The organism is Rectinema subterraneum, assembly GCA_009768935.1.
GTDB lineage: Bacteria > Spirochaetota > Spirochaetia > Treponematales > Rectinemataceae > Rectinema > Rectinema subterraneum.
In genome coordinates, this window is sequence record WESA01000020.1 from 1 (window position 1) to 44,606 (window position 44,606).

The 44,606-nt window shown below is 52.0% G+C and carries 44 protein-coding genes and 1 tRNA gene; 26 read left to right on the forward strand and 19 right to left on the reverse strand.

Going from position 1 to position 44,606, the window contains the following annotated elements; all coding sequences use genetic code 11:
- Window positions 1-448: serine hydrolase domain-containing protein (locus GAP13_RS06585; protein WP_158907418.1), on the reverse strand; the 448-nt coding region annotated here is incomplete at its 3' end.
- Between the two features lie 246 nt (window positions 449-694).
- On the opposite strand from GAP13_RS06585, the gene GAP13_RS06590 reads away from it, so the two are divergent.
- Both GAP13_RS06590 and GAP13_RS06595 read left to right on the forward strand, forming a co-directional pair.
- The gene (locus tag GAP13_RS06590; RefSeq protein WP_158907420.1) at window positions 695-2,026 is read left to right on the forward strand and encodes a branched-chain amino acid transport system II carrier protein; all 1,332 of its coding nucleotides are present in this window, start codon (window positions 695-697) and stop codon (window positions 2,024-2,026) included.
- Window positions 2,027-2,042: 16 nt separating this feature from the next.
- Window positions 2,043-2,927, forward strand: coding sequence for an MBL fold metallo-hydrolase (locus GAP13_RS06595; protein ID WP_241864304.1), 885 nt, complete (start codon window positions 2,043-2,045; stop codon window positions 2,925-2,927).
- Between the two features lie 63 nt (window positions 2,928-2,990).
- Here GAP13_RS06595 and GAP13_RS06600 read toward each other — a convergent pair whose 3' ends face one another.
- From GAP13_RS06600 to GAP13_RS13080, 8 genes are all read right to left on the reverse strand, one after another.
- Complete coding sequence (locus GAP13_RS06600; RefSeq protein WP_158907422.1) at window positions 2,991-3,272, reverse strand: YkoF family thiamine/hydroxymethylpyrimidine-binding protein; 282 nt, start codon at window positions 3,270-3,272, stop codon at window positions 2,991-2,993.
- 4 nt (window positions 3,273-3,276) lie between these two features.
- Window positions 3,277-4,275 (reverse strand): class I SAM-dependent methyltransferase, encoded by a 999-nt coding sequence (locus GAP13_RS06605; protein WP_222126168.1) that lies wholly within the window; start codon window positions 4,273-4,275, stop codon window positions 3,277-3,279.
- A 148-nt stretch (window positions 4,276-4,423) separates the two neighbouring features.
- Complete coding sequence (locus tag GAP13_RS06610; RefSeq protein ID WP_158907504.1) at window positions 4,424-5,137, reverse strand: Sir2 family NAD-dependent protein deacetylase; 714 nt, start codon at window positions 5,135-5,137, stop codon at window positions 4,424-4,426.
- 271 nt (window positions 5,138-5,408) lie between these two features.
- Complete coding sequence (locus tag GAP13_RS13260; RefSeq protein WP_306769195.1) at window positions 5,409-5,540, reverse strand: hypothetical protein; 132 nt, start codon at window positions 5,538-5,540, stop codon at window positions 5,409-5,411.
- A gap of 39 nt (window positions 5,541-5,579) precedes the next feature.
- Entirely contained in the window at window positions 5,580-6,122 is a 543-nt protein-coding gene (locus GAP13_RS13070; protein ID WP_222126169.1) for a hypothetical protein, read from the reverse strand.
- A gap of 48 nt (window positions 6,123-6,170) precedes the next feature.
- Window positions 6,171-7,049, reverse strand: a complete 879-nt coding sequence (locus GAP13_RS13075; RefSeq protein ID WP_222126170.1) for a DEAD/DEAH box helicase — start codon at window positions 7,047-7,049, stop codon at window positions 6,171-6,173.
- A 71-nt stretch (window positions 7,050-7,120) separates the two neighbouring features.
- Window positions 7,121-7,462, reverse strand: a complete 342-nt coding sequence (locus GAP13_RS06620) for a DUF1016 N-terminal domain-containing protein (protein ID WP_222126171.1) — start codon at window positions 7,460-7,462, stop codon at window positions 7,121-7,123.
- Complete coding sequence (locus GAP13_RS13080) at window positions 7,387-7,683, reverse strand: DNA methyltransferase family protein (RefSeq protein ID WP_222126172.1); 297 nt, start codon at window positions 7,681-7,683, stop codon at window positions 7,387-7,389. The genes GAP13_RS06620 and GAP13_RS13080 overlap by 76 nt, the downstream gene beginning before the upstream one ends.
- A 265-nt stretch (window positions 7,684-7,948) precedes the next feature.
- Here GAP13_RS13080 and GAP13_RS06630 point away from each other — a divergent pair, with 265 nt between their 5' ends.
- Window positions 7,949-8,497 (forward strand): GNAT family N-acetyltransferase, encoded by a 549-nt coding sequence (locus GAP13_RS06630; protein ID WP_158907424.1) that lies wholly within the window; start codon window positions 7,949-7,951, stop codon window positions 8,495-8,497.
- A gap of 102 nt (window positions 8,498-8,599) precedes the next feature.
- Here GAP13_RS06630 and GAP13_RS06635 read toward each other — a convergent pair whose 3' ends face one another.
- The gene (locus tag GAP13_RS06635) at window positions 8,600-9,706 is read right to left on the reverse strand and encodes a helix-turn-helix domain-containing protein (protein WP_158907439.1); all 1,107 of its coding nucleotides are present in this window, start codon (window positions 9,704-9,706) and stop codon (window positions 8,600-8,602) included.
- A 78-nt stretch (window positions 9,707-9,784) separates the two neighbouring features.
- Between GAP13_RS06635 and GAP13_RS13015 the strand changes: the two genes are divergently transcribed.
- Window positions 9,785-9,958: a hypothetical protein gene (locus GAP13_RS13015; protein WP_186338828.1), complete on the forward strand. Its 174-nt coding sequence runs from the start codon at window positions 9,785-9,787 to the stop codon at window positions 9,956-9,958.
- 319 nt (window positions 9,959-10,277) lie between these two features.
- On the opposite strand, the gene GAP13_RS06640 is transcribed toward GAP13_RS13015, so the two are convergent.
- From GAP13_RS06640 to GAP13_RS06655, 4 genes are all read right to left on the reverse strand, one after another.
- Window positions 10,278-10,348, reverse strand: a tRNA-Gly gene (locus GAP13_RS06640).
- A 695-nt stretch (window positions 10,349-11,043) separates the two neighbouring features.
- Complete coding sequence (locus GAP13_RS06645) at window positions 11,044-12,084, reverse strand: zinc-dependent alcohol dehydrogenase family protein (RefSeq protein WP_158907441.1); 1,041 nt, start codon at window positions 12,082-12,084, stop codon at window positions 11,044-11,046.
- Window positions 12,081-12,656, reverse strand: a complete 576-nt coding sequence (locus GAP13_RS06650) for an O-acetyl-ADP-ribose deacetylase (RefSeq protein WP_158907443.1) — start codon at window positions 12,654-12,656, stop codon at window positions 12,081-12,083. Before GAP13_RS06650 ends, GAP13_RS06645 begins: the two co-directional genes overlap by 4 nt.
- Before the next feature lie 72 nt (window positions 12,657-12,728).
- On the reverse strand, window positions 12,729-13,361 hold the full coding sequence (locus GAP13_RS06655) for a response regulator (protein WP_158907445.1): 633 nt from the start codon (window positions 13,359-13,361) through the stop codon (window positions 12,729-12,731).
- Between the two features lie 156 nt (window positions 13,362-13,517).
- Between GAP13_RS06655 and GAP13_RS06660 the strand changes: the two genes are divergently transcribed.
- The 13 genes from GAP13_RS06660 to GAP13_RS06720 all read left to right on the forward strand — a co-directional run bounded on the left by GAP13_RS06660 (window position 13,518) and on the right by GAP13_RS06720 (window position 28,080).
- On the forward strand, window positions 13,518-15,872 hold the full coding sequence (locus GAP13_RS06660) for a Tex-like N-terminal domain-containing protein (RefSeq protein WP_158907447.1): 2,355 nt from the start codon (window positions 13,518-13,520) through the stop codon (window positions 15,870-15,872).
- A 136-nt stretch (window positions 15,873-16,008) separates the two neighbouring features.
- Window positions 16,009-16,251 (forward strand): type II toxin-antitoxin system Phd/YefM family antitoxin, encoded by a 243-nt coding sequence (locus GAP13_RS06665; protein WP_158907449.1) that lies wholly within the window; start codon window positions 16,009-16,011, stop codon window positions 16,249-16,251.
- Window positions 16,248-16,646 (forward strand): type II toxin-antitoxin system VapC family toxin, encoded by a 399-nt coding sequence (locus GAP13_RS06670; RefSeq protein ID WP_158907452.1) that lies wholly within the window; start codon window positions 16,248-16,250, stop codon window positions 16,644-16,646. The genes GAP13_RS06665 and GAP13_RS06670 overlap by 4 nt, the downstream gene beginning before the upstream one ends.
- Window positions 16,647-16,864: 218 nt before the next feature.
- Window positions 16,865-17,383 carry a GNAT family N-acetyltransferase gene (locus GAP13_RS06675; RefSeq protein WP_158907454.1) on the forward strand — a complete coding sequence of 173 codons (519 nt, stop codon included), beginning with the start codon at window positions 16,865-16,867 and terminating at the stop codon, window positions 17,381-17,383.
- A gap of 9 nt (window positions 17,384-17,392) precedes the next feature.
- A complete protein-coding gene (locus GAP13_RS06680) occupies window positions 17,393-18,526 on the forward strand; it encodes an MBL fold metallo-hydrolase (RefSeq protein WP_158907456.1) in 1,134 nt (377 codons plus the stop codon).
- On the forward strand, window positions 18,523-20,415 hold the full coding sequence (locus GAP13_RS06685) for a hypothetical protein (RefSeq protein WP_158907458.1): 1,893 nt from the start codon (window positions 18,523-18,525) through the stop codon (window positions 20,413-20,415). The genes GAP13_RS06680 and GAP13_RS06685 overlap by 4 nt, the downstream gene beginning before the upstream one ends.
- A gap of 160 nt (window positions 20,416-20,575) precedes the next feature.
- Complete coding sequence (locus tag GAP13_RS06690; protein ID WP_158907460.1) at window positions 20,576-21,613, forward strand: BMP family lipoprotein; 1,038 nt, start codon at window positions 20,576-20,578, stop codon at window positions 21,611-21,613.
- A 137-nt stretch (window positions 21,614-21,750) separates the two neighbouring features.
- Window positions 21,751-23,181, forward strand: coding sequence for an ABC transporter ATP-binding protein (locus GAP13_RS06695; RefSeq protein WP_222126173.1), 1,431 nt, complete (start codon window positions 21,751-21,753; stop codon window positions 23,179-23,181).
- On the forward strand, window positions 23,178-24,218 hold the full coding sequence (locus GAP13_RS06700) for an ABC transporter permease (RefSeq protein ID WP_158907464.1): 1,041 nt from the start codon (window positions 23,178-23,180) through the stop codon (window positions 24,216-24,218). The genes GAP13_RS06695 and GAP13_RS06700 overlap by 4 nt, the downstream gene beginning before the upstream one ends.
- Window positions 24,219-24,223: 5 nt before the next feature.
- Window positions 24,224-25,135, forward strand: a complete 912-nt coding sequence (locus tag GAP13_RS06705) for an ABC transporter permease (protein ID WP_222126174.1) — start codon at window positions 24,224-24,226, stop codon at window positions 25,133-25,135.
- Entirely contained in the window at window positions 25,132-26,466 is a 1,335-nt protein-coding gene (locus GAP13_RS06710; protein WP_158907466.1) for an amidohydrolase family protein, read from the forward strand. Before GAP13_RS06705 ends, GAP13_RS06710 begins: the two co-directional genes overlap by 4 nt.
- Window positions 26,467-26,527: 61 nt before the next feature.
- Window positions 26,528-27,313 carry a nucleoside phosphorylase gene (locus tag GAP13_RS06715; protein WP_158907468.1) on the forward strand — a complete coding sequence of 262 codons (786 nt, stop codon included), beginning with the start codon at window positions 26,528-26,530 and terminating at the stop codon, window positions 27,311-27,313.
- A 14-nt stretch (window positions 27,314-27,327) separates the two neighbouring features.
- Window positions 27,328-28,080: a GntR family transcriptional regulator gene (locus tag GAP13_RS06720; RefSeq protein WP_158907470.1), complete on the forward strand. Its 753-nt coding sequence runs from the start codon at window positions 27,328-27,330 to the stop codon at window positions 28,078-28,080.
- A 4-nt stretch (window positions 28,081-28,084) separates the two neighbouring features.
- Here GAP13_RS06720 and GAP13_RS06725 read toward each other — a convergent pair whose 3' ends face one another.
- Genes GAP13_RS06725 through GAP13_RS06735 form a run of 3 tightly spaced genes read right to left on the reverse strand, consistent with a single transcriptional unit; the run spans window position 28,085 to window position 30,968 of the window.
- Window positions 28,085-28,924, reverse strand: coding sequence for a lysophospholipid acyltransferase family protein (locus GAP13_RS06725; RefSeq protein WP_158907472.1), 840 nt, complete (start codon window positions 28,922-28,924; stop codon window positions 28,085-28,087).
- Window positions 28,921-30,060, reverse strand: coding sequence for a glycosyltransferase family 2 protein (locus tag GAP13_RS06730; RefSeq protein ID WP_158907475.1), 1,140 nt, complete (start codon window positions 30,058-30,060; stop codon window positions 28,921-28,923). Before GAP13_RS06730 ends, GAP13_RS06725 begins: the two co-directional genes overlap by 4 nt.
- A complete protein-coding gene (locus tag GAP13_RS06735) occupies window positions 30,057-30,968 on the reverse strand; it encodes a hypothetical protein (protein ID WP_158907477.1) in 912 nt (303 codons plus the stop codon). The genes GAP13_RS06730 and GAP13_RS06735 overlap by 4 nt, the downstream gene beginning before the upstream one ends.
- 105 nt (window positions 30,969-31,073) lie before the next feature.
- On the opposite strand from GAP13_RS06735, the gene GAP13_RS06740 reads away from it, so the two are divergent.
- The 7 genes from GAP13_RS06740 (at window position 31,074) to GAP13_RS06765 (ending at window position 38,051) form a co-directional block, all read left to right on the forward strand.
- Window positions 31,074-32,396, forward strand: coding sequence for a carcinine hydrolase/isopenicillin-N N-acyltransferase family protein (locus GAP13_RS06740; protein ID WP_158907479.1), 1,323 nt, complete (start codon window positions 31,074-31,076; stop codon window positions 32,394-32,396).
- A gap of 2 nt (window positions 32,397-32,398) precedes the next feature.
- Window positions 32,399-33,052 (forward strand): hypothetical protein, encoded by a 654-nt coding sequence (locus GAP13_RS06745; protein WP_158907481.1) that lies wholly within the window; start codon window positions 32,399-32,401, stop codon window positions 33,050-33,052.
- A gap of 59 nt (window positions 33,053-33,111) precedes the next feature.
- Window positions 33,112-34,797, forward strand: coding sequence for a gamma-glutamyltransferase (ggt, locus tag GAP13_RS06750; protein WP_158907483.1), 1,686 nt, complete (start codon window positions 33,112-33,114; stop codon window positions 34,795-34,797).
- 99 nt (window positions 34,798-34,896) lie between these two features.
- Entirely contained in the window at window positions 34,897-35,469 is a 573-nt protein-coding gene (locus GAP13_RS06755; RefSeq protein WP_158907486.1) for a DUF6305 family protein, read from the forward strand.
- An 11-nt stretch (window positions 35,470-35,480) separates the two neighbouring features.
- Complete coding sequence (locus GAP13_RS06760) at window positions 35,481-36,752, forward strand: TRAP transporter large permease subunit (RefSeq protein WP_158907488.1); 1,272 nt, start codon at window positions 35,481-35,483, stop codon at window positions 36,750-36,752.
- 10 nt (window positions 36,753-36,762) lie between these two features.
- Window positions 36,763-36,906: a hypothetical protein gene (locus tag GAP13_RS13020; RefSeq protein ID WP_186338829.1), complete on the forward strand. Its 144-nt coding sequence runs from the start codon at window positions 36,763-36,765 to the stop codon at window positions 36,904-36,906.
- A gap of 8 nt (window positions 36,907-36,914) precedes the next feature.
- Window positions 36,915-38,051: a M14 family metallopeptidase gene (locus tag GAP13_RS06765; protein ID WP_158907490.1), complete on the forward strand. Its 1,137-nt coding sequence runs from the start codon at window positions 36,915-36,917 to the stop codon at window positions 38,049-38,051.
- A 142-nt stretch (window positions 38,052-38,193) separates the two neighbouring features.
- Here GAP13_RS06765 and GAP13_RS06770 read toward each other — a convergent pair whose 3' ends face one another.
- Entirely contained in the window at window positions 38,194-40,647 is a 2,454-nt protein-coding gene (locus tag GAP13_RS06770) for a plasma-membrane proton-efflux P-type ATPase (protein ID WP_158907492.1), read from the reverse strand.
- Window positions 40,648-40,649: 2 nt separating this feature from the next.
- The gene (locus GAP13_RS06775) at window positions 40,650-41,633 is read right to left on the reverse strand and encodes a potassium channel beta subunit family protein (RefSeq protein WP_241864305.1); all 984 of its coding nucleotides are present in this window, start codon (window positions 41,631-41,633) and stop codon (window positions 40,650-40,652) included.
- A gap of 115 nt (window positions 41,634-41,748) precedes the next feature.
- Here GAP13_RS06775 and GAP13_RS06780 point away from each other — a divergent pair, with 115 nt between their 5' ends.
- Entirely contained in the window at window positions 41,749-42,993 is a 1,245-nt protein-coding gene (locus tag GAP13_RS06780) for an exonuclease SbcCD subunit D (RefSeq protein ID WP_158907496.1), read from the forward strand.
- A partial coding sequence (locus GAP13_RS06785; protein ID WP_158907498.1) for an AAA family ATPase occupies window positions 42,990-44,606 on the forward strand: 1,617 nt, incomplete at its 3' end. The genes GAP13_RS06780 and GAP13_RS06785, both read left to right, overlap by 4 nt.

Here is a 44,606-nt window from a genome sequence, read left to right on the forward strand (position 1 = left end):
GCCCAAGCCCCTGCTGCAAAAGAATTTCAGATGTCGAAAGAGACGGAAGGCCCGAAGAATGCGTCAGAAGGTGGTGAATCGTGATGGGGCCACTTTCGGCGCTACCATCGAAGGCGCCGATGTTGGGGGCGCCATCGGGAGTGCCTCCGGTTGCGCGAAGTTTCAAAGGGATATAGCGCCCGGCAGGGTCTTCCAGCGTCAGCGCGCCCCGTTCAGCAAGCAATAGAACGGCAGTAGCCACAAAAGCCTTGGTGCATGAACCAATTCCATACAAAGTGTCAGCAGTTGCGGGCAAAAATCGCTCGCGATCCCGCCAGCCAAAACCGCCTCCATACACGAGCTCATCATCTTTCATGACCGCGACACTGTAGCCAGGCGTTTTAGTTTCGTGCATGGCTTCGGGGATATACTGTTCTATAAATTGCGCAGCTCTTTGTGTTTCTGTCATCTGCATTTGCTTCTAGTCCTTCAATTGCCGAGTGTTTTTGTATTTTAGTATATGCACCGGGCGAACGCTATGTCGGGCGCGAGTAGAGAACTGATTTAAAGAATCTGCTTTCAAGGCCAGCAAAATAGGGCTTAATCAGGATATAGAGACGATATTCAATATTTATGCTTGGTTTCTTTTTATTTATACCAAAAACAGTTGACATTGGCATATGCCAATTATACAATTCTTTTCAGGAGGCAATATATGGCTGATACAAAGAAACAAGCTCTTTCCTTTGGAGCTGTTCTCGTCGTTTCTGCGGCTGTTTTCTCCGGACATTTTGGAGTGGGTGACACCATTTTCCCTGCAATGCTGGGAAGAACTACCGGAGCTTCGTGGTTTATAGCGGCGCTCGGCTATGGTGTCGTGAACAGCTTCATGGTGTTTTTGGCCTACCTTGCTATATCAAGGCAGAATTATTCTCTTGTTGGCTTGACAGCAATGGTTCTGGGCAAAGGCTTTGCGATTGCGTATACCACGATCGCCGTCCTCATCATGGGACCAGTCTTCATACTGCCGCGTGTCAGTTCTGCGACGCATGAGATGGCTGTTGCGCAATTTTTCCCGTCGATTCCCATTTGGGTAACCCTTCTTGTCTATTTTGCTCTCAATTATTATTTTGCCTATAACCGCTCCAAAGTCATAGACAGAATAGGCAAATATCTGGCCCCTGCACTTATTGTTTTCATGATTATCCTGGTTATCAAAGGAATCTTTGCTCCTCTGTCAGCGGTTGCCTCAACAGGATCGTCTACCGCCTTCAGCGACGGCATCATTAACGGTTACAATACAATGAACGCCCTGGGAGCATCGATTTTCGGAATCTGGATTATCAACGAACTCAAGCGACGGGGTATCGAAGATGCGAAATCCCGAAGTTCCACCATCATTACGATAGGTATTTTTGCTGCCCTTGCTCTTCTTCTTACTTCAACTGGTCTTACCTATCTGGGTGCATCTTCAGGCGGGCTCTTTCCGGATGCGGCAATCGGAGTTCTCTCTGTTAAAATAGCGGAAGGTCTCTTGGGATACTTTGGCAAAATAGTATTTGCTGTCATTATCGCGCTGGCCTGCATTACAACCTCCGTAGGCCTTACCTCGGCAGCAGGTGATACCTTCGAGCAGATGAGCGGAGGCAAAATCAAGTACAAATTTACTGTAGCAGCCAGCAGTATCATTGGTTTTTTGCTGGGTCTCATAGGTCTTTCCAAAATTGTGGGCTATACGGTTCCATGGCTGATGCTCATTTATCCTGCCCTTGTCATTATTATCATCATGTCACTCTTTACTGACTTTCTCAAAGTCAAGCTTGCTACCCAGGCAGGCGTTCTCGTAGCGATACTTTTCAGTATAGGCGATTTTCTGGCGGGTCTTGGCATCGCAAATACGCCTTTCTCGATGCTGAATACAGCAATGCCTCTACGGAATCAAGCGCTCACTTGGCTCTTCCCGTCTATTGCTGCCATTGTGGTATTCCAGATTATCGCTGTCATAGGCAGAGGGAAAGAAGCGCAAGATGAAGCGGTCAAACCGTAGGGGAGAGGGAGGCTCTATGAATACAATGGACATGCTGGACAACTTGTCGGTCAGGGTAGTGGCTGAAGATTCAGTGATGTATGAGAGCCCCTTTTGGGGTCAACATGGAATTTCGCTTTATGTGACCGCGAGTAAAGATGGTTTTGTAAGGCATATTCTGATAGATGTAGGCCAGAGTCACGAAGCACTTCTCCACAACATGAGACTTATGGGGATCGATCCAGCCAGTATCGATGCTATTGTGCTCACTCATTGCCACTATGATCATACTCAGGGTCTGGCGGAAGTGCTGAGGGCAATTGGAAAAACCGATATACCCGTTATTGCCCATCCGGATCTCTTCAGGCTCAATTTCATCGACAAGCCTTATTTACGGCATGTAGGGATAACGTCAGATGATGCAAAATCAAACCTGGAGAAAATTGGTGCAGCCTTTTTCCTCACGGCGGATCCTCTCCAGCTTATGCCCGGGCTTGCAACGACCGGATATATACAGCGCCAGACCGATTTCGAGGAAGTGGGCATACCGCTCAAGACAATCGATACGCAGAATCACCTTGTCCAGGATCCCATGAATGACGATATATCGGTCATCGGGGCCGTAAAAGGGAAAGGGATCGTCATACTTTCCGGATGCAGCCACGCCGGGATTGTCAACATAACAAAACATGCCATAGCCATGAGCGGTATTTCAGAAGTTACCTCGATTATTGGTGGATTGCACCTTGTTGAAGCGCCTATGGAGAGGATTGCAAAAACGGTGGATGCTCTCGATTCGCTCGTCGTTGGCTCGATCTACGCAGGGCACTGCACCGGGTTCAATGCCCAAGTCGAACTCAGAAAGAAATTCGGAACGCGATTCATGCCTCTGCAGACAGGGAATTATTTCGAATACCCATGAGTTTCGGAGAGGGAGGGGGGCTTTGCGTGCCGCGAAGTCTTCTGGCTATGCCTCTAAAGGCCTCTAAAGGGAGCTTTTTGAAGAAGATTTATTTTGACTGAAATCAACTGGGCAGGCATTTGAAATGGTGGTGATGAGCACAAACTGGGTGGATCCGGCGAATTCCTCGATAATCCTGTCGAAAGCTTTGAAGATCGTTGCACTCTCGCCATAGGTGATGCTGCTCATGGGGCCAACCTGCACAGGAAGCCCGAAGCTTTCGATAATGTTGACTGCTTTTTGTATGAAGGGTGAAATATGCGCTTCTCTTATTGGATACATGGAAAATTGTACTTCAATAAGCATTTTGTCACTTCCTTTGTTCAGCTTTTTTGCCTGTGCCGACAAGGAGAGCACCAAATGGCACAAGGTGGTGTCTCCCAAAATGTTCAATAGCATCTGCTCTCTCTAGAATGAAATTTGGAGGCGAAGGGCTTAAGAAAACCGTCGATTTTACCTCAACGTTATTCACATATGTTGAAAGAAACTTTTTCAGCTCTCTATACGAATAAAAATGTGCCTCATCATAAAGGCTTTTTTTGAATAGCCCTTTTACTCTGCGTGATATGCCATACAGGGACCAGAGGTTGAGCACTCCAACGGCAACGATGCCCGAGGGTTTGGTGACACGAACCATTTCCTGCAAAAAGCGCTCAGGCATTTTTGAAAATTCAATGGAGGTCATTGCAAGCACTACATCAAAAGAATTATCCGGATAGGGGATTGCTTCGCCTAAACCGTACTTTACTTCAAGACCACGCTTTTCGGCTATTGCACGCATTTTTGGGGAAGGTTCGATGCCCTCGACGTTTGCACCTCGCTTCTGGAACTCTATTGCAAAGAGCCCTGTGCCTATACCAATTTCAAGCAGATGGATGCCACTCAATGCAGGCAGCGAATTCAACAACAGATCCAGCTCGAATGCAAACACTTTCCTGCCGGCAGGCGTCAAAAACCAGCTATCGTATTCGTTGGCAAAATCATCAAACAGCACTTTTGGGTCTGTGACCGGAGATGATGATCCGGCTTCCATGTCCAGATTATGATTATTTGCATGATAACAGACAAGAGCTTGCGTTTTATATAGATGAGCGCGCAATCTTCCAGCAACGAACCCGAATACCGATCCATGCTTCGAGATTCGAGGTGAATTCGGCGAAAAGGTCTTGCCTGATTGAATTTCGAGCGCCCTCAACTTCAGGCTCTCTTCGAAAACCACATCGATTTCCGTTCCGATATTGTCGCGCCAGAAATAGATGTATGCTTGAATCGACTCTTTGGCAGAAACGATAGAGCGTGTTTTGTGCAAGTCGCTGAAATATAATGCATTATTACTTGATTTTACAATTTGTCAGTTGAAGTTACAAAACGTAATGAATACAAGGAAGGGAAAATTTCAATGGCGGTGCGGCTGGGATAAAAAAATTGAAATACCGGCCCTGCCTGCTGCCCAGCTTTCAGCATTTCAGTTTCTTTTCAAGAAAATCGAAAACCGAGCCGAGATCGGAAAACCTGAGGCTGGCGGCGGCATCGAGATGGGTCGCCATATCATTGACGATCACGAGCCTGCCGCCATGTTCGAGGGTATATTCCGGAAGGGTCGCGGCAGGGTAGACGAGCAGGGTCGAGCCGAGGACGAGGAGCAGATCGGCTGAGCGAGCTTCTTCTATTGCTTCGGCGAGCGCTTCTGCGGGCAGGCTTTCGCCGAAAAACGTGATATCCGGCTTGAGCACGGCGTCACATTTTTTGCACCGGGGAATATCTCCTGCGCGGACAATTGCGGCCACTTCGCTGAAGGTCATGGACCAGGCGCACCTCGGGCAATGATGCAAGGACGGAGAGCCATGGATTTCGATGACGCGACGGCTTCCTGCTTTCTGATGCAGTAGGTCAATATTCTGCGTGATAATGGCTTTCAAAATGCCCCGCTTTTCCAACTCCGCGAGGACCTTGTGAACGACCGAAGGCTTCTTGTCGCCCAGCCCGTAGATGAAGTCCTTGGTCATCTTGTAATAGAAGGAGGGGTCCTGCCTGAAAATGTCGATATCGAAGATCTTGTCAGCATCGGGGGTCTTGTAGAGGCCGTTCTTGCCGCGAAAATCGCGTATGCCGGAGAGGGTGCTCACCCCTGCGCCGGTGAACGCGACGCAATGGCGGGACGCGAGTAGCATGTCGTAGAGGGCCTGGAGGTTTTCGGGGCTGGCGCTGTCACAGTCGCGAGATATTTGTGATTGTGATGTCATATTGTCAGTATAACAAAAAGGCCCGCTGTTTGCAGGCCATTCATCGAGAGCGACCGACGGGAGTCGAACCCGCTTCACGAGCTTGGGAGGCTCGCCGGCGACCGTATCATCCAAAATCAGCACGAATCATTTCGTGCGTCAAGGATCATCTCCTTTCCCCAGCAGGGTCATGGTAATTCCCCCAGGGGTACTTGCCTTGTTACAATACGCTCAAAAGCAGCTGCCAAGCAAAATATTGCGAATACCCTGTGCTCTCCATTGCCAACGCCATGGCTTTAAATTCGCGAGCTTTATCTTTTAAAAGCAAAATAGACTTTTTATCTTTGTCCACGATCGCTGATGAAAAATGCTTATATCGCTTCTAGCTCCATCAACGCTCCGCTGCGATATTCATGAATGTCTGATCATACTCTTCTTTGCGCAAGATGGTGTCATAGAGCCCGATGTCCTCGCCTTCGTGCCTGTCGATGCCGACGTATCGCAGGCTGGCATCCTCATAGCGCTTGAACTTGTAGACCGCGTCGTTCATGAGGGCACTGTTGAAGACGCCGAGGCTTATCAGAAGCTCAAAATCCTTCACGGTGAGTCCGGTCACCTTTTTGAAGAGGCCTGGCTCCAGCTGGGTGATGACATCCTTGAGGGTGCGCTCGCGGTAATCGGTCAGGTACATGAAGGCGGGAATCCGCGTCGCAAATTTGATGAGCTTTTCCTGAATTTGCCTGCGCTTGCTCTTGTATTCTTTTTCTTCTTCGCTGAGCTTGAGTTTTTCTTCCTTGGCGAGCTGGCGATCGTTGGCCTCGCGCTTGAGTTTTTTGACTGCCTCGGATTTGTTGATGATGGTCTCGATGTCCTGGTTCAGACTGCGGAAGCCTTCGATGCTCATAAGTGCCCGCATGGCTTCTTCATTGCTCATGAGCCGGCGCAGGGTATCGTTGTCTACATTTACCAGGAGGGCGCTTTCCTAGCGGCGGGCGAGCAGGGTGGCGGTGGTACCACTCATCGACATGTCGAGAATGCCTGCGGCATCGATGCGTTTCATGGAGCTGCCGTCATAGGCCAGCACCGGCAGGAAGCTGATGAATTCCTCGACCTTCTTCTCAGGGTTGGCTTCGTTGACATCCAGACGGCAGGCATAGTCGGCAATCTGCCTCAGGGCACGGTCAGGCGCAAAATCGAAGACGTAGCATTCCTCCTTGAGAATCAGCTCCTCGTTCGGCGATTGCCCGTCCGGATTCTTGAGCGTCCAAGGCGATTGCACCCGGAATGCAGCCTGGAAATAGGTTTCCGGGCTTGAGGAGTTGCGCAGCATGAAAATGCCGGTCCAGGGTCGAACCGTCACGCCGGTAGTCAGTTTTCCGCAGGAGAGCGTAATGGTCTTCGTCTTGAGGGGATCATCCATCGCCTTCAGTACCGGTTCCAGTGCCGCGACTCCGATTCCGGCAGCATTACCTGCGGCCACAACGACGGTGTAATCGTGATAGAACTTGTTCTGCCGTTGCGCCATAAGGTTGCGCATGGCATAACAGGACGCCACGCTTGGAAGGAACCATAGGGTATGGGTTAGCACATTAAGCAGCCGCGCATCGGAATATGGAAACGGCGGCTTTCTGGCCCCCATTTTCAGATTGTCCACCGTAGTTTCCAGAAATGATCCACGAATAAGGTCGAGCCACTTTTGAACTTCGTTTTCGTACTTAAATCGCGCGTCCTTTCCGATCCCCTCGGCGCGGAAAAACTCGTTCAGGTCAAACTCGTTGAACTCGCCAGAAGCGATGGCGCGGAATGGCGTGCCGGAAAGATAGAGGTTAGAGTGATCAGTGAAAACCGTGCCGCGGCTCATAGGCATAGATGGAGGGGATGTACGTCGAGGCGCGGAGGAAAGAATTCCTTACTCATCGATCAATACTCTTTTCAGCACACCAGATTTGTCTTTACCGAGTGCAAGCGATGCAACAGCATGCTTTTCATCTGACGCTTAAGCTCGCGCACGCTCCAGTGTTCCTTTTCGCATTGTCTGGTATAAAAACTGATTTCCAGGTCGTTGTCGGCTTTCAGGATTTCGGCATAATGGCTCCAGCTCAATTGTCCAGACAGCGTCTGGATATTTTGAACCTTGAGGTAGAATTGCTGAATCTGGAAAAGATTGGAGTTGCTGAATCCCTTGCCGAACTCCGCCGTCAGGTCCTGGGAAAGCCGATCCAGCAGGTCAGTCCCCTGCTCGGTTTTGGCACTGCCTTTCTGCTCGAATTCCACAATTTATCAATCATTTCTGTTCCTACAGTTATCTCTTTTCGTTCGTACTCGATCTGACTCTTTGCATAGCGGTCTTCTACGACGCGGAGCTTTCGTTTGAGGATTTCGGCAAGAAAATTGCCTGTCCCGCAGGCGGGTTCAAGAAAGCGCGAATCGATTTGTTCGGTCTCCGGCTTTACGAGGTCAAGCATGGCGTTGACTTCGCGCTCGCCGGTCAGCACCTCGCCATGGTTGGCAACCCTCTGTTTTGATTTTGCCTGCTTTTGCATAGCTTTAAATCCATCTTTCTATGGGAATATTATCATACACTTCAGCCTGGTGGGAGATGCCGCATTGTCTTCACAGAACGTTAGATTGTCGTTGGACCAATTTGCAATTTTCCATGGTTGCTGGGTGCTGCAATGAATAATAGTGCTTACGCAAATTCGTTATAGATTCTTATAATAGAATCTGGCGACAAGCCAAGAACAGCTCTTGGAGAATGAAATGAAGATCAAGATCGCTAACCTTACTGAAGAAAGCCTGCAAGATGCTCCTGAATGGGATGGCTATCCTTTTAGCTGCAAGTACTGCCTGTATTGGGAGTTCCCTGGAGAGTCCACAGGACCAATCGAACAATCGAAAGACAAAGCGATCCGCATGAAGACCGCTTGGTTGCAGAGAACGAATGAACATTTTGGCAATTGCGGCAAGATTGCGTACGTTGATGGAGTGGCAGAAGGGTACGCCCACTATGCACCGCCGGGATTTTTCCCTCGTGTTGCAGAATACCAAGCCGGGCCGCCAAGCCAGGAGGCAGTTCTAATCTCATGCCTTTTCATTCCTCGGCATCGATTCAGAAAATTGGGTCTGGGCTCGCAACTTCTTGACAATGTCCTTGCTGAGTTGAAACAAAGAGGGATCGGCGCAGTTGAAACTTTCGCCAGAAAGGGCAAGGCAGATAATCCATCTGGGCCTGCAGAGTTCTACTTCCGCAATGGGTTCAGGATATATCGAGATGACGCGGAGTATCCGCTGTTGCGTTTGGTTCTGTGATGAGCATGGATTATCTAGATGGCTTTTCTTGCACAATGCTTTTTCAGAATCCACTATTAATCAAGAAGGTCGATGCTGATTAAGTCGATGAGGACATTCGCGTCATGGATGAGCAGTGTCATTTTTCAGGAGCTCCTGACAACGAATATCTTCTATCGACGTGTTGGCAAGGTATGCTGCTTTTGATATCGATATCATCTCTTCGGAAATTGCCCTGTGAAGAAGTTGCTCGAAGCGCAGTGGATGCTCGTCGATTGGATAGCGGTTTGGCTCCTGTTTTCGCCAGTTTCTGGCACTTATTTCGCGGCTGAAAGATTCATAGACATACTCGGAGATAATTTCTTCCTGCTTCGCCCGGTACATGATGGCCTGCATTGAAATACCATATTGTTTCTTGAGTCTGTCAAGTTCAAAGAATGAAATCTCCGTGCGCTTTAAGCCCAATTCTTTTACAAGAACACCCCGGGGTAATAGGAATGCGCCTCCAAAAGAATGGCAAAGCTTCTCCCTCTCAGAATTGGATAGGGAATCGGAAAACTTCAGGGAGAGATGAGCAAACTCATGCAATGCAGTAAGACGTTTACGGTCGGATGGTGCATTTGAATTCAGAATTATGAATGGCGATTGCTTTACCCATCCAGAGAGCCCATCGAAGCTATCACTCCCGTTGATCTCGAGTACTCGTATGGAATGCTCTTCGAGGCAGTTGATTATGTAGCTAATCGGCTCTTCCAATCCGAAGCCCCAAGCCTTCCGAAGCTCCATGGCGGCTTTCCGAATATCATCAAGACTGGAGATTACATAGTCTGAAAGAGGGTTTGTGAAGGGGAGAGAAGCCGGGAAGAACGATTCAAGTTCGGCATATCGCTCGATAGTGTCTTTGATCCGGGCCTTTAGGGTTTCCATGGCTTTTTTACCCAAGGCAGCCTTTTTCCGGAAATTTATGGAGTCCACAGCTATTTCATATTTAGAAAAGAAATAATCAGGCTTTACTTCAAGAGCCTCACTCAAGGCGATGAGGGTTTCGCTGTCAGGAGACATGAGATTATTTTCGTATTTGCTGATGGCTTGCTTGGATACTCTATGTCCCATCTTGGCAACAAGAGCATCCATGGAAAGGCCAGCCATTATTCGGGCAGCCTTGAGCCTCTGGCCAAAAGATGACGGCATTGGAAAGTCCTCCTTTTGTTTACAAATATAATATATCAACCTTGACTTGTCTACTCAAAATATTTATTATTTACACAGACTCATATGAGTCATTTAAAACATAAAATGAGGTATCTTATGGCAACGAACCCTCCTTCTCACGATGGTCATCGAAATGGTGCTGTTCGCAAGCGTTCACAAGTTCATAACCCGAAAAATGACAACTGGACGAAAAGGGATAAAGAAACCGGCAGGTTCATTGATCAAAAACAGGATGGGAAACCGTTCAAAGGCGTGCGGAAAGAGAAGTAATTTACCACCCGGAAACAGTAACAATTATAATGTTTAACTATCAAGCTATGCTAAGCTTATTCCCATTTGACGAGCGCGATCGTGTAGTGCTCCCCGCTTTTCGGACCACTTGGGTAACAAATTTCTGTCGATGATGCGTAATTCAAGGCCATGTGCAGCTGTATTTCATTATAATACAATACACATGGTCTGAATTAAGAGAGGGGCAGAAAAACGCACAGGTACGAAAAAATCTTTGTGCAGTTCTGGATAAACAAGCAGCTTCGGCGTTCTTACAGTTGAAACATAATATTTGTGCGCAACCAATTTTTAAATCTAGAGCGACCGACGGGAGTCGAACCCGCTTCACGAGCTTGGGAAGCTCGGGTAATACCGGTATACGACGGTCGCGTTTTTCAATGTGCCGCTTTTCGCGGCAGGAATCAGAGGTAACCGTCGTGCTGCTCCGGCTATTGCCGGTTTGCCAGGCGCTGCGGTTCTCTGCATGCGCGCCGTCGCGGTACGACGGTCGCGTTTTTCAATGTGCCGCTTTTCGCGGCAGGAATCAGAGGTAACCGTCGTGCTGCTCCGGCTATTGCCGGTTTGCCAGCACTGGGGCCTCTGCATGCGCGCCGTCGCGGTACGACGGTCGCGTTTTTAAATTTGCCGCTTTTCGCGGCAGGAATCAGAGGAAACCGTCGTGCTGCTCCGGCTATTGCCGGTGTGCGAGCACTGGGGCCTCTGGGGGTGCGCCGTCGCGGTACGACGGTCGCGTTTTTAAATTTGCCGCTTTTCGCGGCAGGAATCAGAGGAAACCGTCGTGCTGCTCCGGCTTTTGCCGGTTTGCCAGGCGCTGCGGTTCTCTGCATGCGCGCCGTCGCGGTACGACGGTCGCGTTTTTAAATTCGTCGCTTCTCGCGACGGTATTAAGAGGTAACCGTCGTGCTGCTCCGGCAATTGCCGGTGTGCGAGCACTGGGGCCTCTGGGGGTGCGCCGTCGCGGTACGACGCGTACATTGCGCGTCGCTAATCGCGGCGCGCTGCGATTTGAAAATATAGCCGGCAGGCTGGGGCTTGGTCAAGGGCGCAGCGGCAACCTGCAGGGTTCAGAACGAGGTAATGACGTTGATCCCGGTACCGGGGAATTGGTCCATCTTATGCAGGAATTCGACACCCTGCGCGAGGGACAGGCGCGCGGTGATGAGCCGTTCAGGGTGGAGTTTGCCCGCAGCGATCATGCCAAGGAGTACACTATAGCGATGCGCTTGAATGCCGTGGCTTCCGTAGATTTCCAGTTCGCGGGCTACCACGAGGTCCATGGGAATTTCCGGATGGCTCTGGTCAGCGAGCATGAGGCCCACCTGCACGTGATGCCCGCGCTTGGCTAAGCAAGCAATAGAATTGAAGCAGGTCTGTCGGCTTCCCAGAGCATCCATGGAAACGTGCGCTCCTCCTCCAGTGACGTCGCGGATTGCGGATAGGACATCGGGGACTTCTCGCGAATTGATCACGACTTCCGCACCGAGTTCCCGCGCCATGGCAAGCTTGTCGCTCTGGATATCAATCGCGATGATTCTGGCACCCATCGCTGCAGCAATCATGATGGCGGACAGGCCGACTCCTCCGCAACCATGAATGGCTACCCATTCGCCCGCGCGAACTTTTGCCTGGGCTTCCAGGGCACGAAAGGCTGTCGCAAAGCGGCATCCGAGGCTCGCGGCTGTGGCTGAATCTATCGCGTCGGGAAGCCGCACGAGGTTCATGTCGGCATAGCGGATAGCGACGAATTCAGCAAACGAGCCCCAATGGGTGAATCCGGGCTGAAACTGGTTGTCGCAAACCTGCTGATTGCCGGTGAGGCAGGGCGTACAGTGCCCGCAGCCGGCTACAAATGGCATGGTCACCCGGTCGCCTATTTTCCAGTTCTGCACGCTTTTTCCTACCTCGACGATGGTTCCTGCCAGTTCGTGTCCTGGCACGTGGGGAAGCTTGATATCAGGATCGTGTCCTTGCCATCCATGCCAGTCGCTTCGGCATATGCCTGTGGCATCAACAGCAAGGACAACGCCTCCGTCAGGGGCTTTTGGGTCAGGGACTTCCGAGATGGTGAGCGGCGCTCCAAATTCGGCGAATACTGCTGCTTTCATACGATACTCTTATTTTCTGTGAGTTTGTTTTCATTCATGAATAGCGCCGCGTCCGCCTCCGAAAAAAATACGAACCAGATAACGCGCGGCATAGACGCAGGGGAGCCCGCTAGAAACTCCTGCACGGTTTTCCATGCGATGCGCGCCGCGCGGACTTTTGGAAAGCCATAGATGCCTGTCGAAATTGCCGGGAAGGCGACGCAGGCAAGGCCTTCGCGCGCGGCTACCGCCAGGGATTCGCGATAGCATGATTCAAGGGTCTCGTCTTCGTGATGCTCCCCGCCGCGCCATATGGGGCCGACGGTATGGATGACTCGCTTAGCGGGGAGGCGGCCTGCGGTTGTGGCGACGGCGCGGCCGGGAGGAAGGCCTTCTTTGAGGGGGCCAGCACGGAGCGTGCGGCATTCTTCGAGAATTTGGGGTCCTCCAGCGCTATGAATGGCTCCATCGACACCGCCTCCGCCAAGAAGGCTCGAATTCGCCGCATTGACGATGGCGTCACATTCAAGCGTGGTGATATCGCCAACCGCTACAATGCAGCGACCATCGGGAGAACGATACAATGTTTTCATAGTGGCGCCCTCCTTCTTTTATCCATTCAGCACCTTGAGAACGTGCCGCAGCCAAGGCTGCGGGTTGCAACCTTATTCTTCGATCTTTCCCTGCTGGTTTTTGCGGGCTTCGAGCAATTCTCTTATTTTTGCGATGAGCGCGTCGAAGTTGAGGGGCTTGGCAAAGAAGGCATCGGCGCCGGCTTCCATCATTTTGGGCTGTGCTTCTTCCTGAGCGATACCGGTCATGGCGATAACAGCTGGCTGCCCAAACGATTCGTCCGACCTAATTTTCTTGCAGAGAGAAAAGCCATCGACGCCGGGAAGGTTCAAGTCCAAAAGCACGATTGCCGGATGCCGCTCGGCAATGATTCGCCCCGCCTCAAAGCCGTCGAATGCCTGCGCGACGCGCAATTCTTCGATTTTTCGCTCGAGGAGCCGCTTAAGGATAGTATTGAGGTCTTTGTCGTCGTCGACGATAAGGGCAAGGCCCAGGTCAACCGGCATGGTGAGATCTTCATGCAGTTCTTCAGGGATGCGCATGTCACGCTCTTTGAGGAATGTAACGAGGTCTTCTGCATAGACGCGGTATTGCCCGCCGGGGGTGGTGAATGCTTTGAGATGACCTGCTCGTATCCAATTTATTGCTGTTTGATTGACTACTCCACACAGTTTGGCGATTTCGAGTGCGGAGAACGTGCGCACTTTCTTGTCAAGTTTGCCCATTTGCTGCCTCTGTCTTCAATAGTATACAGAAAGAGTCTTTTGGAATCTATAAAAAGCATATTCTATTCATGCAAGAAAATCCATAGAATAAATGCACAAACATAGCAGGCTAAAGTCCTTGCAATTTTCCCTTTTTTCCCGTACCGTACGGTCACTATGGAAGCAACGACAGTTTTGGATTCGAGCAGCATTGAGGCGCTCACTATCGATGAATCCGGAATCGCGCAACGCATTGCTCAGGAGTTGGCAATTCGTCTTTCGCAGGTTATGGCGGTCTTGAGCCTTTCGGCAGAGGGCTGCACGATTCCCTTTATAAGCCGCTATCGCAAGGAGCGAACGGGTAACCTCGACGAGGTGCAGGTTCGCGATTGTATCCAAAAGTTCCAAAGTTACAAAAATCTCGAAGAGCGAAGGCTCGAGGTGCTGAAAGGCATCAATGCGCTCGGCAAGCTCGATGCGTTTCTCTACGAGAATATTCAGAAAGCAAAGACCCTCGCGGAGCTCGAGGACCTCTGGGCTCCGTTCAAGAAAAAGAAAAAGACGCGGGGCATGCTCGCGCAGGAAAAGGGCCTGGGGCCGCTTGCTGAGCTCATGGCAAAGGCACCGCTGGAAGAGGTACTGGCCGCGGCGCCTTCTTTTGTGCGCTTGGATGATGAGCATCCCGAGCTATCGGTACCGAGCGCTGAGGAAGCGCGGGCCGGAGCTCGCGATATTCTTGCGGAGAGGCTTTCGCAGGATGCAGAGATTCGCGCGTACGTCAAGCATGTGGTCATGCAGAATGGTGTGCTTTCGGTGAAAGGCATCGGCGAGGAGGAAAAGCGCGAGCAGTCCACCTACCAGATGTACTGGGATTACAAGGAGCCGCTCTCGACACTCAAGCATCATCGGGTGCTGGCTGTGAATCGCGGAGAGCGCGAGGGCGAGCTCGATGTGTCGATCGAAATCGATGATGTGCTCGTGGAGGAGCTCGTGCTGGAGCGGGTTCGACCTGCGAATGCCCAGCACAAGGAAGCCTTGGCCGATGGGCTTGCGCGGCTTCTTTTGCCGGCTGTGCGGCGGGAAATCCGCTCGGACCTCACAGAGAGCGCAGAGATGCACGCCATCGATGTGTTCAGCACGAATCTGCGCAATCTTCTCATGCAGCCCCCCTTGCGGGGCACGCGCGTGCTCGGTATCGATCCGGGCATCCGGACGGGAACCAAGTGCGCGGCGCTCGACGAGACCGGCAAGTTCCTCGACTATTTCGTGATCAACCAGGAGACGAAGCCCGATCAAGGCAAGAAGGATGTGGCCGCTGCAGTGACCAAGCACAAGCTTTCGGTCATTGCGGTCGGCAATGGTACGGGGAGCCACGAGGTCCAAAAGCTAGTGGCCGAAGCAATTGCGGAGAACCATCTCGACTGCCGATTTGCGGTTGTGGATGAGGATGGCGCTTCGGTGTACTCGGCGAGCGACCTGGCGCGCGAGGAATTTCCTGAGCTCGATCTGACGATTCGAGGGGCTATTTCCATTGGGCGGCGCCTGCAAGACCCGCTTGCGGAGCTCGTCAAGATCGATCCAAAGAGTATCGGCGTGGGGCTCTACCAGCACGATGTGAACCAGAAACAGCTTGCGGATCGCCTGGATGAAGTCGTGAGCTCGGTGGTGAACCAGGTGGGCGTGAATCTGAATACGGCGAGTTATTCGCTCTTGAAGTATGTGTCGGGTATCAACGGGAGCTTGGCCAAAAAAATCGTCAAGTTCCGCGATGCGAGCGGCGTGATTCGTAATCGCTCACTGCTCAAGGAAATACCGGGGCTTGGGGAGAAGACATTCGAGCAGTGCGCGGGCTTCCTCAAGATTCCGGAGGGCGACAATCCGCTCGACAATACCTGGGTGCACCCCGAGAATTACGCGCTCGCGGCGGAAATCCTGCCCATCGTAAAGTCTGGCCGCGATCCTTCCCGCGAGGAACGGGCGGCGCTCAAAGAAAAATACGGCGTCGGCGATATCACGCTCGACGATATCATCACCGAGCTCAAAAAACCGAACCGCGACCCGCGCGAGGATCTGCCGCCGCCGCTTCTGCAGCAGGGAGTGCTCTCGTTTGAATATTTGCAGCCAGGCATGAAGGTGAAGGGCAAGGTCAAGAACGTGGTCGATTTCGGCGCCTTTGTCGACATCGGGATCAAGGAGAGCGCGCTCATCCATGTGTCGGAAATGGGTGACCGCTTTGTGAAAAACCCGATGGAAGTGCTGCGCGTGGGCGACCTCAAGGAATTCACGATTATAAGCATCGATCCGGTGCGGCGGCGCATCGGGCTTTCGCTGCGGAGTGATGCGAAGGTGCAGGCAGGAGGGGTTCAGGCGAATGCTGAAAAGCCAAAGGTGGTCACTGACTCGAGGACGAATCTTGCTGGCAGCGCGACAACAAGCGAAGGAAGACGGGCAGACAAACGGCACGCGCCACGGGAACCCGAAGGCGACGGCATGACCTACAATCCGTTCGCAGACCTGCTGAAAAAGAGATAGCAAAGAGAGCGGTGTTGGCGCTGGGCAGGCTGCTAAAATGACCGAGCAGGGGCCTGTGCTTGGGCTGTGCGCTGCTGCCGTCAGGTTTTTAACTTGATAACTTGACAAGTTGAAATATTCTCAATATTTTGATGCTATGAAGAACTTGTCCGTCGGCGAACTCAAAAATCAATTCTCCGAAGTGCTGGAAAAGATACAAAAAGGAGAATCGTTTGGTATTCTATACGGCAGAAAGAAAAAGCCCATTGCTATGATTGTTCCCTATGCTGAAAAAACCAAGAAAAGCAAACGGCAGATCGGCCTGCTCGAAGGCAAAGTGGATATCCGCTTTGCTGACGATTTCAAGATGACCGAAGAGGAATTGTTAGGGCAGCAATGAACTATCTTCTTGATACACATGTATTTTTATGGGCGCTTACAAAAACGGAAGAACTTTCGAGAAAAGCAAAGGAAGCCATCGAAAATCCCGGCAATGAAATTTATATCAGCGCAATTTCATTTTGGGAAATCTCAATAAAGACCCGACTGAAGAAACTGGATTTGGGCCCGCTGCGTCCAGATGATCTGCTTCAGTATGCAGAAAAAATGGAATTTCAAGCTATAAGCCTCACACCAGAAGAAGCAATGACCTATTATAAACTCAATGAAAATTCGCATAGCGACCCATTTGATCGAATGCTTGTCTGGCAAGCAATTTCCAGAAATATGGCGTTGATAAGCAAGGACAACGAATTCGCAAAATTCATTCCGTATGGCCTTACGCTTGTTTGGTGAAGGCAGTTGATAAAGGTACGCCGCGCAAGGCTTGGACATACTGCATGATTTCCAGCTTTGCGCCTTGCATCCTCTGTTCCCCTTCAGTATAATCATGATTGCCCTCGTGCGAATGCTCGGTGTCGGTTTTTGTGCCGCCTTTTCCCCCAACCCCAGCGGCCAACCCTACCCCCCGATGCCGACGTTGCACGAGGGTTTTGTGTAGTTTGGAGGCCGCAATGGAAACGCATCACGTGCCCGGTGCGCGGCAGGAAAATCGCGCTGGGTCTCCATCCTTGAGCGGACGCGCCCTTATGATCCGCAGCGCAACACTCGAGGACAGCCCCGCGCTCGCGTCCTTGGCTGGCCAGCTCGGCTATCCCGCGAGCCCGGAAAAGGTTCGCGAGCGCCTTCCGCGGTATATTGGCGCACCCGAGGCTCGCGTCATCGTCGCGGAGCATGAGGGGCAGGTTATCGGCTGGACAAGTATCGAGGTTGTCGACCATTTCTATCTCGACAAGTTTGCGGAGATTTCGGGCTTTGTCGTCGATGAGCGGTTTCGCGGGCAAGGGGTAGGGCATGCGCTCATGCAGGAGGCAGAGCGCTGGACCGCCGCGCATGGGCTCAGCACTTTGCGGCTCAAAACCAATGTCGTGCGCGAAGATGCGCACCGATTCTACGAAAATCTCGGCTTCGAGCGGACGAAAACGCAGTATACCTATGTGAAGAAGCTTGCGCGGCTTGCGGCTGACCTGTAACAATACAATATGGCTATCAATTTTGAGCGCCTTGCGGGGAATACGTTCGTCGCGCGAGGCCCGACCAATATTGGGCTCTATATTTGCAGGCGTGAGGGTGTGCCGGGTGAAAGTGTGCTGGCAGAAGGCGTGCCGATCGAAGCCCAGTCGGGAAAAGCTGCGTCGCAGGCCCACGGCGGATCGCGTGCCTTCCTCATAGATTCCGGCGGCGATGCGGATGCGGGTAGGCGGATTCTGCGCGAGTGTGAGCGGCTTGGCGTGCATTTGGCTGGAATCATCAACACGCATTCGAACGCGGACCACTGCGGAGGGAATGCGTTTTTGCAGGCTCGAATTGGCTGCGCGGTCTGCGCGACCGAGGCCGAGGCAGCATTTCTCGGCTATCCTCTGCTCGAGACTTCGTTCCTGGCCGGCGGCTACCCTCAAAAAGCATTGAAAAACAAGTTTCTTATGGCGCCTGTTTCGCGGGCGACGCATATTCTGAATCCGCCCTGTGCGCTCTCTCTTGATGCCGAGGGGCAGATTCAAATGCGCACGCTTTTTAAGGGCCAAGTTCAGGTGCGGGCGCTTCCTGAGGGAGTTGTCAGCGGGGAGCCAGCCCCTCGCGCAGAACCAGAGTCCCAAAGCGATCCGCAGTCAGAATGCCGTATCGTTTCCTTGCCAGGCCACTATTTTGGCATGGTCGGGGTGATGACGCCCGACAGGGTATTTTTCGCTGCAGATGCGCTCGCAGGCAAGCCGATTCTCGAGAAGTACCACATTTTCTTTTTCTATGATCTCGCTGCTGAGCTCGAGACGCTCGCGATGCTTGAAACAATCGAGGCGGACTGGTTTGTGCCCTCGCACGCCGAGCCAACGCAGGACATACGACCGCTTGTGGAGCTCAACCGGCGCAAAATTAACGAGATAGCTGATGTAATTGTGGGGTTGTGCGCAGGCGGCCAAGATGTACGGGAATCTGGCGGTCACTCTCTGGAAGATATCTTCGCCGGGGTATGCGCGCACTATGGCATCTCGCTCGACGATAATCAGCATGTGCTGGTTGGATCGACGATTCGTTCGTATTTGTCCTGGCTTTCCAATCAGGGACGGCTGGAATATTCGTTTATCAATGGTAGAATGATCTTCAAGGTGAAACAATGAGCAAAAAGAAAGCAAATCAGGCGCGAGGCTGCACAAGAAATTTCAATAAGCGCGTTGCAGCAGGCTTTGGACGCACAGCTATGCTTGTTGCGCTTCTCTTTTTGATTGCAGGCGGGTCAGGAACTGCATTTGCCCAAGGGCACCTGGCGGTGGATCTGGGGCACCCGGTGTATTCAGTCATTGAAACCGCAGAGCTGCGCGGGGTGGTCACGAGGCTCTCTTCGGTGAAACCCTACACAAGCCAGCAGGTGGCCGAGCTCCTGGCTCAGATGCTGGGGCACATGGAGGCATTTTCACCATCTGAACAGGCACTGATCCAGCACTATGCCAAAGAATTCAAGGCCGGCAAAGGCGTTGAGCAGGCGCTCTGGCAGGATGCCGCTGGTACAGCGCGGGCTGGAATCCGTGTCGAGGCAACAACTCGCTTCGGTGTTGGCGAGCTTGTCGATTTGATGGATGGTTCGGGTGCGACGGCGCTCAAGGACCTGTGGCATATCAATTCGCGATGGGTGCCGTATTTGGCGGGCGAGCCGCTGCCATGGCTCTCGATGAAGGGCGAGGCGGGCTTCACCTTCGACAAAATCGAGAAAAATTTATATTTGCCATACGAATTTACGAAAGAGTGGGATGCGGGCCATATCTGGCTTGGGACGCCTCGCTATTCAGATGGCACGCTCGACTATCCCACGGCGAGCTACGATATCCGCGAAGATATCGCTGCGGAGACCGATTCGGGCTCGCTGATGGTGCGGCTTTCGCGCTTCAGGCGGGATTGGGGCATCGGCTCGGGTTCGTTCTCGCTCTCGGGGACGGCGCGGCCCTTCGTGGGCTTCGAGACGGTGTTTCGCCCCTCGAAGTTCTTTGCAATTTCGGGGCTCGTGGGCTCGCTCACGAATTGGGAGAAGGGAGAGAATGAGAAGAGCACAATAACATCATTAATTGCTGATACCAATGGTGATGGCTTAATAAACAATCTTGATACGCCCGTATTCTCAGCCCTTTCCTACCAAAAGATGCTCGGCCTCCAGCGCATGGAGCTCTTCCCATTCGACTGGCTGACGATTTCTGCGACGAGCACGCTGGTGGGCGCAAAGCGCTTCGAACTCGGGTATTTCTCGCCGCTTTTGTTCTCGGTGATGTACCAGAACCAGCTCGCCGATGTCGACAATCTCGGTGTGCAGGTGGACGGGCAGATTCTCGTGCCGCGGATCGGCAAGTTCTATGCGTCGTTCTATGCGGATGAGATGGAAATCACGAACCTTTCGGAGCTCTTCACCAAAGTGCGCAACATGTTCGCCCTGCAGGGCGGCGTGAAGGTGCCGATTCCCGGGCTGTCCTTCGCGACCGTCACGGCACAGTACACCAAGATCGAGCCTTTCGTGTACTCGCACTATGCGACCTGGTACCCGGATTACAGGCTGCGCGTGGATACTTCGTATACGCAGGATGGGGAGAACCTCGGCTATTACCTTCCGCCAAACTCAGACGAATTTTTGGTCAATCTTGAAGCGATGCCCGCGCCAGGCTGGCGTGTGGGGCTCAAATACCGCTTTGTGCGGCATGGGGACAATCCGCAGGCGGACTGGGATAACCACTTGCCGGAAATTTTTGGCGATGTCAACAAATACATGGATTATAATCAATTATATTCCTACAATAAGAATTTCCTCCACGATGGCATCTACGACTACAACCATATCGGCACAATCAATGTAAGCTGGAAGCCGACCCAGCCGCCAAAGCTTCTTGGCGCTTCGATCCCCTTCGAGCTCAGCGCGGGTTATGGGCTATCCTACACCTGGTGGGAGGATGGGACAGGCGCAGGCAGGCCAGTTTCCGCCCCGCAGTGGAAGAATGTGCTCACAATGTCGGTGAAATTGTTTTTGTAGAGCGGGAGCTGTGCTGCTCTTGAGCCTAAGGTTGATACATAGCATTTCAAGTTTTCAGTAAATTTTGATTGACAATTCCGAAGGAGCAGTCGTATAATTCTTGCTAAGCTTGTATAACAAGTTCGATAGAACGTCTAACAAGCCAAAGGAGCACGATGGTATGAGAAGAATAGGCATATTCGCGGTTGTGTTGCTGGTCGCTGCGAGTGGTTTTACATTTGCGCAATCTTCTTCGCCGACTCGGGTTGGATGCATTCTTGGTGTCGGTGGTCTGGGGGATCTCTCTTTCAATGATCTCGTCTATGCGGGTCTTCAGAAAGCGCAAAAAGAGCTTGGTATTCAGTTCGATTATGTTGAGCCACAATCGATTTCAGATTTCGAAACCTATCTGCGGAAAATGGCTTCAATGAAGACCTACAGCGTCATCATTTCGGTCGGGTACGACCAGGTCGACCCGCTTACCAAGGTTGCGCCTCAATTTCCCGGCCAGAAATTCGCCATTATTGATGAAAGTCTGAATTTGCCGAATGTGGTCAGTTATGTTTCCAAGGAAGAAGAAGGCTCCTTCCTGGTTGGTGCACTTGCCGGCTTTCTCAAAAAAGCAAACACAGCGAAGAATCCAACCATCGGCTTCATCGCCGCGCTTGATATTCCCTTGCTCGATAAATTCTATGCAGGGTATGAGGCGGGCGCCCGCTATGTGAATTCTTCGGTCAAAGTGATTGCGAACTATATTGGTGGCAATGCTCCGTTCAGCGATATTACTACGGCAAAGGAAATCGCTCTGAAACAGTTCAACCAGGGAGCGGATATCATTTATCACGCCGCAGGCGGTTCGGGTCTTGGTGTTTTCCAGGCTGCCAAGGAAAAGAATTTCTATGCTATCGGCGTGAATTCGAATCAGAATCCCATAGACCCCAATCATATCATTGCAAGCATGCTCAAAAGAGTCGATACCGCAGCATACAAAATTGCAGTAGCGGCTAAGCAGGGCAATCTGAAGACAGGCAAGACGGTCATACTAGGCCTGGCTGATGGTGGCATCGATTACACCGTCGAAGGAAGCAAGGTTACTATTGATCCAAAAATTCTCAAGGCTGTCAATGATATAAAGCAGTCAATTATTGATGGGAAATTGACTGCTCCTGACACACATGCCAAAGTGGAAGCGTTTTTGAAAGCGAATACATATAAATAAGGCCTGCAGCTTGTAGCGAGAAAATACTGCGGGATTCTCCCCTTCCCGCAGTTTTTTTATAAATGAGGTAACAAATGCCGGCGATACTGATGAAGCAGATAAGCAAAGCCTTCGACAGGCTCAAAGCGCTTGATCATGTGGATTTTGAGGTTGACGCGGGGGAAGTACATTGTCTTCTCGGTGAAAATGGTGCGGGCAAATCTACTCTCATGAATATTCTGTATGGGCTATATCACGCTGATGCGGGAGAAATATATATCCACGGGAAAGCGGTTCACATTGCGAATCCCAAAATTGCGCAGCAATACCATATCGGTATGGTACATCAGCATTTCATGCTTATTGAGTCGATGACTGTCTTGCAGAATATCATCCTCGGGAATGAAGCCGGCAGATTTGCAATCGATTATGCTGAAAATAGATCACGAATCGATGAGCTGGAAAGATTGTATCATTTTGATTTTGATCTGGATAAACCGATTTCGGTCCTCAGCGTTGGAGAAAAGCAAAGAGTAGAAATTTTCAAAGCACTCTATCGTGGGGCAGATATTGTTATTCTAGATGAACCGACTGCGGTTCTAACCCCTCAGGAAGTAGATGTACTGTTCCGTATTCTCGATGACATGCGAAAACAGGGTAAAACAATTATTTTCATTACCCATAAATTGCATGAAACCATGGTGCTTTCTGATCGAGTCACTGTACTACGTAATGGCAAGATAATCGGTTCACTTCGTACTGAAGAGGTTACACCGAAAATTCTCGCAACAATGATGGTTGGGTATGCAATAGATTTCGACATTGTTAAAAGTACCTTCAAGCCGGGTAAGCCTGTGCTGGAACTTCGGCAATTGAAGGTGCTGGCAGCATCGCATGCGACCATTTCTCTGCAAGTCCGGCAAGGGGAGATATACGGCATTGCGGGCGTTGACGGAAACGGCCAGCAGGAGCTTGAAGGCATTTTGGCAGGGACAGCGAAGCCCTTGTCTGGTCGGATAATTTTTAATGGAGAAGATATTACCGCTATGCCAGCAGCGAAACGAAAAGCAAAAGGGATAGCTCTCATACCTTCTGACAGACTTCAGAATGCAATTTTGCCGGGTATGCCGATCATTGACAACTATCTTCTTGGATTCCAGCACAACAGCATGTTTTCTCATTTTGGCATATTGCGATTCAATGTTCTGAAAAAGCATGCCGACAACATGGTCAACCAATATTCCATTAAAATTTCCGCTCTGGAGCAGCCCATTTCACAGCTTTCGGGGGGCAATCAGCAGAAAATCGTCTTCAGCCGAGAAGCTGGCCTTAATCCTTTGCTGCTGGTTGCAGTGCAGCCCGTTCGAGGCCTGGATATTGGCGCAATCGATGCAATTCATCGTCAATTGCTGCAATTGCGCGACAGAGGGAAGGCAATTTTACTCATTTCTACGGAACTTTCTGAAATCATGGAAATGAGCGACACCATTGGGGTGCTGTATAAAGGCGAACTTATCGCTCAACGCAAAGCGGGAGAAGTTACCATAGAGCAATTAGGGCTTTTCATGGCAGGGGAGAGACCCGAATGACAAGAAATCGGAAGTATCTGGAAGATGTGGGGTTTTCTCTTGTTGCAATCTTGCTATCCTTCCTGCTTGTTGCGGTCATCATGCTCATCCTCGGCTATAATCCGATCGAAGCGTATAAAGCACTATTTGAAGGAGCTTTTGGTTCTTCGTATTCGCTTTCTTTGACCTTGAGCAAAAGCGTGCCGCTTATATTTGTGGGGCTTGCGGTGGGATTTGCTCTTCAGGGTGGCTTATTCAATATCGGCGGTGAAGGACAGATTTATATCGGAGGATTTGTAGCTGCAATAACCGGCTTGCTGCTGTCGCACACAATTCCGGCTTTCATTACATTGCCTGTCGCCGTATTGAGTGGAATGGCAGGCGGTTTTTTATGGGGCGGCACAATCGGACTTATAAAAGCCAAACTGAACATCAATGAAGTCATTGTAGCCATAATGATGAATTACATAGCCCAGCTCATGACTTCCTATTTTGTAAACGGCCCGTTCATTGCTGCCAAAAGCATGACTCCGCAGACTGAAATCTTGCCTTTGAATCTTCAACTACCCAAAATCATACCGAATACGCAATTGACCACAAGCCTGTATATTGCCTTGATCATGTGCGTCCTATATGGCTTTGTCATGAAAAGGACTGTATTTGGCTTTGAAGTGAAGGCCATGGGCAATAATTTGCACTCGGCTGCGACAGGCGGCATCTATGTAGCAAGAAACACTGTTCTCATTATGGCACTTTCAGGTGCCTTGGCGGCGATGGCTGGCATTTTTGAAGTATTTGGCACATATGGAAGATTCATTGACGGTTTTTCTTCTGGTATCGGATTTACCGGCATTGCAATCGCGTTTATCGGGCAGAGCACTCCCATCGGAATTATTCTCGCGTCGCTATTGTTCGGTAGCCTGCAAGCCGGCGCTATGCAGATGAGCATGATGGCAGGCATATCCGCGAACATAAATAATGTAATCCAGGGTCTGGTGATTGTATTTATCGCAACTCCGAACATTATCAGATTTGCATTCGGCAAACGGAGGTCATAAAGAATATGGCAACAATGATGTTTGTTGTGAATATGTTAACGATGACGTTCAGGTTAGCGGTACCGATTGCGCTTGCTTCGATTGGGGTTTCCATATCTGAAAGAGCCGGGATAATCAATCTCGGTATTGAGGGAATAATGCTTTTGGGGGCACTTGGCGGCGCGGTAGGGTCATATGTATTCAGCAATGCATGGATGGGCATATTGCTGGCGCTAATCACGGGCATCGCGATTGGTGTTCTGTATGCGTTTTTTGTCCTGAAATTCGAAGCAAACCAATCAGTGATCGGCATTGGTTTGAATATAATCGCAAGCGGTCTGACTGTCGTCATAGTAAAGTTCATATGGAAAAAAGAGGGAATTTCAGGAATCGTCACTCAAATGTCCACATATTCCGTTCCATTTTTACGCAATATTCCCGTGATAGGAGCTTTTTTCACTGATCAGTCACCTTTCATTCTGCTTACCCTCTTAATAGCGCTTGCGTGCTCGTATGGAATGTGGAGAACGAAAATCGGCCTTCGGCTGCAGGCCATTGGAGAAAATCCGCTTGCTGCAGCAACTGCTGGCATACCTGTAGCCAGGTATCGTACAGGGGCAATTGTCGTCGGCAGCTCTCTGGCGGCACTTGGCGGAGCCTATCTTTCCATTGTGCACAGCAATCTGTTTGTGAGCAATATGGTGGCCGGAAGGGGATTCATCGCAATAGCCGCCAATATTCTTGGTGGATGGAATCCTATGGGCTCATTGCTGGCGAGTTTGCTGTTTGCGTTTGCCCAGGCATTGCGTTTCCAGTTCTCTGCAGTACATTTCCCGGACCAGATCAGCCAGATTATTCCCTATGTCATCACTTTGCTTGTGCTTGTCGGCGTGGGAAGAAAGACGAGAGCGCCGGCAAAGCTGGGAGTTCTCGAATGAGCCGCATATTTCTGCGCCATGGCATTGTACTCACCATTGATGACTGCGATGCCTATTACCCTGATGGATGTATTGTCATCGAACATGAAAAATTGATCTTTGTCGGCGAAGATGCGCAGCATCCTGGGATACATCCTGAAGATTCAGTACTCGATATGCGTGGAAAGCTCATAATGCCCGGTTTGATCAACACGCATGTGCATTCTCATTCCCCCTTATTCCGCAATTTCGGAGAAGATGTACCGCTACAGGTTTGGCTCAATGACATTATGTGGCCAGCTGAATCACACATGACGGAAGAGCACGCATACTATGCCGCGCTGCATACGTGCCTGGAATTCATTTCGAGCGGCGTCACAACGTTTGCCGATCAGTTCTATTTTGCCGATGCGGTAGCAAGGGCTGTCGAAAAAAGTGGATTGAGGGCTTTTCTCTGTTCAAGCATATTTGAAAACGGAAAAAGCGAACGTGGGCAGACAGTGCAGACTGCGGCAGATTTTATTGCGGCATGGAAAGGCAGAAATCCGCTGATTACTCCAGGATTGGGTCCCCATGCCCCTTACAGTGTCTCGGCTGAACAGTGGCGAAGCATTGTTGCATTGTCGCAGGCAACGCATACGCTGATTCACACACATATCTCGGAAACAAAAACAGAAAATCGGAAAAGTTTTGCAGAAAAAGGGGAAAGCCCCACGAAATGGCTCGAGAGTCTCGGAGTTTTCAGCTGCCCGACTCTGGCAGCGCATTGCATTTATTTGTCAGATGAAGATATTGCAGTTTTTAGGAACCATAATGTGCATGTAAGCTACAATCCCGTAAGCAATCTGAAGCTGGTTTCGGGGATTATGCCATATTTGAAACTGAAAACTGCAGGTGTACAGATATCGCTGGGGACAGATGGCGCCCAGAGCAACAACACCCTGGATTTGCTGCAGGACCTGAAATTGGCCGTGCTGATTCAAAAACAGAAGGAAAATGATCCTGCTTTCTTTTCGGTATTTGACGCTGTCCGGCTTGTGACTATTGAAGGAGCAAAAGCATTGGGTCTGGATTCTGTTATCGGTACGCTTGAAGCCGGAAAACAGGCCGACCTTATCGCGCTCGATATACAGCAGCCTCATCTGCAGCCGCTCCATACCGATTCGATACAGATGCTCTATACGATGCTTGTATATTGTGCCTCGGGAAAGGACGTAACCGATGCGATGGTGCAGGGGACATGGCTCATGAAGGACAGAGAAATCCTGACACTCGATGTTCATTCTGTTTTGCACAATACGGCTGATATCTCGGAGCAGCTTCGCAAAAAAGCGGGACTGACCGGGGACTGATGCAGATATGTATTTTCGTCATTGTATAATGACGAACAGAATATGAGAGAGGAGATGCCAAATGGCTCTGGATAAGAATGCGATTACAAAAAACACAAAGCAATACCACATTGAGCTGAATGTAGGAGATATCGGGGAATATGTGCTTTTGCCGGGCGATCCTGCGCGAAGTGACAGAGTAGCCAAATACCTCGATGATGCGAAACTGATGGCAAACCACAGGGAACATCGAACTTTCACCGGCTATTACAAAGGCATAAAAGTCAGCGTTACTTCCACAGGAATGGGCTGCCCTTCTACCGCAATAGCAGCAGAAGAGCTCATTCATATAGGCGCCAGACATCTGATCCGTATCGGGAGTTCAGCCGCATTGAGGCCGGATATCAAAATCGGAGATCTTCTCATTACCACTGCCGCGATGAAAAACGAAGGCACTTCGAAATTCTATGTTCCGGAGAATTTCCCTGCTGTCCCCGATTTTGAATTCACTCATTTGCTGATTGATGTAGCAAAGGAAATGACATCCGGCAGCGATAAAAGAGTATTTGCTGGTATAAGCAGTACCGATGACGCTTTTTATGGAGAGACGCCGGAGTTCATCAAGAAGCTTCAGGATCTTAAGATTCAGAATATCGAAATGGAAGCATCGGCCCTTTTTACAATCGGCCACTTGCGTGATGTCGTGACTGCGTGCATATGCGGCGCTTCGGGCAATCTGACAACAGGCGAAGTCATTTATACCACGGAAAATTACAAGCTCGCGGAAGCATGGGATCTTGAAATCAGGGTTGTGCTGGAGGCAATTTACAGAAATGAGCAGAGAAAAAAATCTGATGTTCGTATGTAAGGACTGGCTGCGTCATGAACAATGAAGAATCCCTCAAGTTCAGGGAAACAAAAAAACCGCTGTATGTCGAAATCTATGAAAAGCTTTTTCAATTCATTGAGGAGAGGAATTTTCATGAAGGAGACAGGCTGCCTGGTGAAAACAGCCTCGCATCGGAATTGGGGGTAAGCCGGACTACACTAAGACAGGCGCTTGTCCTAATGACGGAAGACGGGGTGATTCACAGGATTCATGGCAAAGGGAATTTTATTGCAAATCTTGCGCCAAGAAATCTGGCAGGACTGGAAAATATCGCGAATCCCGTCAAAGCCTTCACGACAGTTCCTGTTGATGAAATCAATATTGATATGCGATTTGAAGCAGCCAGTGAATATGTCATGAAGCTTTTTGGATACGAGAAAAGCAAAGTGGTTATGGCTTCAGATCGCTGGTACAGGTCTGGCCCCCGCCTGATCGCATGCTGTTTCGCCTTTTCGGACCTTGATGTAATTTCGAGCCACAATATAGATATTCAGGATGCTGAAATAGTCAAAGCATTTCTGGAGAAGCAGGTTTACGAATTGTCTTCTGTTTCTCTGAATCACATCAATATTACTAATCGGAAGGAGTTCTCCAACATAAACATAAAAATGGATTCCAATACGCTCATATTGCTGAGCGAGACACTGTATTCTTCAGAAAATAAAATACTGACGCATAACAAATATTATCTGGATCCGTTGTATTTCGATATAGTTGCCAATGGTCGTCATATAAATCGAATCTAGAATTCTAGTCATTCACCCCCTTGATCCGCGGCATAGGCCCGCGGTAGAGCGACTTGTCGCCGCTGCAGCGTTCGATTTCCGCCTGCATGAGGTCTTGGACCTGATTCGAGAATCTGATGGCCCTGGCAAGGGTTTCATGAGCGGTGGCTCCGCAAGCAGGCGGCTGGATGGGGTTCAAAACATGCACCGTCACCTGAATGCGGCTCGACTTCTGTCCCCTGAACGTTGAGTGTCCTGCGCGCTTTTTGAGCACGGTGACGATGGGCACGACCGGCGCGCCAAATTTTATTGCGAAGTAGAACGCCCCGCCTTTGAAGGGATAGATGTTTTGATTACCGAGGAAGCACTCGCCCTCAGGATAGAAGTGAATGAGACCGCGTGTAGAAAGCGCATGTGCGACAGCTTGTTCAATATCATTCAATCGAGCTCTGTTCCTGGGAAGGGGAATGCCGCCGAGCAAGCGTACAAAGGACCCCAGTACCGGCGCCTCGCATGTCTCTTCGAGGAGGGTGAAAAAAGTGCGCCGCGGGAAAATTGCAAGCCCATGGAAGAGGGGGTCGAGCGGCATGCAGTGGTTGCTGACAAGGATTGCAGGGGAGGGAAGCTTGGGCGGCACGCTCGCTGTGGGCGATGTGCGCGTGGCGTTGGGCGTATTCAAGCGGCTGGGCGAGCCTTCATCCATGCCTGCGCTTGATGTGGCGTCGCAGCCCCGCCCTATTTTGATGCGATAGAAAGCTTTGCTGATCGGCCAGCCCACCAGAGCGATAAGCGCAATGAGAATATCCCAGATGAGACGCGAAAAAGGAGTATCGTTTGTGAGCGGCGCGCCTTTTCGGTATCTCATATGACCTTTCTGCCTTTCCACTCGACACCGCCTTCTTTGCGAACCTGCCTGTAGCCACTCCAGAGTGCCGAGAGGGCGTTTACAAAAATGAGTGGATAGATAAACGGCACATATGCCGGCAGTCTTCGGTCGATTGCCTCAAGAATCCATGTGTACAAGGTCAGAATTGCCGAAGCCTTGAGGAAGGGAACAGCCGGCCCGAGCCATGGGATGTTTATAAACCAGACGATAATCGGCACAAAAAAGACAAGCGGCACCGCAACCGTGCCCAGAAAGAGGAACAGGGTATTTTTGCCGAGATAATCATAGGCATTTTTTGCGATTCCCTGTATTGCTCCTCTGTAATCGTTATACATGCGGCATTCTACCGACATCCTCAAATCAACGAATGCGATTCTGCCCCCTTGCTGCTTGACAATGTTTGCCATTTTGACATCTTCGGTCGCCTGTTTTCGAACAGGCTCATAGCCGCCAATCTTCTCGAAAAATGCCCGTCTGAACAGCATGAATTGGCCGATGGCATGGCTGATTTTGGATGATTTAACAAGGGGAATGAGGTAAAGCGGCATAGCGAGCATAGTCAAAATATAAATCGATGGTTCAACCGAGGCTTCGGCAAAAGTAGGCATGACATGGTGTACATACCCCGTGACGAGATCAGCCTTATATCGCTCTGCAACGGCTATCGCTCTGCCGATGGAATCCGGCTTGTGCACCGTATCTGCATCGGTGCAGAGCATATATTCCTCTTCGACATGACCAGAAAGCTCCTGCAATGCATGCGGCTTGCCGTACCAGCCTTCCGGCAGGGGCTCAGCTCGGAATGCCTTGAATTTCCGCGGATAGCGCTGCATGTAGCTTTTGAGGATTTCCCATGTTTCGTCGGTGGAATTGTCGTCGATGACATAGATTTGGTACGAACGGTAGTTCTGCTTGAGGAGCGAGTCGAGGCAGGGGCGTATCCGCAAGGCTTCGTTGCGCGCAGGTACAAGTACTGCGACTGAGGGGCCTGATTCTTTTGGCTCGATGGATTGGGTATGCACCAGCCAGAAAATATTTGACACTGTCACAAAAAAGAAGAAAATGCATGCGGCAAAAATGATAATACCATATGCGGTCAATAGTGCGATGCTCATTGTGATAGTTTCTCCAATTCGCTTTTTGCGTAATTATTTTCAGGATATAGCTCGAGCGCAGCTCTGAACCACCAGGCCGCATGTTCGGACAGTTTGAGGTTTGCATACGCGGTTGCAATGCCTACACGCAGATCGAAGAGCACATCGCGCTGAACTCCCCCTTCACACAGCAGCACAATACCTGCGTACATCTCGAGGGCTTTTTTGTAATTTCCGCCCCAAATGGGCGGCGGGTAGGCAAGCGCGCTCGCTTTGAGCAATAGGGCTTTGATGTTGTGCGGGTCCGATTCGAGCGCTTTGCTGGCATACTGGCCGATTTTGGGGCCGTTGGCGAGGAGAAACCCCAGGTCTTTGAGAATACTGAGCTCGCCTAGCGGCTCAGCCAGTACTATCAGCGAAGTCGGTGTTTCGCCAGAAATATCGATGACTGAGCGCGCAGCCGAAACCGCCTGCTCGAACCAGGGAACAGCTTGTTTCTTATTCTTGTGGTCATTCCAGGAACGCCCAGCAAGGTACGCGATGCGTGCATTCATGAGAGAGCGATCCGTATGGGAGAACGGTGCTCCAGCGACAATTTTAAGGAGGCTGGCTGCCCTGGCATCGATCGTTTCGGGCGGAACATTGTTGTAGACATCATCCCGCAGACCCAGGAATGCTTTGATCGCGTCAGCGCTCAATTCCTGCGGAAAAGCAACGCCAGGCAAAAGCTCCTGCTTAGGGGACAGAGCTCCGGCGGAAGGAAACTGAAAATTGCCCACTGAGGAGGGATTCTGGGGAGGGGCCAGAAACGCGCTCTGTGCAGGGGCTTGCTGTGCCCCTGTATAATATCCATTCAGCAACAACAAAACAAAGGCCATTGCAGATGCTAACTGGCCCACTTTCTGGCGGCGGCTGTGTAGAACGCGCATTGGCTTTAAGAATATCAGACTTTATCGCTTGCGTGAATATTTAATGTTGATATACCATTCATTTGTTGGTCTGCGCCATTTGCAGACCAAGGAGGAGCCCGCCTCATGTGCGATACTGTCATTCTCATGGACAACTCTGGCAAGCCAGCCTTTTTTGGAAAGAATAGCGACAGGCATCCAGAAGAGCCGCAAGCGCTTTTGTACATTTCAGAGCGCGCACCCTCGACCGTCATGTTGAGAGAGGGGGTCGAGTACCAAGATAAAGGATTTGCGTTGCTTCTTTCGAAGCCCTCATGGATGGCAGGCGGCGAAATGGGCGTGAACAGCCAGGGGCTCTCCATCGGGAACGAAGCGGTTTTTTCGCGCTTCAAGCCCGATGAGCATGGCATTTTGGGTATGGATATCCTCAGAGCCGCGCTATCGGCATGTGCAAGCGCCAAAGAAGCACTAGATTTTATTACTTCTTTTATAGAGAAATATGGGCAGGGCGGGAATGGCGCGTATAAAGGCAAGCTTATCTACAACAACAGTTTCCTTGCTGCCGATCCCCAGGAAGCTTACATTATCGAAACCGCCGGCAAGCGCTGGGCATGGCGAAGCGCAATGGTCGCCGATGCGATTTCGAATGCATACTGCATCGAAGACGACTACAAGCGCCTCGATATGCAGACTCGCAAGGAAATCGCTCCTGTCAATGAGCGCGCAGCGTGTTCGGACGAATCAGACCCCGGCCGCAAGGGCAAGCGCAATTCCTGGAAAGCGCACGTTGAGGACCGCAAGTATCTCTTTTTTACCAAAGGTGAACAGCGACGCTCAAGCTCGCTTGGTGGGCTCATGCGCATCGCTGCGGAAAGAGCGAGCAGCGCGCAGACCGAAGCGCAGAACGAGGCGCAGTCCGAGCCGAAGGCGCAACTTGAAAAAATATTTTCTCTCCTGCGATCCCACGAAGGAGCGACAAAACCCGGGCCATTTCTTAGTCGAATGAAAAATCTCTGCGTCCATCCGGGCCTTTTCCCGCAGAGTGCGACGACCGCCTCGATGGTTGTGGAGTACCTGCCCGGAGGAGCACTCGTATGGCATACCGACAGCTCGTACCCCTGCATTTCGCTCTATAAGCCAGTGCTCCTGAAAGATGGGCGCTTTTATTCGCTCTGGAAGCCTTTCTGCGCTGAAAACAAAGCCGAAGAACGGTATGCTTCATGGAATTCGCACAGACAATGGGCTGTCAAATCAGGCCATCTGCAGCTTTCTGCAAAGGAAGATTTTGCCCTATCGCGGGATGCGGCGCAAGCGTCTATTATTCGCATCGCCCAGCAGGCTTTCGATTCGGTTTCCAGAGAAAAAGGCTCGCCTGAGCGCATAAGCTCAGTCTATGCGAATGAAGTTGCTGCGATTGTGGGCGAGTGGGAGAAACGCTGGGGAAATTGACCATGGATCGCACGCGCCCTTCTTCTCTTGTCATTCTGCTTTTTATTTTGAGCATTATTCTGGCGGTGGCCACAGTGGCGGTTACGCGCATTATCGAACATTCGCGGCCTGATGTCCGTGCGCAATTCACCATTTATCTTGAAAAACTCCAGCCGCAGTCGATGCTGGTAGCCGCGACAACACAAGAGCGCTACAGCGCCTCGAAGGAATTCACGGCAAAACTGCTCGCCATTTTCAAGATCAAGGCCAAAATTCGCCTGAGCGCGCTTGCGGATGTAACGTACGTGATTTCGGCCGCGGATCCTTCTGCATGGTCAGCTCGATGGGATCCGAAAAAGCGGATACTGTCGATTTCGACACCGCCACCCGATTGCCTTTTGCCTGCTGTGCATACAGATACAATCGAAATTGTGTCCGAAAACGCAAATCTGCTCACCAACACCATATTCCGCCTCAAGGAAGAAGCAGCGCGCATGCAGAGCGAGCTTTCGAATGACCTCATGGTTCATGCAAAAGCGAGCCTGGATGAGCCACAAGTCCTTCAATCGATCGAAGATGGTGTGCGCCGGTTTGCGCTTGTCTTTTGCGAAAGCGCACACATTGGAAAGCCTGTTGCAATTGACATACAATTAGCGCCAAGATTGACAGAACGATAAAACTGTAAGAAAATACATAAATCATATATTTTTCTGAAGGAAAATAAATGGAGGCGCACATGAAAAAACTTGCGTTTGTGTTTGTGTTGTTCGTGGCAGCGCTGAGCGCGCTGTCTGCGCAGCTGCCGGTCAATCTCTATGGCCGCGCGGCCTCGGGACCGAATGGAGTGGTCGCTGCAGCAAAGCCTGAAGCATCCCAGGTTGGCATTGATATCCTGAAAAAAGGCGGCAATGCGGTTGATGCAGCGGTTGCTACCGGGTTTGCTCTCGGCGTACTCGAGCCGAATGCATCCGGCGTTGGCGGCGGCGGATTCATGATTATCAAAATGAAAGACATGACTGAGCCGGTCGTCATCGATTTCCGCGAAATGGCACCGTCAAAATCGACTCCGACCATGTATCTCGGTGCTGATGGCAAAGTTGTTCCGAACTCGACCATCGAGGGCGGACTTGCTGTCGGAGTTCCCGGCGAGGTTAAGGGCCTTCTGTATGCGCTCGAGCACTACGGTTCGGGTAAATTGAGCCGCGCGGATATCATCCAGCCCGCCATTCAGTGGGCGCTTACAGGCGTTCCGGTTACGGTCAACCTTGCTTCGATTATCAAGGACAACTATGGCAAACTGGTCAAGTACGAAAACGGTGCGCAGATTTACCTGAAAGACGGGCTTCCTTATGAAGTAGGCGATGTCATCTACAATCCCGATCTCGCAAAGACGCTCGCGAAGATCGTAAAGGAAGGAGCTGACGCCGTATACAAAGGCGAAATTGCCGAAGCCATCGTCAAGGAAATCCAGAAACGCGGCGGGATCCTCACGCTCGAAGATCTTGCGAACTATGAAGTAAAGATCCGCAAGCCAGTTGAAGGAAGCTATCGTGGCTACAAAGTATATTCGGTACCGCCTGCTTCCTCTGGCGGCACGCACCTCATCGAGATTCTCAACATTCTCGAAAACTTCGATGTGAAAAAACTGGGATTCCAGACTGCACAGTCTGCACACCTGTGGTCCGAAATTCTCAAGCTGACCTTTGCGGATCGCTCCAAGTACATGGCTGACACCGAGTTTGTCAAAGTACCGCTCGCAGGGCTCACCAGCAAGGAATACGCAAAGGAGCAGGCAGCCAGAATCGATCTGAACAAGCCCCTCGCTCCAGTCACAGCAGGCGACCCATGGAAGTATGAATCAGGCTCGACCACCCACTTCTCCGTGATGGACAAAGAAGGGAATATGGTCGCAGTGACCAAGACTATCAATTACTTCTTCGGCTCTGGCGTTACGATCCCCGGCTGGGGCTTTATCATGAACGACGAGATGGATGACTTTGTGGCCACTCCTGGCTCGGTCAATTCTGTCGAACCCGGAAAGCGCCCACTCTCCAGCATGAGCCCGACGCTCGTGCTCGATCCGCAAGGACGTTCGTTCATGACGATCGGCTCGCCCGGCGCGACCCGCATTTTCCCGACGGTAGCCCAGGTCATCTCGAATGTCATCGATTTTGGATTCCCGATTCAGGAAGCTATTTTGGCTCCTCGCGTGTGGCAGGGAGCCTCGGGCGCCCTCAACATCGAAGGGCGCTACCCGGCCAGCGCACTGGATGGGATCAAGAAGCTGGGTCATGATGTCACTATCCGTGGCGATTGGGATGCCTATTTCGGCGGCGTACACGCGGTCGTGTACGACTACGACAAGGGCGTGCTCTATGGCGGAGCGGACCCAAGGCGTGATGGGCAGGCCGCGGCGTTCTAATGTATAATTGGCAGACAGCGCAAACTGCCTGCTTCGCTTCAGCGAGCATTCAGCCGGCTGCCTCATGGGGCCGGCTGTTTTTCAAGAAAGGGGTTTTCTATGAAACGTTCTCGTTCTGTATTGCTTCTGGTGGCAGCCGTTATTGCGGTCCTTGCGCCGCTTTCGCTTGCTGCGTACAACTTGAAAGCGCCGTTCGCCTCGCAACCTGCTTTGCTCACTTCAATTGGGCAGAGCGCAGATGTCGAGATGGCAAAAGCAATTATCAACAGACTGAAAATCAGCTTTACCATGGATTCGCTGGTTAAGGCACAGGGGCTCGCGAGTTCGAATGCCAAAACACTCATTATTGTCATTGGCGGTTCCTCGAAAGGCCTGGGAGCTGCAGGTATCTCTGCAGATGCCGAGCTCGAACGCACCAAAGCGCTGCTTGCCGAAGCGAAAAAGCGCGGAATGAAGATAATTGGCCTGCACATCGGCGGCGAAGCGCGGCGCGGCGAACTCTCCGACCGCTTTATCAATGCGGCAGTGCCGTCATGCGATTATTTCATTGTAGTTGAAGACGGAAACAACGACGGTCTGTTCACGAAGCTCTGCGGGACGAAGATTCCCCTTGATGTCGTGCAGAAGATTTCCCAGGTCGGTGAGCCGCTTGCGGCCGCATTTCTGAAATAGCGAGGCAGATTGTGTCGCAGGAATTTCTGTTGTTTATCCTGATGGTAGGCGTGTTTGCAGCAGGCTGTTTCGCGCTCAAGTGGCCGGTTTCCGTGTCGATGCTGCTGGCTGCAGTGGCCGGCGCGCTCGCTGGTGGCGTGCAGAATCCGATTCGGCATCTTGTTGAAGGCACATTCGGATATGTCGATACGATACTGACGATTGCGACTGCGATGATGTTCATGACGGGGTTTCGGGATTCAGGGGCACTTGAGGCGCTGACCGCGGCGGTGATCCGGAAATTCAATAAACTGCCGGGTCTCCTCATGATCCTGCTCACCTTTGTCATTATGGTGCCGGGGATGATCACGGGCAGTTCGACCGCGTCGGTGTTGACGGCGGGAGCGGTGGTAGCGCCGATGTTCGCTTCGATGGGTATGTCCGCCCTCGATTCGGGAGCGCTTATTTCGATTGCGGCGATTTTGGGCATGATTGCGCCGCCTGTGAATATCCCCGCAATGATTATCGGCGGCGGCATCGACATGCCCTATGTCGGTTTTGAAATACCGCTCATTTTGCTTACATTTCCGCTGGCGATCGCGTTCGCGTTCTGGTTTGGCTGGAGGAATGTACGCAAAGTCGACCGCTCGAAAGTTGTGGAATCGCTCGATTTTTCGGCTTTGAACCAGTATGGCGCATGGCGGCTTTTCTCTCCGCTCATCCTCATTTTTGTGCTGATGATTCTCGACAAAACGGTGCCGCGCGTGTTCGGCCTCGGGATGCCCCTCATTTTTCTTTTGGGGACAGCGCTGACCTGGGTGACAGGGAAGCGTTTTGAGATTCTGAAATCGGCAAAAAAGGCGATTGAGGATGTACTGCCGGTGCTGGGGATTCTGGTTGGTGTCGGGATGTTCATTCAGATTATGACTGCAACCGGCGTGCGAGGGTTTATCGTTGTAAATGCGCTCTCGGTGCCGCCTGCGCTCCTGTATGTGATGATCGCCGTTTCGATTCCGCTGTTTGGAGCGATTTCGGCATTCGGGTCTTCAAGCGTGCTTGGTGTGCCGTTCATGCTCGCGCTGCTTGGCAAGGATCAGATTATCGCGGCGGCATCCCTTTCGCTCATTGCAGCACTTGGCGATTTTATGCCGCCTACCGCGCTCGCAGCAATTTTTGCGGCAAGAGTTGTCGGGCTGGAAAAATATGGCGGAGTACTCAAAAAGCTTGTTGTGCCCGGCCTGATTATCGCGGTGTACGGTATCCTGTTCATTCTGTTCTCGAAACAGATCAGAGCTTTGTACTAGGAGGGCGGTCATGTTCTATATCTATTTGGCTATATTGGCGATTGTGCTCGCCCTGACGGTCTGGGTGCTCTTCGATACGAAGAAGCTTTCTCTGCAGGTGACGGCGGCGATGGTGATCGTGCCGCTTTTGCTCAGACTTTTAATGATTAAATGAGGGCGGCCATGCAGAAACATACAATTAGCGCGATTATCTGCCTTGCGGGAGCGCTGGTGGCGGCCGCGATTGCCGGAGCGTCGTTCCTTGCCATGCGAAAACCGGATTTGATTGTGCGCGGGCCTGGCGTTACCGATGTAAAGATGCTCTCGGACTGGTTCCCTGGTCTGAAAGGAACGCCCGGCGATACCGAAGTGTATATATTGAAAGGCGCTGATGATGGCGCATCGATGCTCGTGCTGGGAGGTACCCACCCGAATGAGCCCGCAGGCCACATAGCTGCAATCATGCTCATCGAAAATGCTCAGCCGAAATCTGGGACGCTGTATGTGATACCGAGAGCAAACGCTTCAGGTTTTACAGCGAATGACCCGCAGGAGGGCGCGCCCCAGAGTTTTACTATTCAAACACCGAACGGTCCGCGCGTATTCCGCTATGGATCCCGGGCAACCAACCCCATTCACCAATGGCCTGACCCGAACGTCTACATTCATGCATCGTCCGGGCAAACCCTCTCCGGCAGCGAAACGCGCAACCTGAACCGCGGATACCCCGGTCGTCCCGACGGCACACTCACCGAACGTGTGTGCTACGGCATTGTCCAGCTCATCAAAAAAGAAAATGTGACAATTACGGTCGATCTGCACGAGGCTTCGCCTGAGTATCCGGTTATCAACGCGATCGTTGCGCACCCGAAAGCCATGCAGCTTGCTTCCGATATGGTGCTCGGCCTTGAAATGCAGGACATCAAGATCAGCTTGGAGCCATCGCCGGTCAATTTGCGCGGGCTGACGCACCGCGAACTCGGGGACTTCACAGACACGCTCCCGGTGCTCATGGAGACCGCGAATGCCTCCCAAGGACGGCTCAGGGGGCGGACTGACGAAGCCCTCGTCCTGACAGGGAAGGACAAGTGGTATGTGCGCGCCGAAAAACTCGGGCGCCTCTATGTTCCATACGACGAAAAGGGGCATCCGCTCGAGGAGCGCGTGGGGCGGCATGTAACTGCCATATCGGAGCTTATGAATTCATGGAATCTGGAGCATCCGGAAAAGCCGCTCGAATTTGAGGGACTTCCAGGATATGAGGATTTTCTGACAAAGGGCATCGGGGTGTTCCTGCTGCCGCTGCCTGCGAAAAATTAGCATTTGAGCGCGAGCAGCTTGATAAGAAAGCCGTCCGGACAGTCATATGACATTCATATGCATCCGGGCGGCTTTTTATTTCAAAGCAGGGCGGCCAGCAGTTCATTCAGCAGTTCTATCGAGCTTCGCGCGCGCCTCTGCTTCAATCCACATGGAAAAGCCTGAAAAATAGCCGCTTCGGGCAGTCAAGCATCGCCGTGAACACGAGTGAATAGGCGAGCGCAAGCGCTGTCTCTCTGGCTCCCAGCGCAGGGATGATAAAACCAAAAGCTCCCATGAGGAAAAAAATCGCCATCGTACTGCCCGTGCTCACCAAAAGAAGCGTGCCCGGCATCGAATCCCAGAAGCATCGCCGCTCGCGCACAATGAGTACGCGGAACTGGCTTGTAAAAATCAACGTGAGCAGAACAAAGGTCTGCATATGCCCGAAATCGAGCCGAAGCAGGTCCTGGCCAATAAAAATGCCGCCAATTCCTTGCGCAGCAAGCAAAAGTCCGATTGCGAGCGAGGCAAGCGTGATATTCTTCACTTTCCACTGGTTTGGCGCCTGGGCATCCTTCGCGTTGTCCGTTGCAAGGGACATCGTCACAAAATCATTCGCGAACACGAGAAGGCTCATGTCCAGCATCGAAAGGATCATGTTCCTGAACAGGAAAAAGCCGGCGACAAGCAGGCCCAGCACCTGCACGACCTTGGTGACCTTGTTGATGACCCAGGTGAGCATGCGCTGATACGTTCTTCTGCTGAGCCGGATCGCCTGGACAATGACACCCACGCCTTCCTGCGTGAGCACGACACTCGCGGAGGCTTTGGCGACATCTGCGGCATTGCTCACTGCAATCCCCATTTCGGCTTGTTTGAGCGCAGGGGCATCGTTGACGCCGTCGCCTGTCATGCCCACTATATAGCCGCTCTTTTGCAAAAGTTTGACAATGCGGTATTTGTCCTCGGGGAAAATCTCGGCAAAACCATCGATTTGCGCGACTTTGCGGGCCTGCGCGCCTTCATCCATGCCATCGAGTTCCTTGATGCTGATGATATTGGGGCCGATGCCTGCCTGAACCGAAATTTCCCTGGCGATGGCGAGGCTGTCGCCCGTCAGCATGATCGGTTTGACATTGAGTGCACGCAGGTCGGCGATCATCGCACGAGAATCGGAGCGGATGGGGTCGGCGAGCGCGAGGATGCCGATGAGTTCGGGCGGGCTCTCGGGTGCGGCGCCCTCACACGCGCGGGCTACCGCGATTGTCCGATACCCTTTTTGGGCAAAGAGCGCGACTTGTGCGTTGATGTCGCTCCTGGCGGATTCGCTGGTGGCCGAGCAGAGTTCGAGGATAATTGGTACGGCGCCTTTCAGCACATGGTAGCGAGAACCGGCGCATTCTATGACAGCCTCGGTGCGCCGCGTCGCCGGGCTGAACGGTGTAAAAGAAAGCTGAGCGCAGCCTTTTGTGGCAAGGCCGCGGGCGGCCGCCGCGTTCAGGATGGCGCTGTCGATCAGGTCCATGTTGTCCGCGCTCGAAGCAAGGGCGGCGATGCGCAATATGTCGTCCTCGCTGAAACCCGGCGACGCGGCGCTGCTGACGACACTCAACTTATTCTGCGTGATGGTTCCCGTCTTGTCGAAGCACACCACCGAAATCGAAGCCGCATCTTCGATCGCATCGAGGCGGGTGACGAGCGCTCCCTTTTCCGCCATCTGCGAGCCCGCGGCAGCCTGCACAATGGTGAGGACCGCTGGCAGCGCGACAGGGACCGCACCGATCAGGAACGTCACGATGAAGGAAAGAATCATCAAGAATGGAATATGCAAGACCAGCGCATAAATTCCTACAGCAAAAGAAGATACGATGCCGAGATACATCATGTATCTGACAATCGTGAGCATCACCTCTTCCTGGTGCGAAACCGGCTTGGCAATTTTGACGAGGCTGGCGGTCTTGCCGAAAAAAGTGTTGCCTCCGGTGTTCAGCACAAGGCAGGTGGCTTCACCCTGGCGCGCGATAGAGCTCGAGTACACGATGCTGTTTTCGCTCCGTTCCGCGGGCAGCGATTCTCCGGTCAGGGAGGATTCGTCCACCGAGAGATTGCCTCGCACGATTTTTACATCGGCCGGGACAATGTCGCCGAGCTTGACGAGGATAATGTCGCCGGGCACGAGCTCTATAGCATCGATAGTCTGCCAGTTCCTGTCGCGGAGCACGCGGGCGTTCACGGCAAGGCGCTTTTTCAGAAGCTCGAGCGCCTTTGAGGCATTTCGCTGGTGCATGAATCCAATCACGGCGTTGATCGAAAGAAGAAGAAAAATTATGACCGATTCGGTGACATGGCCCAGAAAAGCGGCGAGTACAATGGCAATTTCCAGAAGCCAGGGCATTGGTCCCCAGTAGCGCGACAGATACTGCGCAAGTGGATGCGTTTTCTTTTCTTCGATGGCGTTGAGGCCGAGCCGGGCGAGGCGGGCTGAGGCTTCGGAGCTGGCAAGGCCGTCCACTGAAGCGTTCAGTTTTGCGAGGGTCTCTTCAAGCGAAAGGGTTTTGAACGCCTCGGTAGAGTCACTGAAGGCCCCGGTGGACGGTTGCACGGCCTGTGCCATGGTCAGCTGCTCTTCTGTAGTATGGGCTCGAGCGCTTTGTCGATTTTTTGAAGGACATCCGGCGTGAGCTTGGGCAGGACATCGAGTGCGCCGAGGTTTTCCTCGAGCTGGGAGAGGCGGCTTGCGCCGGTGATGACGGTGCTCACGTTCGGGTTACGCGCAACCCAGGCGAGGGCGAGTTGGCTCATCGTGCAGCCAAGGGATTCGGCAATTGGGCGCAAATTCTCGATCGTCGCGATGACTTCATCGTGGTACCAGCGCTCCTGCAGCCATTCATAGCCTGGCAAGGCAAAGCGGGAATCTTTGGGTATGCCGTTTTTGTATTTGCCCGACAGGAGGCCCGAGGCGAGCGGGCTGAATGTGGTCAGGCCGAGGCCGATGCCTTCGTAGAGGCGGGCGAATTCCTTTTCGACTTTGGTGCGGACAAGGAGGCTGTATTGAGGCTGTTCCATCTGTGGTTTGCGCAGGTTGCGCTTGTCGGCGATTTCCCATGCTTCGCGAATCTGTTCTGCTGACCATTCGCTTGTGCCCCAATAGAGCGCTTTGCCGGAGGAAACAATATCGTGCATCGCCCAGACTGTCTCTTCGATGGGCGTTTCGGGGTCAGGTCGATGGCAGAAAAGAAGATCGACGTACTTCATGTCGAGTCGCTCGAGGCTCCCCTCAATGCCTTCAAGAAGGTATTTGCGGTTGAGCGTGTTCTTTTCATTTGGGCCTTCGTTGATGCCCCAGAAGAGCTTGGTCGACACGAGGTACGAGCCACGCCTAAGCCCGAGTTTGCGGAAGGCCTGGCCCATGATGGTTTCCGATTTGCCGGCTGAATAGACTTCGGCGTTATCGAAAAAGTTGATGCCATGGTCGTAGGCGAACTTGATCATCTGCGTGGCGGCTTCGGTGTCTACCTGTGAGCCATAGGTGACCCACGATCCGAGCGATAATACTGAAACTTTGATTCCTGCTGAACCCAATCGACGATAGAGCATCATGCGACTCCTTTTTTACAGTATTTCCGGGGGCGATTCTGCAAGATCCAAGCAGTCAAGCAGAATTGAGCCCTTTATGAAAACATACTACACTGACGTGCGAAAGGGAAGGTTTGCAATGGATGAACGTGCAGGAATATTCAAGATTCTCCATATATCGGACTTGCATCTCGGCAAGGGTCTGCGATCGCGCGATCTTGCTGAGGATCAGGCACATATTCTGAGCTCGATTGTCCGGGAGACAGCGAGACTGGCGCCTGACCTCGTGCTCATTGCGGGAGACATCTTCGACCGCAGCATTCCTTCGGAGAGCGCGCAGACCATGTTTGGGCGCTTTATGGCGGATTTGCGGCGGGCTCTGCCGTTTGACGGGCGAATTCTTGTGATTCCGGGGAACCATGACTCGGCGCGGCGTGTCGCGTTTGCCGCGGAACTGTTCGAAGCGGTCGGCATTCATCTTGTGAGTAATGTGCGGCCGGCACCGGCGCTGGTTCTGGAAAAAGGGGGGAAGCGGGCGGCGGTGTGGGCGCTGCCATTTGTGACGCATGGAGCATTCCATGAATTCAGGCGCACCTGGCTCGATGCCGCTGATGAATTTCCAGAAACCGGGGCCGGGAGGATGGCGGATCACATGGCGAGCATCATTGCAAACCTCCGTCCCCATTTTGCCGAGTATGACGTGAATGTGCTCGCGGCCCATTGCTATGTCTGCGGAGCTGAACTGTCCGAATCGGACAGCGCATTCATCGGGGGGACAGAGGCGGTGCCCGCTTCTTTGTTCGAGCCTTTCGACTATGTGGCGCTTGGACACCTGCACCGCATGCAAGCTCTGTTCCCGCATATGTGGTACTCGGGCGCGCCTATGGCGATGTCCTTCGGGGACGGAGGTTCGGACAAGAATTCAGATAAGGGCTTTTTGTGTGTCGAGATCGATGCAGCGAACGGACGTCTCACTGTTTCCCCTATCGCGCTCGAGCCCCTTCGCAAAATGAAGCGCGTGCGCGGCAGTTTTTCGGAATTGACAAAGGAGACGCCAGAGCCAGCCGATCAGGATTATATCGAAGTGGTTTTGACCGATACCGACCCTGTTTACAATGCCTTCAGCGAACTTGCCAAACGTTTTCCCAATCTTGCCGGCGTGCAGCAGGAAGCATTCCAGAAAATTGCTCTGGGAGGCGCCGGCGACAATTTGGGCCCGAGCGCACAATCTTGGCTCAGCCTCTCCCGGGAGCGCAATGTGCACGCAGCTGTGCTCGAAGATTTCCGGTCATTTGCAAAATACATTCTCGATGAAGAACCCGCTGAGGAATTGGTTGCAGCATTCGAAGCATTGATCGCAGAGATGGCGGAGGAACGCGAATGAGACCAATTCGACTGGCTTTTGAGCATTTCGGCCCATATGCCGAACGCCAGGATATCGATTTCAGCGCGCTTGAGGACTTCTTTCTCATCTACGGGAAAACGGGCTCTGGCAAGACTACTATTTTCGACGCCATAGCATACGCGCTCTACGGCGAAGCAATCGGGGGACGGAGCAATTTGGAGAGGGAATTCGCCTCCCGCTTTTCCTCTCAGGGCAGCAAGCCCTGGGTCGAGTTCGAGTTTTCTGCCTCATCAGCCCAATGGAAAGTGTACAGAAGCGTTCCTTATAAAAAGCAGAACCGCAAAGGGAAGGAAAGCGAAGCAGCAGCCGAGGCGGCGCTGTATCGAATGAATGAAGCCAGTAAAAGTTATGAGCTCGTTGCGGATCGCATCACTCCAGTAAATGAAGCGTTGCTTGACCTTTTGCGTCTGCGTGCGGATGAATTTTCGAAGATTGTGCTGCTGCCGCAAGGCGAATTCCAGGAATTTCTGGAGATGAAGACAAGCGACCGGGCGGCTATTCTCGAAAAGCTGTTCGATGTAAGCATGTATGAAAAGGCTACGGAAATGGCGCGCAGGAAGGTTGACCTGCTCTCTTCTTCATTGAGCGCAAAAAACGACGAGCTCGAGCGGCTTGCATCTGAGTTGGGGTCAGACCCCTTGGCGCGAATTGCCGCAATGCGCAAAGCCTTCGAAGGTTTCATAGCACAGATCGAAGAAACCAAGGAGAATGCCTCTCATCTTGATACCGAAATAGCTCAGATAAACGAGCGTATAGAGTTGTGGCAGGCTTTTATGTCTGCGCGGGCTGCCTTTATCGAGCTGGAGCATTCGAAACCCTCATTCAAAGCCAGAGCGGCATCGCTCGATGCGGCAAAAAATCTCGCAACTCTTGCAGGGCTCGCGCAAACCCTTCGCAGCCAGCATGAAGATTTTCTTGCAGTCCTGAAAGAAGCGCAGCGGGCAGGGACAGGGCTTGCAAAGTTGGAGAAAGCAAGGCTCGAGGTCGAGAGGGACAAGGAACGCTTGCCGGGGCTGAAAAACCGGCAGAACGAACTTCAGCGGACAGCGGCGTTGTATCAGCGCGCGCTCGACGCATGGCGTAGAAAAGAGGAAACAGCCCACAATCTCGACGAACTACAAAAAAGAATTAGCATTGCGCTTGATTCCTGCGTTGCTCGCGAACAAGAATTGGCTTTGACAAGAAAGCGCATATCGGAGTTTGAAGCGCTGCTCGCGAAGGAACCCGAAGCGCAAGCTCTCGCGCAGAACAATGCGGTAGCCATCGAGGCGCTCAAAAGGGCAGAGGGGCTGGCGAAGCAGTTGGAACATCTGAATTCGCAGCGCGCGCAAATCTTACGTGAAATTCAAACCACGGAAGATTTGCTCCTCACCGCCTCCCGAGACCTTGCATCCGCTGAGGAAGCCCGCTCTCGTCTGGAAGATGCATTTCGCCTCGCGCAGGCTGGAATACTCGCCGCAGCGCTCGAAGAAGGCGAACCCTGCCCCGTGTGTGGTTCACCTCATCATCCGCACCCGGCAAGCCTGCCTAACCACGCCCCCGATGAACAGACTGTTCGCCAAGCGCAGGATGCGGTCGAAACTCAAAAAGCC

What these genes read in the sequence shown, in the direction of transcription:
- GAP13_RS06780 (WP_158907496.1), top strand. Translation starts at nt 41,749, where the DNA reads ATGGATGAACGTGCAGGAATATTCAAGATTCTCCATATATCGGACTTG.
- GAP13_RS06645 (WP_158907441.1), bottom strand. Translation starts at nt 12,084, where the DNA reads ATGAAAGCAGCAGTATTCGCCGAATTTGGAGCGCCGCTCACCATCTCG.
- GAP13_RS06735 (WP_158907477.1), bottom strand. Translation starts at nt 30,968, where the DNA reads ATGCGCGTTCTACACAGCCGCCGCCAGAAAGTGGGCCAGTTAGCATCT.
- GAP13_RS06765 (WP_158907490.1), top strand. Translation starts at nt 36,915, where the DNA reads ATGCAGAAACATACAATTAGCGCGATTATCTGCCTTGCGGGAGCGCTG.
- GAP13_RS06630 (WP_158907424.1), top strand. Translation starts at nt 7,949, where the DNA reads ATGAAGATCAAGATCGCTAACCTTACTGAAGAAAGCCTGCAAGATGCT.
- GAP13_RS06715 (WP_158907468.1), top strand. Translation starts at nt 26,528, where the DNA reads ATGGCTCTGGATAAGAATGCGATTACAAAAAACACAAAGCAATACCAC.
- GAP13_RS13070 (WP_222126169.1), bottom strand. Translation starts at nt 6,122, where the DNA reads ATGAGCAATGAAGAAGCCATGCGGGCACTTATGAGCATCGAAGGCTTC.
- GAP13_RS06700 (WP_158907464.1), top strand. Translation starts at nt 23,178, where the DNA reads ATGACAAGAAATCGGAAGTATCTGGAAGATGTGGGGTTTTCTCTTGTT.
- GAP13_RS06590 (WP_158907420.1), top strand. Translation starts at nt 695, where the DNA reads ATGGCTGATACAAAGAAACAAGCTCTTTCCTTTGGAGCTGTTCTCGTC.
- GAP13_RS06710 (WP_158907466.1), top strand. Translation starts at nt 25,132, where the DNA reads ATGAGCCGCATATTTCTGCGCCATGGCATTGTACTCACCATTGATGAC.
- GAP13_RS06600 (WP_158907422.1), bottom strand. Translation starts at nt 3,272, where the DNA reads ATGCTTATTGAAGTACAATTTTCCATGTATCCAATAAGAGAAGCGCAT.
- GAP13_RS06690 (WP_158907460.1), top strand. Translation starts at nt 20,576, where the DNA reads ATGAGAAGAATAGGCATATTCGCGGTTGTGTTGCTGGTCGCTGCGAGT.
- GAP13_RS06665 (WP_158907449.1), top strand. Translation starts at nt 16,009, where the DNA reads ATGAAGAACTTGTCCGTCGGCGAACTCAAAAATCAATTCTCCGAAGTG.
- GAP13_RS06745 (WP_158907481.1), top strand. Translation starts at nt 32,399, where the DNA reads ATGGATCGCACGCGCCCTTCTTCTCTTGTCATTCTGCTTTTTATTTTG.
- GAP13_RS06670 (WP_158907452.1), top strand. Translation starts at nt 16,248, where the DNA reads ATGAACTATCTTCTTGATACACATGTATTTTTATGGGCGCTTACAAAA.
- GAP13_RS06680 (WP_158907456.1), top strand. Translation starts at nt 17,393, where the DNA reads ATGGCTATCAATTTTGAGCGCCTTGCGGGGAATACGTTCGTCGCGCGA.
- GAP13_RS13075 (WP_222126170.1), bottom strand. Translation starts at nt 7,049, where the DNA reads ATGAGCCGCGGCACGGTTTTCACTGATCACTCTAACCTCTATCTTTCC.
- GAP13_RS06655 (WP_158907445.1), bottom strand. Translation starts at nt 13,361, where the DNA reads ATGGGCAAACTTGACAAGAAAGTGCGCACGTTCTCCGCACTCGAAATC.
- GAP13_RS06650 (WP_158907443.1), bottom strand. Translation starts at nt 12,656, where the DNA reads ATGAAAACATTGTATCGTTCTCCCGATGGTCGCTGCATTGTAGCGGTT.
- GAP13_RS06775 (WP_241864305.1), bottom strand. Translation starts at nt 41,633, where the DNA reads ATGATGCTCTATCGTCGATTGGGTTCAGCAGGAATCAAAGTTTCAGTA.
- GAP13_RS06755 (WP_158907486.1), top strand. Translation starts at nt 34,897, where the DNA reads ATGAAACGTTCTCGTTCTGTATTGCTTCTGGTGGCAGCCGTTATTGCG.
- GAP13_RS06595 (WP_241864304.1), top strand. Translation starts at nt 2,043, where the DNA reads ATGAATACAATGGACATGCTGGACAACTTGTCGGTCAGGGTAGTGGCT.
- GAP13_RS06730 (WP_158907475.1), bottom strand. Translation starts at nt 30,060, where the DNA reads ATGAGCATCGCACTATTGACCGCATATGGTATTATCATTTTTGCCGCA.
- GAP13_RS06740 (WP_158907479.1), top strand. Translation starts at nt 31,074, where the DNA reads ATGTGCGATACTGTCATTCTCATGGACAACTCTGGCAAGCCAGCCTTT.
- GAP13_RS13020 (WP_186338829.1), top strand. Translation starts at nt 36,763, where the DNA reads ATGTTCTATATCTATTTGGCTATATTGGCGATTGTGCTCGCCCTGACG.
- GAP13_RS06770 (WP_158907492.1), bottom strand. Translation starts at nt 40,647, where the DNA reads ATGGCACAGGCCGTGCAACCGTCCACCGGGGCCTTCAGTGACTCTACC.
- GAP13_RS06675 (WP_158907454.1), top strand. Translation starts at nt 16,865, where the DNA reads ATGGAAACGCATCACGTGCCCGGTGCGCGGCAGGAAAATCGCGCTGGG.
- GAP13_RS13015 (WP_186338828.1), top strand. Translation starts at nt 9,785, where the DNA reads ATGGCAACGAACCCTCCTTCTCACGATGGTCATCGAAATGGTGCTGTT.
- GAP13_RS06685 (WP_158907458.1), top strand. Translation starts at nt 18,523, where the DNA reads ATGAGCAAAAAGAAAGCAAATCAGGCGCGAGGCTGCACAAGAAATTTC.
- GAP13_RS06720 (WP_158907470.1), top strand. Translation starts at nt 27,328, where the DNA reads ATGAACAATGAAGAATCCCTCAAGTTCAGGGAAACAAAAAAACCGCTG.
- ggt (WP_158907483.1), top strand. Translation starts at nt 33,112, where the DNA reads ATGAAAAAACTTGCGTTTGTGTTTGTGTTGTTCGTGGCAGCGCTGAGC.
- GAP13_RS06705 (WP_222126174.1), top strand. Translation starts at nt 24,224, where the DNA reads ATGGCAACAATGATGTTTGTTGTGAATATGTTAACGATGACGTTCAGG.
- GAP13_RS06610 (WP_158907504.1), bottom strand. Translation starts at nt 5,137, where the DNA reads ATGCTACTCGCGTCCCGCCATTGCGTCGCGTTCACCGGCGCAGGGGTG.
- GAP13_RS06660 (WP_158907447.1), top strand. Translation starts at nt 13,518, where the DNA reads ATGGAAGCAACGACAGTTTTGGATTCGAGCAGCATTGAGGCGCTCACT.
- GAP13_RS06725 (WP_158907472.1), bottom strand. Translation starts at nt 28,924, where the DNA reads ATGAGATACCGAAAAGGCGCGCCGCTCACAAACGATACTCCTTTTTCG.